The sequence below is a fragment of the Limnohabitans sp. 2KL-27 genome, from assembly GCF_001269345.1.
GTDB lineage: Bacteria > Pseudomonadota > Gammaproteobacteria > Burkholderiales > Burkholderiaceae_C > Limnohabitans_A.
Map to the genome: position 1 here is coordinate 392870 of NZ_CXOP01000001.1, position 56405 is coordinate 449274.

Consider the following 56405-nt stretch of genomic DNA (forward strand, 5'->3'; position numbering starts at 1 on the left):
GTCGTTCTCACGCTTTTGCAAATAAGCATCCCGCACGAACGAATAGGGGTCCAGCGCGGCAGCCTTGATGACATCCAACGTCTGCAGCAAACCAGCGCGAACATCCAGCACGCGGGTCACGGACAACACATTCCGGGTGGCGGAGTCGTTGAATTGCTGAACCGCATCCCCCTTCATGTCCAAAGGCGTGGCCAAAGTGTCCCGCAAGGTGGAGGGTCCAAAAATGGGCAGCACCAAGTAAGGTCCGGGCTGGACACCCCAATAGCCCAAGGTCTGACCCAAGTCTTCCTTGCGCTTTTCAAGTCTCATCTCGGTAGCCACATCCAGGACACCGCCCAAACCCAAAAATGTGTTCACGGTGATGCGCATGAAGGTTTCAGCCGTGGCCTGTCCTTTCAACTGCAAGGCGCTGTTGGCCATGGACCAGACGTCGCCGATGTTGCCCAGGAAATTGTGAATCCCTGTGCGAACCGGGCTGGGCAGCACCGTGACATAAGCCTTGGCTGCGGGCTGGATCGCCATGACGTCCAGCGCATCGTTGAATTGGTAAACACTGCGGTTCATGGTTTCCCATGGATCGCGTGGATCAGGATTTTTGACAGTGGCACAACCTTGCAATATGAGCAAGACGCAGCCCACCAGCATCAGGCTGATGCGTCGGGTCGAGAAATTCATGGCTCTTGACTTTCTGCCGCAGGTTTTTCTGCCTGGCTGTAAAGGAATTGGCTGATCAGGTTTTCCAAAATCACCGCCGACTGGGTCGATCCGATCTTGTCGCCTGCCACCAGATTTTTCTCTTCCGCACCTGGCGACATGTCCAGGTACTGCTCACCCAGCAAACCGCTGGTGAGGATTTTCAGGGAACTGTCTTGGGGAAAACCATGCTCGGACTGCAAGGCCAGCGTGACTTTGGCCTGAAAGGATTCGCCGTCGAACTCGATTTTCTTGACCCGTCCGACCACCACCCCGGCACTCTTGACGGCCGCACCGGGCTTGAGCCCCCCGATGTTGTCGAACTTGGCCGTGACCTCGTAATCCTTGCTGAAACTCCAAGTCAGCAGGTTGGCCGCCTTGAGCGCCAAAAAGAGCACGGCGACAGCACCGAGCAGCACAAACAAACCCACCCACACATCATTTTTTGAACGTTGCATGCCGTCCTCCTCAAATGCTGAACATCATCGCGGTCAGGATGAAGTCCAGTCCCAACACCGACAAAGAAGAAACCACCACGCTGCGGGTGGTGGCGCTGGCCACACCTTCAGGCGTGGGCTTGGCCACATAGCCTTGCAGCAAGGCGATGAAGGTCACGGCCACGCCAAACACCACGCTTTTGATGATGCCGTTGCCCACGTCCTTGAACACATCCACGCCGCCTTGCATCTGACTCCAGAACGACCCCGCGTCCACGCCAATCAACAAAACACCCACCACATAGCCACCCACAATCCCCACCGCGCTGAACACGGCCGCGAGCAAGGGCAAAGCGATGATGCCGCCCCAAAAACGCGGCGCCAAAATGCGCTGCACCGGGTCGACCGCCATCATTTCCAAAGCGGTCAGCTGCTCGCCCGCCCGCATGAGACCGATCTCGGCCGTGAGCGATGCACCGGCACGGCCTGCAAACAACAAAGCGGCCACCACCGGGCCCAACTCACGCACCAAACTGAGGGCCACGAGCAAACCCAATGCCTCGGCAGAGCCATAACGCTGCAAGGTGTAGTAGCCCTGCAGACCCAGCACAAAGCCCACAAACAAGCCCGACACGGTGATGATGGCCAGGGAATAGTTGCCCAGGAAATGCACCTGGTCGCGCACCAAGCCAAAACGCTTGAGCGCCGCACCCGACATGCCCAGCAACTTGAAAAACAAACGCGCGGCAAAGCCCCAATCGGCCATCAGTTGGCGGGTGGATGCGCCCAAAGCGCCCAGCATGGCGGTGATCATGCCGACCTCCGGCCATAGTCTTGCGCGGCCGTGGGCGCCGGGTAATGGAACGGCACGGGACCATCGCTGAGCGCATGCACAAACTGGTGGATCAGCGGGTCGGTGCTGGCCCGCAGCTCCGCTGGTGTCCCCTGAGCTGCCACGCCGCCATTGGCCAGAATGACCACATGGTCGGCGATTTCAAAAGTTTCGTTGACATCGTGCGACACCACCACGCTGGTGATGCCCAGGCTGTCGTTCAAGCGGCGGATCAGCCGCGCCGCCGTACCCAGCGAGATCGGGTCCAGACCGGCAAAGGGCTCGTCGTACATGATCAAGTCGGGGTCGAGGGCAATGGCGCGGGCCAAGGCCACGCGCCGGCTCATGCCACCAGAAATCTCGGAAGGCCTCATGTCCCTCGCACCGCGCAAGCCCACCGCATCGAGCTTCATCAGCACGATGTCGCGGATCAGGTCTTCGGACAAGTGGGTGTGTTCGCGCAAGGGAAAGGCCACGTTGTCGAACACACTCATGTCGGTGAACAACGCACCGAACTGGAACAGCATGCCCATGCGACGTCGTGCCGCATACAACTCGGGTTGGCGCATGGGGGTGATGTCCTCGCCATCGAACAAGAGCTGCCCATGGCTGGCCCGGATTTGCCCACCAATGAGGCGCAGCACCGTGGTCTTGCCGCCCCCCGATACGCCCATCAAGGCCGTGACTTGTCCTCGCGGCACATTGAAGCTCAGATGCTTCAAGATGACACGGTCGCCGTACCCGAAAGTCAGGTCGCGCAGTTCAACAAGTGGCGGTGGTGTGGATGTGGCGTTCATGAAAGACAAGAGCCGGATGGATCCGGCTCTTGTGGTGCTAACTCACCCGGATCGGCGCTGTGCCGTCCTTCGGGTTTAAGGGATTTTACCTACAACCGGACCCGCTCAGCGTGGCAGATCGCTTTTCCCCATCAAGAATTCGTCCACGGCGCGGGCTGCTTGACGGCCTTCGCGGATGGCCCACACCACCAAGGACTGACCCCGGCGCATGTCGCCTGCGGCAAAGACCTTGGCCACGTTGGTGGCATAGCCCCCCGTGAAGTCGGTGCTGGCCTTGGCGTTGCCACGGGCGTCCTTGTCAATGCCAAAGGCGTCGAGCACCGTGGCGACCGGGTTGGTGAAGCCCATGGCCAGCAAGACCATGTCGGCTTTGTATGCCTTCTCGGTGCCGGGCACTTCAACCATCTTGCCGTCTTTGAACTCGACGTGCACGGTTTTCAGACCGGTGACTTTGCCCTTTTCGCCCATGAACTCCTTGGTGGAGATGGCGAACTCGCGCTGGAGCAGACCTTTTTCGGCGCTTTCGTCGTGGCTGGAGCTGGTGCGCAGCTTCATGGGCCAGTAGGGCCAGATCATCGCCTTGTTTTCTTTTTCGGGCGGCTCGGGCATCACCTCGAATTGGGTCACGCTCACGGCGCCATGGCGTGTGCTGGTGCCCACGCAGTCGCTGCCGGTGTCGCCGCCACCGATCACGATGACGTTTTTGCCGTCAGCGCGCAGCTGGCCTTTGAGCTTGTCGCCCGCGTTGACCTTGTTTTGCTGGGGCAGGAATTCCATCGCGAAATGGATGCCGTCGAGGTCACGGCCTGGCACAGGCAGGTCACGCGACTGCTCGGAGCCGCCTGTGAGCAGCACCGCGTCAAAGTCTTTTTGGAGCTGCTCGGCGCTGATGGTTTCCTTGGCCCAGTTGGTGACCTTGGAGTCCTTGGGCCATTCACCCACCAGCACGCTGGTGCGGATCTTCACGCCTTCGGCTTCGAGCTGCTGCACGCGCCGGTCAATGTGCGTCTTTTCCATCTTGAAGTCGGGGATGCCGTAACGCAGCAAGCCACCCACGCGGTCGTTCTTTTCGAACAAGGTCACATCGTGGCCGGCGCGTGCCAGCTGCTGTGCGGCAGCCAGGCCAGCGGGGCCCGCGCCAATCACAGCCACGGTCTTGCCGGTCTTGACTTTGGCAGGGCGGGGCGTGACCCAGCCTTCGGCCCAAGCGCGGTCGATGATGGCGTGCTCGATCGACTTGATGCCGACGGCGTCGTCGTTGAAGTTGACCACGCAAGCGGCCTCGCACGGTGCGGGGCAGATGCGGCCGGTGAACTCGGGGAAGTTGTTGGTGCTGTGCAGCACCTCGATCGCGTTCTTCCAGTCGCCTTCAAACACCAGATTGTTGAAATCGGGAATGATGTTGTTGACCGGGCAGCCGTTGTTGCAAAACGGCGTGCCGCAGTCCATGCAACGCGCTGCTTGTGTTTTCGACTGCTCGGGCGTCAGTCCGATCACGAACTCGTTGTAGTTCTTCAAGCGCTCGACCACCGGCTTGTAGCCTTCTTCGATGCGCTCGAATTCCATGAAACCTGTGATTTTTCCCATGATGTTTCCTTAGATTCTTGACGTGGGGCTCAGGCGGCAACGGGCTGAGCAGCTTTGGCCGCCTTGCGTGCGTTGATCTCGCCCAGAGCGCGCTTGTATTCGTTGGGGAACACCTTCACGAATTTGGCGCGGGCGGTGGCCCAGTTGTCCAGCAACTCACGGGCACGCTGGCTGCCAGTCCATTTGTGGTGGTCTTCCAGCAGTTTCTTCAGCTGCGCTTCGTCGGCCTGATCGCGGTGCCAAACCTTGCGGTCCACTTGCGCTTCCTGCTCGGCCACAGTCAGTACTTTTTCCATGCTGACCATGGCGGTGTTGCAGCGTGAAGCGAATTCACCGTCTTCGTCGTACACATAAGCGATGCCGCCGCTCATGCCGGCGCCGAAGTTGCGGCCGGTCTTGCCCAAGACCGCGACAGTGCCGCCGGTCATGTATTCGCAGCCGTGGTCGCCTGTGCCCTCAACCACCGCTGTGGCCCCGGACAGACGCACGGCAAAACGCTCACCGGCCACGCCCGCAAAGAAGGCTTCACCTGTGGTCGCGCCGTACATGACGGTGTTGCCCACGATGATGTTTTGCGAGGCCACGCCACGGAACTCCAAGCTCGGGCGCACCACGACGCGGCCACCGGACAAGCCTTTGCCGGTGTAGTCGTTGGCTTCGCCGATCAGGTACAGCGTGATGCCCTTGGCCAAGAATGCACCGAAGGACTGGCCGCCTGTGCCTTCCAGTTGGATGCGCAAGGTGTCGTCAGGCAAGCCTTCGGGATGCACCTTGGTCACGGCACCGGACAACATGGCACCGACCGAGCGGTTCACGTTGCGCGCGACTTCCATGAACTGAACTTTTTCGCCCTTGTCGATGGCGGCGCGGCTCTTGGCGATCAGCACATTGTCCAGGGCCTTTTCAAGGCCATGGTCTTGTGTGTCCACATGGCGCACGGCCACGGTGGAGGCCACTTGCGGCACGGCCAGCAGGCGGCCAAAATCCAGACCCTTGGCCTTCCAGTGTTCCACACCGCTCTTCATGTCGAGCAGATCGGCGCGGCCCACCAGATCGTCAAACTTGGCGATGCCCAACTGGGCCATGATCTGGCGCACTTCTTCGGCGATGAAGAAGAAGTAGTTCACGACGTGCTCGGGCTTGCCGGTGAATTTGGCGCGCAGGACCGGGTCTTGTGTGGCCACGCCCACGGGGCAGGTGTTGAGGTGGCACTTGCGCATCATGATGCAGCCCTCGACCACCAGCGGTGCGGTGGCGAAGCCGAATTCGTCAGCACCCAACAAAGCGCCAATCGCCACGTCGCGTCCGGTCTTCATCTGACCGTCGGCCTGCACGCGGATGCGACCGCGCAAACCGTTCAGCACCAGGGTCTGCTGGGTCTCGGCCAGACCGATTTCCCAAGGCGAGCCCGCGTGCTTGACGGACGACCAAGGCGATGCGCCCGTGCCGCCGTCGTGTCCCGCGATCACCACATGGTCGGCCTTGCACTTGGCAACGCCTGCTGCAATCGTACCGACGCCGATTTCGGACACCAACTTGACGCTGATGTCACTGTGCGGCGCCACATTCTTCAGGTCGTGGATCAGCTGGGCCAAGTCCTCGATCGAGTAGATGTCGTGGTGAGGCGGTGGCGAGATCAAACCGACGCCTGGCACCGAGTGGCGCAGCTTGCCGATGTAGTCGGACACTTTGCCGCCGGGCAACTGACCGCCTTCACCGGGCTTGGCACCCTGGGCCATCTTGATCTGGATCTGGTCTGCGCTCGACAGGTATTCGGCTGTGACACCAAAACGGCCAGACGCGACTTGCTTGATGCGTGAGCGCAGCGAGTCACCGGCTTGCAAAGGCAAATCGACTTCGACGTTTTCTTCGCCGATCACACTTTTGAGCGAATCGCCCAGCTTGATCGGGATGCCCTTGAGTTCGTTGCGGTAACGGGCCGAATCTTCGCCGCCTTCGCCGGTGTTGCTCTTGCCGCCAATGCGGTTCATGGCCACGGCCAAGGTGGCGTGTGCCTCGGTGGATATCGAGCCCAGCGACATCGCACCCGTGGCGAATCGCTTGACGATGTCGGCCGCCGGCTCGACCTGCTCGAGCGGGATGGCTTTGGACGGATCGATCTTGAACTCGAACAGGCCGCGCAGCGTCATGTGGCGCTTGCTCTGGTCGTTGATGATCTGTGCGTATTCTTTGTAGGTGCTGAAGTTGTTGGCACGGGTGGAATGCTGCAATTTGGCAATCGCATCAGGCGTCCACATGTGCTCTTCGCCACGGGCGCGCCAGGCGTACTCGCCGCCGGCGTCCAGCATGGTGGCCAAGATCGGGTCATCGCCAAAGGCGGCGGTGTGCATGCGGAAGGCTTCTTCGGCGATCTCGAACACGCCGATGCCGCCCACTCGGCTGGAGGTGCCGGTGAAGTACTTGTTGATGGTCTCGCTGTTGATGCCGATGGCCTCGAACAACTGCGCACCGCAATACGACATGTAGGTGGACACGCCCATCTTGGACATGATCTTGGACAGGCCCTTGCCAATCGCCTTGACGTAGTTGTAGATGGCTTTCTCGGCCGACAAATCGCCCGGCAACTCTTTGTGCAGCGCCGCCAAGGTCTCCATGGCCAAGTAGGGATGGACGGCTTCTGCGCCGTAACCGGCCAGCACCGCGAAGTGGTGCACTTCGCGGGCGGTGCCGGTTTCGACCACCAGACCGGCTGTGGTGCGAAGGCCTTCGGTCACCAGATGCTGGTGGATGGCCGACAGCGCCAGCAATGCCGGCACAGCCACCTGGGTGGCGTTCACGCCTCGGTCGCTGATGATCAGGATGTTGTGGCCGCCCTTGATGGCGTCCACCGCTTCGGCGCACAGCGAGGCCAATTTGGCTTCCACGCCTTCACGGCCCCACAGGGCGGGGTAGGTGATGTCCAAGGTGGCACTCTTGAACTTGCCCTTGGTGGCGCTGTCGATGTTGCGCAGCTTGGCCATGTCGGCGAAATCCAAGATGGGCTGGCTGACTTCCAAGCGCATCGGGGGGTTGACCTGGTTGATGTCCAGCAGGTTCGGCTTGGGGCCAATGAAGGACACCAGCGACATCACGATCGCTTCGCGGATCGGGTCGATCGGTGGGTTGGTCACTTGCGCGAACAACTGCTTGAAGTAGTTGTAAAGCGGCTTGTTCTTGTCGGACAGCACGGCCAGTGGGCTGTCGTTGCCCATGGAGCCGATGGCTTCCTCACCGGCCGAGGCCATGGGGGCCAGCAAGAACTTGATGTCCTCCTGGGTGGTACCAAAGGCTTGTTGCAGATCGAGCAAAGGCACATCGGCGGCAGCGGCTTGCACCGGGGCCTCGGCCACGTCGTCGAGCTTGATGCGCAGGTTTTCGATCCACTGCTTGTAGGGCTTGGCGCTGGCCAAACCGGCCTTCAACTCTTCGTCGTTGATCATGCGGCCTTGTTCCAGATCGATCAGGAACATCTTGCCGGGCTGCAGACGCCACTTGCGCACGATCTTGCTTTCGGGGATCGGCAGCACGCCGGTTTCCGAACCCATGATGACCATGTCATCGTCGGTGATGATGTAGCGCGAAGGGCGCAGGCCGTTGCGGTCCAGCGTGGCACCAATCTGGCGGCCATCGGTGAACACGATGGATGCCGGGCCATCCCAAGGCTCGAGCATCGCCGCGTGGTATTCATAGAAAGCCTTGCGGCGTTCGTCCATGGTGGTGTGCTGCTCCCAAGGCTCGGGGATCATCATCATCACGGCTTGGCTGATGGGGTAGCCCGCCATGGTCAACAACTCGAGGCAGTTGTCAAAGGTGGCGGTGTCGGACTGGCCCGCAAAGCTGATGGGGTAGAGCTTTTGCAGGTCGGCAGCCAGCACGGGCGAGGACATCACGCCTTCGCGGGCCTTCATCCAGTTGTAGTTGCCCTTGACGGTGTTGATCTCGCCGTTGTGCGCCACATAGCGGTAAGGGTGGGCCAATGGCCACTCGGGGAAGGTGTTGGTGGAAAAGCGCTGGTGCACCAAGCCCAGAGCAGAGACGCAGCGCTCGTCCTGCAAGTCCAGGTAATAGGTGCCCACTTGGTCGGCCAGCAGCAAGCCCTTGTAGACCGCGGTGCGGCTGGACATGCTGGGGATGTAGTACTCGTTGCTGTGCGTCAAGCGCAGGTTCTGGATGGCGGCGCTGGCGGTCTTGCGGATCACGTACAGCTTGCGCTCCAGCGCGTCTTGCACGATCACATCGGCACCCCGGCCAATGAAGAGCTGGCGCATGACCGGCTCTTTTTCTCGCACGGTGGGCGACATGGGCATGTCGCGGTTCACCGGCACATCACGCCAGCCCAGCACCACCTGGCCTTCGGCCTTGACGGCGCGTTCCAGCTCTTGCTCACAAGCCATACGCGATGCGTGCTCCTTGGGCAAGAACACCATGCCCACGCCGTATTCGCCAAACGGTGGCAAGGCCACACCTTGCTTGGCCATCTCGTCGCGGTACAGGGCATCGGGCAACTGGATCAGGATACCGGCGCCGTCGCCCATCAACGCGTCCGCACCCACCGCACCCCGGTGGTCCAAGTTTTCCAAGATCTTGAGCGCCTGCGTCACGATGGCGTGTGTCTTATGGCCTTTGATGTGGGCCACAAAGCCGACACCGCACGCATCGTGCTCGTTGGCGGGGTCATACAAACCGGTCGATTGAAAATGTTCTTTTGCACTGGCCGAAGTCATGGGCGTTCCTAAGGGTTTTTACGCAGAGCGAGGAGTGTAGTGCACAGCAGCATCCATGCCAATCTTTTTAATTGGGGTCAGATCCCGATTAATTTAACCTTTGAACTGACTTTGATTTAATTGGGGACAGATTCAACCGACTGTCTTTTTGGAAGGTCGCCCGGCCCTGCCAGGCACCAGGCGCCGGTGGGTGGCTTGCTGCAAGGCCCCCACGAAATCGGCCGACCCCAGCGCCCAGCCCGACAAGGCGCTTTGGGTGAGTTGGTCCTTTTCGCGCTGCGCCAGACCCGTCTGCACCAGCTCGGCATAGGCGGCCTCACGGGCAAACGGGGTGTTGCCCAAGCCCCAAAACAGGGCATGCGGCGTCACCCATTTGTCGCTCAACTGCCCAATACAGTGCCTGTGACTGGACCATTTGAAATCGGCAGCTTGCGCCACCATGCCCGCCCTCACCGGGTTCAGGTCGATGTAGGCCATGCAAGCCAAAAGATAGCGCTCACTCTCGATAAGGTTGCTGCGGTAGCGCCCTTCCCACAGTGTGCCGGTGCGCTGGTGCCGCAAATTGAAGTAGCGCACATAGGCCCGTCCCACGGCTTGCATCATCTGCGGCAGGCCCTCGTCGGTTTCGGGCGTGAGCAGCAAATGAAAATGGTTGTCCATGACCACGTAAGCATGGATGGCCACCTTGAAAGTTTGCGCATGCTCTTGCCACAGCGACAACAAGCGTTCGCGGTCGGCATCGTCGCGCACGATGGCCTGGCGGTCGTTGCCGCGTTGGATGACGTGGTGCGGGTAAGCGGCAAGGGTGAGGCGGGGCTGGCGGGCCATGGTCAAAATCCCAGAGAGAAGACCGACAGTTTAATTGGGATCTGACCCCAATTAAATCCAAGCGCCCGCGCGACAGCCGGGTGATCCCCGCGCCATTAAGCTTGAGCCATGCACAAGACAACTCTTCGCATGGGCGCAGGTGCAGGTTATGCCGGTGACCGCATTGCGCCCGCCGTGGGATTGGCGGAAAAGGGCCAACTGGACTATTTGGTGTTCGAGTGCCTGGCCGAGCGCACGATTGCCTTGGCGCAACTGGAGCGATCCAAAGATCCGGCCGCCGGCTTTGACCCGATGCTGGTGGCCCGCATGCGCGCCGTTCTGCCCACCTGCCTTAGCCACGGCACCCGCATCCTCAGCAACATGGGTGCGGCCCATCCGCTGCAGGCTGGGCACGCGGTGCTGTCCGTGGCCCGCGAGTTGGGTTTGCACCATGTCAAAGTGGCGGTGGTGCTCGGTGACGATGTGCTTGCCACCCTCACCCAAAACGGCTTGGGCCTGCCCATACTGGAGAGCACTCAAACGCTGGCCGATCTGCAGCCCCAGCTGATTTCGGCCAACGCCTATTTGGGGGCCGAAGCCTTGCTGCCCGCGCTGCAAACCGACGCCCAAGTCATCATCACCGGCCGAGTGGCCGACCCGGCGCTGTTTTTAGCCCCCTTGATGCACCACTTTGGCTGGGCCGCTGACGACTGGGTGCGGCTGGGCAAAGGGGTGCTGGTCGGACATTTGCTGGAATGCGCGGGGCAGATCACGGGCGGTTACTTTGCCGATCCGGGTTTCAAAGATGTGCCCAATCTGGCCCGGTTGGGCTTTCCTTTGGCCGAAGTCTTCGCCACGGGTGATGCGGTCATCACCAAAGTGGCGGGCTCTGGCGGTTGCGTGACGGTGCCCACCTGCACCGAGCAGCTGCTGTATGAAATAGAGAACCCAGCACGCTACCTGCAGCCCGATGTGGTGGCCGATTTTTCTCAGGTGCAGCTGACGCAGCTGGGCCCAGACCGGGTGCAAGTCACAGGTGGCAACGGCCATGCGCGCACCGACACGCTCAAGGTCACGCTGGGCTACCGCGACGGCTTCATTGGCGAAGGCCAAATCAGCTACGCCGGGCCGGGTGCGCAGGCGCGGGGCCAATTGGCGTTGGACTTGGTGCAACAACGGCTGGCCGATGCCGGCTATGGCGAGTTCGAGGGCCGTTACGACCTGATCGGCGTGAACGCGATCTTCGGGGCCTCCAGCCAAGCACCGTCAGAGCACGCCGAAGTGCGCGCCCGCGTGGCCCTTCGCGTGCCCACCCAACAACACGCCCAGCATGTGGCGCACGAAGTCGAAGCGCTGTACACCAACGGCCCGGCCGGCGGCGGCGGTGCCACACGCGCAGTGCGCGAAGTGATTGCCGCTGCCGCCGTGCTCATGCCGCGCAGTGCCGTGCACACCACCACCGTGCTGCTCAACGCAGAAGGAGACTGACATGCTGCTTCGCGACATCGCCCACACCCGCACCGGTGACAAAGGCAACCGGTCCACCTTGTCGGTCATCGCCTACAACAAAAAAGACTTTGCCCTGCTGGAACAACACCTGAGCGCCGAACGCGTGCAAGCCCACTTTGCAGGCACCGTGCACGGCCCGGTAGAACGCTACGCGCTGCCTCAACTGGGCGCGCTCAACTTTGTCATGCACAACGCGCTGGGCGGCGGCGTCACCCGTTCGCTGGCCTTGGACGCCCACGGGAAATGCCTGAGTGCGCACCTGCTGTCATTTGTGATGGAATGATTTTTTTACCCACTGGAGACCCCATGAAACGTTTGCGCATCGCCTCTTTGTTGTCTGCCGCTTTGGGCCTCGGTCTTGTGGCCTCCCAGGCCCTTGCACAGGCCTACCCCAACAAACCCATCAAGGCCGTGGTGCCCTTTGCCGCTGGCAGCGCCACCGACCAAATTGGCCGCGCTTTTGCACAAAAAATGTCTGAAGTTCTGGGCCAGCCCGTGGTGGTGGACAACCGCGCCGGCGTCAACGGCATGCTCGGCGCCGACGCAGTGGCCAAATCGGCCCCGGACGGCTACACCATCCTGATCGGCACCAACAGCACCAACGCGGCGCTCAAGAGCCTGATGAAAAAGCTGCCCTATGACCAGGACACCGCCTTTGCACCTGTGGCCTACATGGGCTCGGTGCCGCTGATCGTGGCCGTGAACAACGACGTGCCCGCCAAAACGCTCAAAGAGTTTGTGGACCTGACCAAATCCAAGCCCACACAAATCACCTTTGCCAGCGCCAGCACTTCGCAATTGGTGTCGAGCGAAATGCTCTCCAGCATGGCCGGCATCCAGATGACCAACGTGCCCTACAAAAGCGGCCCCGCGGCCATGACCGACCTGATTGGCGGCCAGGTGAACATGTTCACCGCCGACTTTGCTGTGATGCTGCCTCAGGTCAAGGCCGGGAAAATTCGTGGCCTGGCCGTCACCTCAACCCAGCGCTCCAAAGCCATCCCCGAGCTGCCCACCGTGAACGAAGCTCTGGGCCTGAAAGACTATGAACTGATCGCCTACTTTGCGGTCTTTGCCCCGGCTGGCACACCCGCCGACATCGTCAGCAAACTCAACGCCGCTGTGAACGCCGCGGCCACCGACAAGACCATCCTGGAGCGCTTCTCCGCCTTGGGCTTTGAAACTGCTCCCGCTTCGCCCGAGGCTCTGGCACAGCGCTCCAAAGCCGAAACCGCCAAATGGGCCAAGGCCATTCGCGACGCGAAGATTGAGCCGCAATAAGGCGTTTGGTGTCTGCTGAGCGCCAGGTCAGACCGATTCTGATCTGGCGACCAGCGGGTACCGACTGCCCATCAGCGCCTCCACCCCAAACTCCTGCAGCAGCGCCAGCAGGCGCTCCCCGGAGGCGCGTTTCTTCTGGCCGGTGCACTTGGCCAGGATCAGCTCGTTTTTCATGGAATGCTCCCAGCCCACCAGCTCGGTGACCGTCACCTGGTAGCCTTGTGCTTCCAGGTACAGGCAGCGCAGCACGTTGGTGAGCTGGCTGCCCACTTCGCGGGTGTGCAAGGGGTGACGCCACAGCTCAGCCAAAGGCGTGCGCTGCAAATTCAGCGCCTTGTTCTGGTTGAGCGCCCGGGCCAATTCGGCTTGGCAGCAAGGCACCAACACCATGTATTGGGCTTTCTTTTGCAGGCCGAAGGCGATGGCGTCATCGGTGGCGGTGTCGCAGGCGTGCAAGGCCGTCACCACGTCGATCTGCGCAGGCAACTCATCACTTTGCGTCGATTCGGCCACGCTCACGTTCAAAAAGCGCATGCGCTCAAAACCCAGTTTTTGGGCCAGCGCTTGGGACGATTCCACCAGCTCGCTGCGTGTCTCGATGCCATAGATCGTGCCTTGGCCCAGCGCCTTGAAAAACAGGTCGTAAATGATGAAACCCAGATACGACTTGCCTGCGCCGTGGTCGGCCAGCGTGGGGCCGGTTTCGCTGACGGGCAACTCTTTGAGCAGTTTTTCGATGAACTGGAACAGGTGGTAGACCTGCTTGAGCTTGCGGCGAGAGTCTTGGTTGAGTTTGCCTTCGCGGGTCAGGATGTGCAGCTGCTTGAGCAACTCAATAGACTGGCCGGGGCGCACTTCGGGCGGCAGCTGCGATGCGGCGTTGTCGGTGGCCGTGCGCTTTTTCATGGGGTTGGACCCACATCCAGCTTTTTCCAGCCTTCAACGCCCAGCTTGTCCATGGTCTCTATGTTGGTCTCGTAAATCATTTCGGCCTCTGGAAAAGCCTCCACCGCCCGGTCGATGCTCTCCTCGCGCAGCAGGTGCAGCGTGGGGTAAGGCGAGCGGTTGGTGAAATTGCCGATGTCGTCCGGCTCGGTGTCGGCAAACTGAAACTGCGGGTGAAAACTCGCGACCTGGAACACGCCTTCCATGTCGAGTTCTTGCAGCACGGCATCGGCTTCGTCGAGAAAGTCGTTGAACTCCAGAAAATCCTGCAGCATCTGCGGCACGATCAAGAGCACGGTCTCGCGCTCTTCCGCGCTCATGCCCGCCAGCGCCTGCAGCTGCTCAATCAGCTCATCGCGCAAGCCTTCGAGGCCCTTGGCCTCGCTCAGCACGTAATGGATCTGGCCCTTGACATGCGGGGCTTTGGCAAAGGGGCACAGGTTCAGGCCGATCACGGCGCGTTCGAGCCAACGCACGGTATCGGCAATTTCGGGGGTGTTCATATCGGTCATGGGCGAGATTGTGCCTGCGAGGTCAAGCGTCCGGCCATCCAAGCCAGCACCGCCCCCACTGCACAACAACCCACCGTGATCAGCGGCGTGAGTTGCCAGCCCCCCGCACGCGCGGCCACAGCCGCCACCACGGGTGGGCCCACAAACTGGCCCAGGGCAGACAGCTGCTGGACCCAGCCGACGGTGGTGGTCACTTGTGCTTCACCCGGGGCCAGACGCACCGCCAGACTGAACAGCGTGCCCGGCACCAAGCCGCCCATGCCCGAAAACAGCAGCACCCCAGCAAAGCGCAGCCAGGGCAGGGTGTCGGTGAAGGGTGCAAAGGCCAAGGTGCTGCCCAGCGCCATGGCGCCAAAGCCCAGCCACAGCGTGGCGCGGGGTGCCCAGCCGCGCTGCAGCAAGCGGCCCGACGCCAGGTTGCCCAACACGTTGACCGCCGCCGCCAAAGCCGTGAGCACCCCCAGCAGCACACCGCTCACGCCAGCGGCGGTGTAAATGGATGGCAAAAAACCCACCACGGCCAACCACTGGCCCGAATACATGCCAAAGGTCAGTGCCACCAGCCAAGGTCCGGGGGCGCTCAGGGTGCGGCGCAGGCGCTGGCCGGCTGCTGGCCCAGTTGCGCCAGCGTAGGCACTCGGGTCGTCGGGCACACTGCGCCACAACCACGCGGCCATGCCCAGCGACAGGGCGGCAAACACCGCCCACCAAGCGCTCCAGCCCCAGGCCGGGATGAACAGTGGCCCGACCAGCAAAGCCAATGCCGTGCCCGTGGGCATGTACGCGCCCCACACGCCCAGCATGCCGGGCAGCTGAGCGGGCAGCACCAAGCGGCGGATCAAGGCCGGTGCAGGCAGGGCCACCAGCAAAAAACCCAGGCCTTCGACGGCCCGCAGCGCCAGCAAGGTGGTGACGGATGTGGCGAATGCGCCCAAGCCACTGGCCAGCGCCAGCAGACACAGGCCGCGCACCATGCTGCGCTTCAGGCCCAGGCCATCGGCCAGCAGTCCCATGAACACCGCCAGGCTCATGCCGGCAAGTTGCACCATGGACAAGAGGAAACCGGACTGCACCAGCGTCAGACCCAGCTCGGCCTGCAGCACGGGCAAGGCGGGCGGCAGTTTGCCCACCTGCAAGGCCGCCACGCCGCCAGCGAGAACGACCAGCCAAGCGGCGCGATGGGCAGTCACAACAACTTGTGCCCTGTCAGGCGTTCGTGTTCGCGCAGAGCGAAGCGGTCGGTCATGCCGGCGATGTAGTCGGCCACCGAGCGGTGCAGGTCCGCGTTGGTGGCGAAGTCGGCGGACATCTCAGTGGGCTGGGCCACATAAGCGGCAAACAACTCGCGCACCACCTGCTGCGCTTGACCGGTGGTGTGCATGACCTGCGGGTGGCGGTAGAGCTGCGCGAACAAAAATCTTTTGAGTTCGCTGCTGCGCGCCTTCATCCCGGCGCTGAAAGCCACCAGCGGGCCGGCCAGGCGGGCTTGCTCCAGCGTGCACACGCCCGCATCGGCCACGGCCTGGCGGGTGGTGTCGATCACGTCATACACCTGGTCGCTGAGCATGCGGCGTATGGTTTCGTACAGAACACGGCGCGGTTTTTCAGTCAAGCGCGGGTGCTCGGCCAGTGTCTGCTGGTGGTAGTGCGCAAACAACTCCACCTGCAGCAGTTGCTCGATGCTGATCAGTCCCGAGCGCACACCATCGTCGATGTCGTGCGCGTTGTAGGCAATGGCGTCGGCCAGGTTGCACAACTGGGCCTCCAGGCTGGGTTGGGTGCGGTCGATGAAGCGCCGCCCTACCCCACCGGGCTCGGTCTGCTCCAGATGCTCGGCATTCGTGCGGGAGCAATGTTTGAGCACGCCCTCGCGGGTTTCAAAGCTCAGGTTCAGGCCGTCAAACGCGGGGTAGCGCTCTTCGAGTTGGTCGACCACGCGCAGGCTTTGCAGGTTGTGCTCAAAGCCGCCGTGCTCGGCCATGCATTCGTTGAGCGTGTCTTGGCCTGCGTGTCCGAAAGGGGTATGGCCCAAATCGTGCGCCAGCGCCACGGCTTCAACCAAGTCTTCATTGAGCCCCAACGCCCGGGCAATGGAGCGGCCCAGTTGCGCGACTTCGAGCGAATGGGTCAGCCGCGTGCGAAACAGATCGCCTTCGTGGTTCAGGAACACCTGGGTCTTGTAGACCAGCCGCCGAAAGGCGGTGGAGTGCACGATGCGGTCTCGGTCCCGCTGAAACGCGTTGCGTGTGGGCGCTGGCGCCTCAGGATGCCGCCGGCCACGGCTTTGGGCTGGATCACTGGCCAGATGGGACAGACTGCCCTGATCCTTCGCACACAAAGCCGCTTCGAGGTGTGAATCAAGGCGCATCGGCGTCAAGCGCAGCAGGCCTCGATCACCTCGCGCACCATCGCGTCGGGCGCGCCGCAGACCGTCGCCTTGCCGGGGCCGTCGATCACCACAAACTGGATGTCGCCGCCAATGGCTTTTTTATCGAGGCGCATGTGTTCGATGTAATGGCCCGCGTTGTCGAGCGCGTCAATGACCGGGCCGCGCACCGGCAGGCCCGCACGCGCGATCAAGGCCCGCACGCGCGCCACAAAAGCGGCGTCCACCTTGCCCAAGCGCAGGGACAGTTCTGCCGCCATGACCATGCCGCAGCCCACGGCCTCGCCGTGCAGCCAGACGCCAAAGCCCAGGCCCGCCTCGATGGCGTGGCCAAAGGTGTGGCCGAAATTCAAGATGGCACGCAGACCCGCCTCACGCTCGTCCTGGCCCACGACCCAGGCCTTGATCTCGCAGCTGCGTTGCACGGCATGGGCCAGCGCGGCTGGCTCTTGCGCCATGAGCGCATCGATGTTGGCCTCGATCCAGTCCAAAAAGGCCATGTCGGCAATCGGCCCGTATTTGATGACCTCGGCCAGGCCCGCGCTCAGCTCGCGGGGGGGCAAAGTGGCCAAGGTGTCCAGATCGCAGACCACGCGCACCGGCTGGTAAAACGCACCGATCATGTTTTTGCCCAACGGGTGGTTGATGGCGGTTTTGCCGCCCACCGACGAGTCGACCTGCGAGAGCAAGGTGGTCGGCACCTGCACAAAGGGCACGCCGCGCATGTAACTGGCGGCGGCAAAGCCGGTCATGTCGCCCACCACACCGCCACCCAAGGCAAAAAGCACCGTCTTGCGGTCACAGCCTTGGCCTAGGAGCGCGTCAAAAATCAGGTTGAGGGTTGGCCAGTCCTTGTGCGCTTCGCCATCGGGCAAGACGACGGTGTGCACCTGTTTGTAATGGGGCGCAATGGCGCTGCGCAAAGCGGCCTCGTACAGCGGGGCAATCGTGTCGTTGGTCACGATCATGGCCGTTTGCGCCTTGGGCAGACCAGCCCAAGTGCCCGGGTGGCTGAGCAGGCCCTGGCCAATCTGGATGTTGTAACTGCGGTCGTCCAGAGAAATGGCGACCGTTTGGAGGGGAGATATGGACTCGGACATAGCCCCCAAGTGTAGGGGCACTGGGGGCATCTGAGCGTTTCAGGGCTTGTGTGCGGGCAGGTGGCCGGCCAGTTCCAGCTGCATGATGATCATGTTGACCAAGGTGGCCACCGAGGGGCGGCCGGTTTCAATGACAAAGTGGGCCGCGTCCCGGTACAGCGGGTCTCGCGCATCGAACAGAGCCCGCAAGCGGCTCAGGGGGTCGTCCACCTGCAGCAAAGGACGTGCCGTGTCATGGCGCACACGGCGAAACACGTCTTCGGGAGTCGAGCGCAGGTAGATCACATGACCGCGTTCGTGCAAATGACGGCGATTGGTTTCGCGCAAGACCGCCCCGCCGCCTGTGGCGATCACCCCCTCATGGGTTTGGGTCAACTCATCGAGCACCTGTTGTTCCACGTCGCGAAAACTGTCTTCTCCTTCGCGTGCAAAAAACTCCCGGATCGAGCAGCCCAACTGGTGCTCGATCACATGGTCAGAATCGACAAAAGGCAACCCCAAGCGGCGGGCCAATTGCCTGCCAATGGTGGTTTTGCCCGAGCCCGGTAGGCCCACGAAGATGATGCTCAAGAAGGTCTCACACTGGAAAATGGGGCAGGGCCTCACGCGCAAGGGGCCTGCATTTCAGAGCTTGCAAGTGTATTCGACCGGCTTGGTCTGGCCTGAAGCCTGCAGCGCTGGGGGCCAAGACCCGCAGACCTTGGGCTTCAGGGAGGCAGTGTGGCCGGACCATCGGCCACCACGCGGGGTGTGAGGAAAATCAGCAACTCGCTTTTGCGCCGGCTCTGGTCCCGGTTTTTAAAGAGCCAGCCCAAGCCGGGCACATCGCCCAGACCCGGGACTTTGGCATCGTCATGGCGGTTGGTTTCTTCGAAAATGCCCCCCAGCACCACGGTGCCGCCATCTTCTACGCGCACCTGGGTCTTCACATGCTTGGTGTTGATGGCATAACCCGCCGGGGTGATTTGACCCACGCTGTCGCGGTTCACGTCCACATCGAGCACGACCGAACCATCGGGCGTGATCTGAGGCGTCACCTCCAATTTGAGGTTGGCCTTTCTGAACGAAATCGCGGTCACGCCATTGCCCAGGGCTGTTTGGTAAGGCAACTCGGTGCCCTGCTCGATCAAGGCCTTGGTCTGGTCGGCTGTCACCACGCGGGGGCGCGACACCACCTTGCCCAACCCTGCGGCCTCCAAAGCCGAAATCTCGACGTTGATGAAACGGTCGGCCGCCGCGTTGAACAGCGAGACGGCAAACGTGGCCGGGGCGTTGAGGGTTTGGCCCGCAGAGCCGGCAGGCAAGTTGACCTGGTTGCCGGACACTGTCCCGGCGGCTTTGGGCTGGTTGCTGGCGCCCACGGCCAGCGTGTTGGAGCGCCCTTGGACCTGCATGGGGATCGCCAGACCGGTGCCCAAGCGCACCCCGAGCGACTGGCCAAACTGGTCATCGGCTTCCACGATGCGGGCCTCGATCAGGATCTGACGCACCGGCACATCCAGTTGCGCCAGCATTTTTTGAAGGTCCAGCACCCGAGCGGGCAGATCCGAGATGAACAGCTGGTTGGTGCGGGGTTCAGCCAGCACACTGCCTCGCGCACTCAACCAGCGCCCCCCTGCGCTGCCGACCGCACCGCCCTGCAGACGCTGGGCCACCTCGGTCGCTCGGGCATATTGCAAACGCAAGGCCAGCATCTGCAGCGGGCTGACAGCCTCCAAAGCGGCTTGGGCATCGAGCTGCTTTTTTTCGCGCATGGCCCATTCGCCCTGAGGCGCGATCCACATCACACGGCCCTCCTGGCGCGACACCAACCCCTTGGACTGCAACACGATGTTCAAAGCCTGCTGCCACGGCACCTCGCTCAAACGCACGCTCACCGGTCCGCGCACGCTGTCGGTGGGCACCAGATTGAGGCCCGAAAAGTCGGCAAACACCTGCAACACGGCTTGGATGTCGATGTTCTGAAAATTCAGGCTGATCGGTTTGTCTTGGGCAACGGTCACCGGGACTGCCTGGGCTGCGCTCAGCACAGATTCGCTTGCGGCGCTGTCATGGTGCAGTGCCACCGCCAGCTCCGCACTGCAAGCGCATGCCAGCCACACCACCATGTCGCGTCCGATTTTTTGGAAATGCTTCATCGTTTTTCACTCCCCATGCTGAGGCCTTCTGTGGCGGGGCTCATCCCCTCAAGTTGGATCACGGGTTCTTGCGCCAAACGCAAGCTCACGCCGCCCTCGTGGATGGCAACCACCCGATGACCCTCTTGGGTGACACGTTGCCCCCGGCTGACTTTGACCCAATGGGTGCCCGCCGACAGGATGGCCTGCCGATCGCCGCCTTGTTGCCACAGCCCCACCCAACGCACGCGAGCCAGTGGCCAGTGGCGCGGGTCTGGTGGCAAATCCTTCTGGGCTGCGGCGGTGTCCGATGGGTCTGTTGCCGCTGCGCCAGTGGCTTGCGCCCCTTCTTGCGCACGGGTGGCCACGCCCGTTGAGGCCCCGCCAGAAGCCGCGTCCGCAGTGAACAGTGCAGGCCCCGAACGAGGTCGGGCCGCCCCCGGCGAGGGCACCATCCAGGCCGTTTGCAGTGCCTGTTCGCCAGCGCCCTCATCACGCGGGTTAGCCCCTACCGTGGCTTCGCCTTCGCTCGGACGCATCCAGATGCGCATCACCACATCGATCTGAACTTCTGCCGCTTGGGGCAGTGCCACCACACTGATGCGGTCCACCGTGCACAACGGCCCTGTCTCGGTGCAGGCCATCCATGCCCTGGTCCAGTCCTCGAAACGACCTTGCACTCGCATGGCTGCAGCCTGATGGGTCAATTTGAAGCGCGGATCGCCACCCCCGCTGGAGGACTTGGGCCAGGCGGCCAACGCTGTCGCCACGGGGCGCAAAGATTGCAAGCGCAAACCGTGCGTGGCCAACACCTGCTGCCAATCGGTCCAGATTTGCCCTTGCCGCGTCACGGCCGGCAAACTGGCCAGTCGGCGCTGCAGATCGCTTGCGAGCGCCTGCTGTGGCGGCTTGACTTCGGCTACCGTCAAAGCGGCCCACTGCTGCGCCAAACGGGCCACCGCTTGTTCAGCCTGCGCATGCTGGTGGCGCACTTCGGGCTGCGCCGTCAGCAGGAGCAGCAGGCCCAGCAAGCACCCGAACAGGGCAGGCGCCAAACGACGCCACCATCGCGCGGCCAGGCGCTGCAGATGGGGCCAGCGCATGGCCCCCGACGGCATGCTGAGCCAGGGGTTCATGGCGGGGCTCCTGTCTCGCGCAAAGGCGGCGCAGGCCACACCCCTTGCGCATGCGGCCAGGGGGCTTGCCAGACAACGTGCAACTCACCTGCAGGCCCGGCCGTCAGGCTCGTCAAGGTCAAGGGCTGAGGCCACTGCGCAGACAAGCTTTGCCGGACTTCAGACACCGCGTCGATGCGTTGCACCGTGCCATGCAACTCGATTTTTTCTGCGTCTGACTGCAAACGCTGCAAGCTCAGGCCCCGGTCTTGGGCTTCTTGTTGCAAGCTCTCGTGCAGGCTCACCCAGACCTGCTGGTGCTCCGCAATCTTTTGGAGTTGACCCGCTTGCTCGGCTTGCCCGCTCAGCCGCATTTGCTCACGTGCGGCGGCCTGGGCCTGCTGCTGGCGTGCGCGCACCGCTTGCTGCCAACGGGTTTGCTCATGTTGCAGCCGCTGCGTCTCGATCGCCAAGCCATGCTGCCAACCCCAGGCCAGCAAGGTGCCCACCACCAGCCCGGCCAGGCTGCTCCAGACGCGGTGAAAGACCCTTTGCTGCCGGGCCAAGCCCGGGTGGTTGAGCAAATTCAGCGAGCGCATCACAACCACGCTTTCAGGGCCAGGCCGGCTGCCACCAAACGAGGACCGCCAGGAGTGGACATCACCTGCCGCACAGCTTCCTCGATGGCGGCATCGGAGTCGGCCAGCACGCGGTCTTGTGTGGGTTCTGACAACGCAGGCCCTTCGCCCGGGGCATCCAGTCGAAATTGCCAGTCTTGTGGCGCCTGTGTCATCAAACTGGCCACGCCCCCACGCAAAGCCCGCGCACCCCGGTGCGCGGCCTGCAGTTCGGACTCCACAGCGGCCAGCCGCCACCCTGCTGCGCGGGTGCAACTTTTGAAGGCCGCCATCCGGGCTTGGGCGCAGCCCATCCAATGCACGCGCTGGACCAAGCCATCGGTCAAAGGTGCGGGTTCAAAATCAAAGTTCACTGCATCGGGCTCGAGCTGCAAAGCTTGGGCCACTTCCAGCTGCACCTCGTACCGCCAGTCTTCTTCGGGCAAGTCGGCCGGAAAATCGATGACGCCTTCTTGAAGGTGCGCCAATGGCAAGGCCAGGTTGAGCCGATGACGCGCCCGACCGCCCGACCGCCCATGCTGGCGCAATTGTTGGCTCAGCCCACTCAGGTCGCCAGCCTCCAAGTCTGGGGGGGCAGGCAATGCCACCAGGATCTGGACTTTGGCCAGGTGATGGATGGGCCGCGACAAGCCGCCCAGGACCCAGGCACCGTCACCTTGCGGGGCCAAGCCCCAGGCATGGCGCACCGATCCTTGTGCCCACCGCCGCCACCACCGCGCCAATGCCTGCATGTCGAGCCTCCCTGAAAACGGCCTTTAAGGTCATCGCAGAAAGGTTTTGTAACATGAATTGGCCGAGTGGGCAATTTTTTGAAAACCAAAGATTTCAATACATCTTCAGATTTTTCCTTTGCTCGGACCAGGATTTTTATAATGGCCGTCAGCCCGCGCCTTGTTGGCTGCCCCAACAGCCCACTTATGCCCTCCAAAGACAACGCCTCTGCAGAAAAACAAAGCGCTCCAGCGCAGGCCACGGGCTCCGCCCTCCTGTCATGGGCATTGAAACTGGTGGCCTGGGCCGTGGGCTTGGCTGCTGCCGGGCTGGCGTCCATCTTGCTGGTGGTGAGTGTGGCCATGGTCATCGCCTACCCCAACCTGCCTGACATTTCTGACCTGGCCGATTACAAACCCAAGTTGCCGCTGCGTGTCTTCACCGAAGACGGGCAGTTGATGGGTGAGTTCGGGGAGGAGCGCCGCAACCTCACCCCCATTGAAGACATTCCCAAAGTCATGAAGGATGCGGTCTTGTCCATCGAAGACAACCGCTTTTACCAGCACGGCGGCGTGGACTATCTGGGCATCTTGCGTGCGGGCATTGCCAACATGGGCCGCATGAAAAGCCAAGGGGCCTCGACCATCACCATGCAGGTCGCTCGCAATGTGTACCTGTCGTCCGAAAAAACCTACACCCGCAAGATTTATGAAATCTTGCTGACCTACAAACTCGAGCACCTGTTGACCAAGGACCAGATCCTTGAGATTTACATGAACCAGATTTTTCTGGGCAACCGGGCCTATGGTTTTGCCTCGGCCGCGGAAACATATTTCGGCAAGCCGCTCAAGGAGATCAGCATTGCCGAAGCGGCCATGCTGGCGGGGCTGCCCAAAGCACCCTCGGCTTACAACCCGATCAGCAACCCCAAACGCGCCCGCTCACGCCAGCTCTACATCATCGAGCGGATGGAAGACAACAAGTACATCACCGCGGCCCAGGCCAAAGCGGCCAAGACCGAGCCGCTCAAGCTGCGCTCGGCCGCTGACAAAAAAATCCTGCACGCGGAATATGTGGCAGAAACCGTGCGGCAAATGGTCTTTGCCCAATATGGCCAGGAGACCTACACGCGTGGCCTGAACGTTTACACCACCGTGCAATCGACCGAGCAGATGGCCGCCTACAAGGCCTTGCGCCAAGGCATCATGGATTTCGAGCGCCGCCAGATTTACCGTGGCCCCGAGAAGTTCATCGACCTGCCGGCAGACCCCAAAAAGATGGAAGACGCCATCGATGACGCGCTCGAAGAGCACCCGGACAACGGCGATGTGCTGTCGGCCGTGGTGCTGGAAGCATCGCCGCGCAAAGTGGTTGTGATTCGCCAAAACGGCGAGCAAATCACCCTCTCGGGCGATGGCCTCAAACCGGCGCAATCGGGCCTGTCCGATAAAACACCCCCCGCCAAACAAGTGCGCAAAGGCGCCCTGATCCGCATCACCCAAACCCCCAAAGGGCAGTGGGAAATCACCCAACTGCCCGAGGTCGAAGGCGCTTTGGTGGCCATCACACCCCAAACGGGCGCGATCCGAGCTTTGGTGGGTGGCTTTGACTTTGCCAAAAACAAGTTCAACCATGTGACGCAGGCTTGGCGTCAGCCGGGCTCCAGCTTCAAGCCTTTCATTTATTCGGCCGCGCTTGAAAAAGGCTTCACGCCCGCCACCGTGGTCAACGACTCGCCTTTGTTCTTTGACAGCGCCGTCACCGGCGGCCAGCCCTGGGAACCCAAAAACTACGATGGCAAGTTCGACGGCCCCATGAGCCTGCGCACAGGCTTGGCCAAGTCCAAGAACATGGTGTCCATTCGCGTGTTGCAGGCCGTGGGCCCAAGACCGGCGCAGGAGTGGGTCACCCGCTTCGGTTTTGACGAGGACAAGCACCCGGCCTTTTTGACGATGGCGCTGGGTGCGGGTTCGGTCACCCCCATGCAGATGGCCACCGGTTATGCGGTGTTTGCCAACGGTGGCTACAAAGTTCAGCCCCACCTGATCACGCGCATCTCGGACTACAAAGACCGGGTGCTGGTGGACAGCCCCGCAGTGGTGCAAATGAGCGACACCACGGCCATACCACCGCGCAATGCCTTTGTCATGACCAGTTTGCTGCAAGAGGTCACGCGTTCGGGCACCGCCGCTCGCGCTCAAGGCACTTTGCGTCGGCCCGACATCTACGGCAAAACCGGCACGACCAACGATGCGATGGACGCCTGGTTTGCAGGCTACCAGCCCAGCTTGGCTGCCGTGGTCTGGATCGGCTACGACACACCGCGCAAACTGGGTGACCGCGAAACAGGCGGTGGCTTGAGCTTGCCCGTTTGGATCAGCTTCATGGAAACCGCTTTGCGTGGCATTCCGGTCTCGGAGCCACCCGTGCCCGAAGGTTTGGTGAATGTGGGGGGTGATTGGATGTACACAGAATACGCCCGTGGGGGCGGGATCAGCACCTTGGGCACAGGCACCGATGGCGCAGGCAAAAATCCCAACGGCACCCCCCCGGGCGAAGAACGCAACCGGATACTGGATTTGTTCAGAAATTGAAGCGCGCCCCCAAAACCACGGCCACCTTGTCCCCAGGTGAGCGGGGTTTGAAGCTCAGGCCTTGAACGTCAGGCCTTGAATGCCAGGTTTTGGCCCGCCTGTTCTGACGCATAGCGCGACAGGCTCTCCCAGAACTCTCCCTGGCCTTTGGTGTCCATCCAGTGCGATCCATCGAACTTGTAATGAAAGCCGCCACAGCGGGCGGCCAACCACACCTCGTGCAGGGGCTTTTGCAGGTTGATCACGATCTGGCTGCGGTTGGGAAAGGTGAGTGTGACCATGCCGCCCACGCGCTGGTTGTCGATGTCGGCGTCGGTGTCGTCGTTCAGACGGTCACTGCTGATCTCTACGCCCGCCAGCAGGCGTTCAGCTTGGTCCAGAAATTCAAGGTCGGTCATTACAATCGCTGCATGTTGAAGGTCTTGAAGATTCTAGTCACGGCGCATGCCCTTGTCGGCGGTGCGGCGATGTTGAGCGCATGCGGCCAAAAAGGCGGCCTGTTTTTGCCCAACACCCCCGAGTCTGCCGGGCGAGCCACCTTGCACGAAACGCTGAAACTCTGGCCCACCCAAACTGCCCCCGCTCAAGTCCCAGGGCCAGCAGGCCAGACGGCACACAACCCTGCGCTCAGCGCGGCACCCCCACCATCCCCCGCCAACGGCACTGTGAATGCGCCCACGGCCCCCAAGCCCACCCCACCATGAACGCACCCGCCACCCTCCAAGGCCTGCCCGGCCAGCCCCACATCGCCTATGCGGGCGATCAGCTGCACGTGGAGGGCTTGCCCCTGTCAGCACTGGCCCGCGAACACGGCACTCCCCTGTTCGTCTATTCCAAAGCCGCCATGCTGTCGGCCTTGGCCGCCTACCAGCGCGGCTTTGCCGGACGGCAGGCGCAAATTTGCTACGCCATGAAAGCCAACTCCAGCCTGGCCATCTTGCAGGTGTTTGCCGATGCCGGTTGCGGCTTTGACATCGTCTCGGGCGGTGAACTGGCCCGCGTTCTGGCAGCCGGTGGCGACCCGGCCAAGGTGATTTTTTCGGGCGTGGGCAAGACCCGCCATGAGATGAAACAAGCGCTGCAAGTGGGCATCGGTTGCTTCAATGTGGAAAGCGAAGCCGAACTCGATGTGCTCAGCGACGTGGCCTTAGGTCTGGGTCGGGTGGCCCCGGTCAGCCTGCGCGTGAACCCCAACGTGGACCCCAAAACCCACCCTTACATCTCGACCGGCCTGAAGGGCAACAAATTCGGCATCGCCCACGAAGACGCGCTGCGCGCCTACCGCCACGCGGCCAGCTTGCCGGGCTTGAAGGTGGTGGGCATCGACTGCCACATCGGCTCGCAAATCACCGACAGCACCCCCTATCTGGACGCCATGGACCGCGTGCTGGACCTGGTGGCCGAGGTCGAGTCCGCCGGCATCCCCATCCACCACATCGACTTTGGTGGGGGCTTGGGCATCAACTACAACGGCGACACCCCACCCGAGGCCGACGCGCTGTGGGCGCAACTGCTGGCCAAGCTCGATGCGCGTGGTTACGGCCAGCGCCAGCTGATGATCGAGCCCGGCCGCTCACTGGTGGGCAATGCGGGCGTGTGCCTGACCGAGGTGCTGTATCTGAAGCCGGGCGAACAAAAGAATTTCTGCATCGTCGATGCCGCCATGAACGACCTGCCTCGCCCCGCCATGTACCAGGCCTTCCACCAGATCGTGCCGGTTTCGCCAAGTTCAGGCCAAGCCGCGGTGTATGACGTGGTGGGCCCCGTGTGCGAGAGCGGCGACTGGATTGGTCGCGACCGCCAACTGCAGGTAGCAGCCGGTGACGTGCTGGCCGTGCTGTCGGCAGGGGCTTACTGCATGAGCATGGCCAGCAACTACAACACCCGAGGCCGCGCCGCCGAAATCCTGGTCGATGGCACAAACGCCCATCTGATCCGCCAACGTGAATCGGCGTTCGACACCTTTGCACTGGAGCAGCTGGTCTGAAAAGCTCTGTGCAGCCCCAAGCGGCTGCACAGGCTTGGAATGCGCCCTCAGGGCCGCCGTGCTGCCCGCCACATGCGCCAGCCCAACAAGCCCCCCAAGATGCCCGCATACACCCACACCTCGGCAAAATCCTGTTTGCCCGCCCGCATCCACCAAAAGTGCAGCACGGCCAGCGCAGCCACCGCATAAACACTCCGGTGCAACACTTGCCAGCGCCGGCCACCCAGCCAGCGCACGGCCCGGTTGAAAGACGTGGCGGCCAGCGCCAGCAGGATCACGAAAGCACTGAACCCCAACCAGATGAACGGGCGTTTGAAGAGGTCTTGCAAGGTGTCGGCCAGGTCAAAGCCCATGTCAAACCAGGCGTAGCTCAGCAGGTGCAAGCTGGCATAGCCAAACACCAGCAAGCCCAGCATGCGCCGAAAGCGCAGCAACTCTGGCCAGCCCAGCCAAGAGCGCAAAGGGCTCACCGCCAGCACCACACACAGGCTGCGCAGGGTCCAGTCGCCGGTGGCGCGGATCAGGGCTTCGGTGGGGTTGGGACCCAACTGGTCCTGCAGGGTTTGCGCCAGCAACCCAGCCAAAGGCATGCAGCCGAGCACCAACAATGCCCACCAGGCGCCGGGATGACGCAAGGCCGCCCTCATGCCCTCAAGTCTTTGGCCCACCACAACACCATCAGAAGAACTTTTTCAGGTCCATGCCGGCGTACAGCTGGCCCACCTGCGCCTCGTAGCCATTGAACATCAGCGTCTTGCGCTTCTTGGCCAGCAAACCGTCTTCACCAATGCGCCGCTCGGTGGCCTGGCTCCAGCGGGGGTGGTCCACCATCGGGTTCACGTTGGAATAAAAGCCGTACTCCTGCGGCGCGGCTTTTTCCCATGACGACACAGGCTGCTTGTCGGTGAAACGGATCTTGACCAGGCTTTTGCCGCTCTTGAAGCCGTATTTCCAGGGCACCACCAGGCGAAGGGGTGCGCCGTTTTGCTTGGGCATGACTTCGCCGTACATGCCAAAGGCCAGCAGGGTCAGCGGGTGCATGGCTTCGTCCAGACGCAAGGCCTCGACATAGGGCCAATCCAAAGCTCCGCCACGCAGACCCGGCATGGTCTTGGGGTCGGCCTGGGTCACAAACTCCACAAACTTGGCGCCCGGCAGCGGCTCCACGCGTCGGATCAGATCGGCCATGGAATAGCCGATCCAAGGGATCACCATCGACCAGCCCTCGACGCAGCGCAGGCGGTAGATGCGCTCCTCCATGGCCCCCCACTTCATCAGGTCTTCCAGGTTCACGCGGCCGGGTTGCTTGACCAAGCCTTCGATCTCGACACTCCAGGGGTCGGTCTTGAGGGTGTGGGCCCGTTTCGCCGGGTCGGACTTGTCGGTGCCAAACTCGTAAAAATTGTTGTACGTGGTGGCGTCTTTGTAGGGCGTGGGCTTGTCCAAGATCATGGCACCGGCCAGCTTGGAGGGTACCGAGGCCAGCGGCGGCAGTTGCCCGGGCCGGGCCATTTGGGCCTGGGCGTCACGCAGACCCCAAGCGGCCAAGGCCATCCCAGCTGAGCCAGTGGCCAGACCCCGAATCAGGGCGCGGCGGTCCAGATAAGTGGCTTGCGGCGTGATCTCACTGGAGACCGGGTGCACAAAACCAGAAGAAGAAGGTAAATACAGCATGGCGAGGACCCCTTGTCGTCAACGATGACCAGATTGTGATCTTTTCAATTCGCCCGTGTCCCAACATGCCCATGTTGGACCTCTGCCTCGGGCATGGTCAACGGTGGGGGGCCACCGGCCCTGACGGGCACGCCTGCCCGGGCGGGTCCTTTACAAGGTGCCGTAGCTGTGCAGGCCGCTCAGGAACATGTTGACCCCCAAGAAGGCAAAGGTCGTGATGCCCAGGCCCACCAGCGCCCACCAGGCCGCCACGGTGCCGCGCAGACCCTTCATCAGGCGCATGTGCAGCCAGGCGGCGTAGTTCAGCCAAACAATCAAGGCCCATGTCTCTTTCGGGTCCCAGCTCCAGTAGCCGCCCCAGGCCTCGGCTGCCCACAAGGCACCCAGCACGGTGGCGATGGTGAAGAAGGCAAAACCCACGGCGATGGACTTGTACATCACATCGTCCAGGATTTCAAAAGACGGCAAACGCTCGGCAATGCGGCGACGGCCGGCCAGAATGCCCGCAACGATCAATGCTGAAATGCCGAAGTACACCATCCAATAAGCACCGCCCTCATCGGTCGGCGCCTTGCGGAACACCACCGGCTCAAAGCACAACACGATGCCCAGCAGCCACAAGGGCGCCAGCTTGTACCAACGGGTCTCGGTTGCTTGTTGTTTGATCAGGTAGGCAAAGGCAACCATCGCGGCCAAGGCAAAAGTGCCGTAACCAATGAAGTTGGCCGGAACGTGGATCTTCATCCACCAGCTCTTGAGGGCGGGCACCAGAGGCTGGATTTCATGCGCCTCACGCACCAGCGTGTACCAAAGCAAAAAGCCCACCGCCGCGCTGACCACCAGCATCACAAATGCACCCAAAGCACGTGTTTTGTACTGGGCTTCGTAGTACAGGTAAAAAGCCGTGGTCATCCAGCAAAACATGATGAACACTTCATACAAGTTGCTCACCGGGATGTGACCAATGTCCGGGCCCAACTGGTGGCTTTCGTACCACCGCACCAAGGTGCCGATCAAGGCCAAGCCCACCGCCACCCAGGCCATGCGCGAGCCCAAAGACTCCATCGCGTCGGCCTGACCACGCATGAACACACCCGCCCAATAAAAGGCCGTGCTGATGAAAAGCAGCACGCTCATCCACAGGATGGCCGACTGGCTGGAGAGGAAATATTTCAGCAGGAACACCTGCTCGGACCGGGCCAGATCGCCTTGGTAGAGGTAAATGGCCAGCAACGACAGGCCCGTGACCACCAGCATCAAGGTGCGCAGCGGCCGCCAGAACCACGCCAGCCAAATCACAGCCGGCAAGCTGCCGATCAGGATGGCCTGCTCGTACACATCCATCGCGTGCTGATAACGGGTGAAGGCGAACACCGTGCCCAACAGCGCCAACAGGGCAAAACCCCAGTCGATGGCCGTGCGGCTGGAAAAATAGCCCGGATTCAAAGTGACAGTCGTCATGGTGTTTTCTCGGAGCGGCCCAGCAAGCGGGCACTCAGTTGTTCAAATTCACGGTCCACGTCCATGGTCTTGCGGTTGGACGACAAGGCCACGCTCGCCTGGGCGCCTTCGCCCTGAGGCGACAGCCAAACCCACAAACGGCGATCTCGAACATACAGCATTGCAAAAATACCCAGGATCAAAAGGGCACAGCCCAGGTAAACGATGGACTGGCCTGGGGCCCTGGCCACCTGGAACACGCTGGCTTGCACCTGTTTGAAGTCCTTGAGCAAAAACGTCATCGGTGCGGGGTAAAACGGCGCATCGGACAGGGCCAGCACGGCTTGCGACATGAAGCCCTGCACCTTGTCGGCAGGCAAAGGCTTGGCACCCGCTTGCTCGCGGGCCACGGTGTCCAGCTCCAGCAAGGTGCCGTTCAAAATGCGCACAAACATTTCGCCTGCGCGGGGGCGTTCGGCCTCGGGCACATTGGCTTCCAGAAAATCCGCCAAGGCCTGCAGGCCGGCCACCTTCTTGCCCTTGACCTCTTCTTGGCCCGCAAACAAGCCCAAAGCACGCTCGGCCGAATCGGCCAGCTGCTGGGTCAACTCGGGGCGCTTCGGGTCCACCGCCTTTCGGGCGTAACGTTGAACCGCACGCTCGCGCAGAGCGGGCGTTTCCAGCGCGGCGCGCAATCGGATGAAGCCGGTCAACTCGCCGTTTTCATCGGCCGGAGGGCGCAGGTAGCGGTAAGGCTCGCTGGGCGTCTCGCGCATGCCCAGCAAGAACACCGGCACACCATCGCCCGCATCCACGGGCAGCATGTAGTTGTTGTACTCACGCGCCTGGCCGGCCGCGTCGCGCAGCTTGTAACTCACACTCGGGCCCACATTGCGCAGTTCTTTGGTCTTGGTGGTCTTGTGGCCCGCGCCCAAACGCTCATCGATGGCGCTGCGCAAATCCACCTTGCGCACATCCACCGCCGAGCCCTCGGGACCTGCGCCACCGGACATGTTTTCCACGTTGATCACGCGCAAGCCGGTGAACTCGAGGCTCATTTTTTCGTTGCCATTGCTCAGGTCGGTGCTGCCGCCAATGGTGCCGTCCACCTCAAAGGACTGGGTGGCTGCCGACATGGGCACGGCCTGCAGCTTGACGCTGGAGCCGCCGTCGTCAAAGCTGGACTGGTAAATGTTGATGCCCTTGAAGCTGGCCGGGTGGTTCACCTCGACCCGCGCTTCACGCTTCTCGCCTGTGGCCTTGTCGTGGATGACGATGTCGCTGGCAAACAGCTTGGGCATGCCGGTCGAGTAGTACTCGACGATGAACTTTTTCAGCTCAATGACAAAGGGCAGGTCTTGCAGCAAGATGCCGTTGGACTGATTCAGGATGGCGGTGCCCGAGGCCGTGTCTTCGGCCACCAGCAAATTGCCCCGGAAGGCCGGGTTGCGCTCGGACAAACGGTGCTGCGCAGGCACATCGGCGATCAGGCCGCCGCCGTTGTAAATTTCCTTGCCGCCAAACCACATCTGGGCACGCACCGCCAAGTCGCCGTCGAGCAAACCGCCCACACACACCAGCACGATGGCCGAGTGCGCCGCGATGTAACCGATTTTGTTGGCCGCGCCTGCCTTGGCCGCCAGCATCCAGCCTTTGCCGGCCGGGGTATCGCGCTCTTGCAGCTTGACCTTCCAGCCCCCCGTGGCCAGCAGAGCGCCCAGGCGCTTGGCAGCCGCCTCGGGCGCTTCGTTCAAATGGCCTTCGGCCTTATGGTGAAAGGCCTTGAGGCTTTGCTCGCGGATGTTTTCCTTGTAGTTCTTCAGGTCCACCAGGATCTTGGGCGTGTTGCGGGCGATGCACAAACTGGTGCTGAGCACCAAGAACGCCAGGATCAACAAGAACCACCAGGCGCTGTAGACGGTGTTGAGCTTGAGGGTGGCAAACAACTCGGCCCAAAACGGCCCGAACTGGTTGATGTAGTTGTTGGTGGGCTCGTTTTGCTTGAGCACCGTGCCGATCACAGAAGCGATGCAAATGATCGTCAGCAAAGAAATCGCAAACCGCATGGACGACAGCAACTCGATCACGGCCTGCCCTCGGGGCGAGCCGCGCTCGGATTCAGGGCTGGATGCAACAGTCGTCATGGGGTGTTCAGAAAAAAATCCAACAAAAGGGATGGGGCAAAAGAATGGCGGGACACAGCCCGCCAGAAACACGCAAGGCCGGGAGAACCGGCCTTGGATTGCGTCATATCAGCCGATGCTGAATTGTGCCGCAGAGCGATGTGACTGGGCTGTAATCCCCCTGAAACCAGCAGGACAAGGCGAACACACCGAGCCGCAGCCCGGCCAGGTTTCAGCGCAAACCAGCGATGTAGTCGGAGACGGCCTTGATTTCGCGGTCGTTCATTTTGGCAGCGACCTGGGTCATTTGCAGGTTGTTCTTGCGAACGCCTTCACGGAACTGGACCAGCTGGGCAGCGGTGTAGTCGGCATGTTGGCCCGACAGACGGGGGTATTGCGAAGGCATGCCTGCGCCATTGGGCGAGTGGCAGCTGGCGCAAGCGGCGATCTGGCGGTCAGGAATGCCACCGCGGTAGATGCGCTCGCCCCAGGCCACCGTGTCTTTTTCCTTGGCAAAGCCGGGCTTGGCTTGCTTGGAAGCCAGCCAGTAGCTGATGTTGCGCATGTCTTCGTTGCTCAGGCCTGCCACCATGCCGCTCATCACGGCATTGGCGCGCTTGCCCGATTTGAATTCCTGCAGTTGCTTGAGCAGGTATTCAGGGTGTTGCTGGGCCAGCTTGGGGTTGACGGGGGTGCCTGAATTGCCATCAGCGGCGTGGCAAGCCACACAGGCCGCGGTGTAAATGGCCTCGCCTTTGGCCAGGTCGGGTTTGGCGGCTTGTGGCGCAGGGCCAGCAGCCATGGCAGAGCCTGCCACCAAAGCGGCCGACAGGGCGGTGATCAAGAGAGAGGAAATCGACTTCATGGCGTGATCCAAGAGTTGGCGCAAAACCCAAGGATTCTACAATGAGGTCCGCGTCAGTTTCCTGACGACCCAAGGTATCCCTGATTTATGAGCTCCCGCCCCCACGTTCGCGTTCCTGCCAGCCCACCCAAAGCGCCGAGCGCCAGCCCGGTCGTGGCCAACGCATCGCCAACGGCCCCCGCCGCCGTCACGCCCATGGGCTGGATGCACACCGCCCGTTTTTTGACCACCGCCGCGCAACTGCACCACTTGCCCGCGATGGACACCCCCGAAATCGCCTTTGTGGGGCGCTCCAACGCGGGCAAATCCACTTGCATCAACACCCTGACGCAAAAAAAGCAGCTGGCCTTTGCCTCCAAAAAGCCCGGCCGCACCCAGCACATCAACTTGTTTGCCTTGGGCAAGCAGGGCATCACCGACGCGGTGTTGGCCGATTTGCCCGGCTACGGCTACGCCGCTGTGGCCAAGATGGACAAGCTGCGCTGGCAGCAGGTCATGGCCAACTACCTGGTCAGCCGCGACAACCTGACCGGCATCGTCATGATGTGCGACCCCCGCCATGGCCTGACCGAGCTCGATGACATCCTGCTCGAAGTGATCCGCCCCCGGGTGGAACAAGGCCTGAAATTCCTGATCATCCTGACCAAGGCCGACAAGCTCACCCGCGCCGAGCAGGCCAAGGCCTTGTCGATTGCGCGACTGCAAGCCGGGGGCGGCGAGGTGAAACTCTTTTCGGCCCTGAAAAAGCAAGGCGTGGACGAGGTGGCCCAACTGCTGTGGGACTGGACGCACCCTGCTGGCGGGGCAAAGGCTGCGGCACCAGCCGCCGAGCCGCCCGAAGACGAACCCGAAGCCCTGGACGAGTGAGTCTGCGCTGACTTCAGACACGGACCACCGCCCATCAAGGAGTGAGCCGCCGTGCATCCCGACATCCAGACCTGGCAGCAAGCGCTGCCCCACGGCATCACCTTGAGCTGCCGCGCCAGCGGCGAGCCCGGCCGACCCGTGCTGATGTTTTTGCACGGCTTTCCGGAAGGGGCCTGGGTCTGGGACCCTTTGCTGCTGCATTTTTCCCGGCCCGAAAACGGCGGCTACCGCTGTGTGGCCCCCAACCTGCGCGGCTTCGAGCGCTCCAGCGCCCCCGAAGACGTCAAGGCCTACCGCGCCAAACACCTGGTGCAGGACATCGTGGCCCTGATCGACAGCGAATGCAGCGCCTGCCAACACAGCCAACCCTTGGCCGCCCTGATTGCCCACGACTGGGGCGGCGCGGTGGCCTGGAGTTTGGCCAACCAGCACCCACAACGGATAGGCCAGTTGGTCATCATCAACTCGCCCCACCCTGGCCCCTTCCTGCGGGCCTTGCAACACGACGCGGCGCAACAAGCGGCCAGCGCTTACATGAATTTTTTGGTGCAGCCCGAGGCGGCCGCGCAGTTGGCCGCCCACGACTTCGAGCGCCTGTTCGGCTTTTTGACGGGCCAAGACACCTCGTTGCCATCGCTCACCTCACCGACAGCAGACAACCGGGCCCACTGGCTCACACCCGCCGTGAAGGCCACATACCGAGAGGTCTGGCAGCACGGCCTGCAAGGCGGCCTCAACTACTACCGCGCATCGCCCCTGCGCCCGGCCACGGCCGCCGACCCGGGGGCCAGCGCCGTGCAAATCCCGCCCGAGGCGCTGCGCATCGAGGTGCCCACCTTGGTGCTTTGGGCCCAGGACGATGTGGCCTTGCTGCCTTGCCTGACCGAAGGGCTGGACGCACACGTCCCCGCGCTGACACTGGTGCCGATTGAAAAGGCCACGCACTGGGTGGTGCATGAGCAGCCCGCACGGGTGATTCAGGAAATCGCCGCTTTTCTGCAGCCCATGGGCGACAGGTCGGTTCAATAAAAACCGGTTTCGCCCTCGGGCCGGGTCTTGAAGCGTTTGTGCACCCAGTAATACTGCTCGGGCATGGTCAGGACCCACTCGGCCAGCAGACGGTTCATGCGGACCGTGTCTTGAACCAGGTCAGCACTGGGGAAGCCTTCGAGCGCGGCATGCACCTCGATGTCGTAACCCTGCGGCGTCATGCGGGTCACCACAGGCACGACCCGCGCCCCGACCACCCTTGACAAGCGCGACAGCGACGGCACGGTGGCGGCTTTTTCAACCCCCATGAACGGCACAAAAATCGACTCACCCCGCCCGAAATCCATGTCAGGCGACAGGTGCAAGGGCTCGCCTTTTTTGATGCCCGCCAAAATCTGGCGCATGCCCTGGTGCCGGAAATACGGCCGCACATTGCCCGAGCGCTCACGCCCCTGGCGCACCCAGGACTCGACGGCCGGACGCGACTGCCCCACAAAAATAAAGGCCACAGGCCCTGGCACCTCGAAGGACACCGCCAGGCCCCCCGCATCCAGCCCGACAAAATGCGGGGCAAACATCACCAAAGGCCCCGGCTGCTGCAAAGCTTGCACGTCCCCCACCCAGCGCAGGCGTTGCCGCACCAGTGCCTCGGGCGCATGCCAAAGCCAGGCACGGTCCATGACCGACTGACCAAAGGCCACAAAGTGTCGGTAGGCCAAGGCCTCACGCTCGGCTGCGGACCACTCGGGCAGGCACTGCTGCAAATTGACCCGCACAATGCTTCGGCGCTTGCCTGCCAGATGCCACAGCAGCCAGCCCAAGCCATGGCCTGCGGCCCTCACCCAAGGCAAAGGCAGGGGCGCAAACAGGCGCAAAACAGCGATCAGCAAATTCACCATGGTTTTGGGGGTCCGCTCAGGCCTGACGGGGGGGTTTGTAGCGGGCGTAACCCCACACGTATTGCGAAGGGCACTGCAAGATCAGCGACTCCATGGCCTGGTTGATCTGCACCACGGCAGTGTCCAAATCATCGGACAGGGCATGCCCCAGCGCCTGGGTGTGCAAACGGTACCCCCGCCCCCAAGACAAACGCTCGCCCCAAATCAGCACCACCCGGGCGCTGGTTTGCAAGGCCAAACGGGCGGCCAAGGTCATGGTGTAGGCGGGTTGGCCAAAAAACGGCGCCCACTGCCCCATGCCCTCGGGCGGCACCTGATCGGGCAACAAGCCCACAGCCCGCCCCGCACGCAAGGCCTTGATCATGTGCCGCACACCCGACAAAGTGGTCGGCACCGCCTCCAAGCCAGGCCGCTGGCGTGCCAAAGTCATGACCTCGCCCAGACCCGCATGCCGGGCGGGGCGGTACAGCACCGTCAAAGGACCGTGTGCGGCCGAAAAGCGCAAGGCCAGCGCTTGGGCCGTGATTTCAAAACAGCCCATGTGTGGGGTCAAAAACAGCACCCCTTGACCCGAGGCATAAGCCTCCACAGCGGCGCGGTCGTCGGCCCAGGCCAGTGCAGGTGTGCGGCCCAGCCACAAACGGGGCAACTCGGCCGACATGCGGCCAGCCTGCCCCACGGCCCGCCACACCCCCCCCCAGCCCAGGCCAGCTTGGCGCGCGTTGTGCAAAAACCGGCCTCTGTAGCGCCCAGACAAACACCAAGCCAGCCAGCCCCCCGCGCTGCCCAGCAGGTGCAGGGCCCACAAAGGCCAATGGGAAAAAAAACGAAACCAACGCAGCATAGGGCGTGATTTTGCCCTGAACCGGGTGCAGCTTGGCCGGTCCAGCTTCACGGGGCTCAGGCAAGCAACCGCCTTGCACCACGCGGGCCCGGGCGGCGCTCTACCTGTTTTCGGTCCGCCGCACTACCGGTTCACGCCAAACGCAAGTCACACAGCGGGGCCTACCATGACGACAGCGCCCGGAAAACGCCCATTCCACCCTATTCAGTGCAAACAAGGAATTCAGCATGAAAAACAACCAGATCAACCCGAACTATTTCAGCACCAGCCAAGCGGCCAAAATGCTGGGCCTGTCGGTCGGCACCATCCAGCGCATGGTTGAAAACGGGGTTTTCAAGGCATTTGTCACCCAAGGCGGGCACCGACGCATCCTGTCCTCTTCCCTGAACCAATACTGCAAACAAAAAGGCTTTCCGGGCCTGGAGACGGCATCCGACACGCCCTTGGTGTGTGTGCTGCACGACGACCAACATGTGGCCAGCGCCCTGGAAAAAATGACCCATTGGGAGCAAGTCAAGGTCATCACCCACCCGCTGGACTTGATGGGCATTCACCAGGCCGTGGGGGTCTTTTTCATCGATGCGCGCATTCCCTGGCTGCACACAGCCCCGCTGCACCTGCAGGACAATTTGATGCAAAACGCCCACATCGTCGTCTACAACAGCGGCCTGCTGCCCCCCAGCAGTCCCTTGCACCTGGCTCGAAATCTCAACCTCTTCGAAGGCGACATCAGCACCGACTTGGTCTATGGCTACATGCTCGGCACGGCTCAGGCCAGCGGCGTGGACACGCCCCGCCCAGTCCACCAGTAAAAAAACACCCGGGTCTTGAAAAGGCTTCAAATGCCCTTATGATTAGCACTCGATGGAGTTGAGTGCTAACAGCACCCCTCTCCTCAGATTTCAGCAGCACCCTAGACCGGTGCTTTTGTTTTTCAACCCTTGTTTCAAATCCAGGAGATTCCATGAAACTGCGTCCTTTGGGCGATCGCGTGATCGTCAAGCGTATCGAAAGCGAAACCAAAACAGCCTCGGGCATCGTGATCCCCGATTCCGCTGCAGAAAAGCCCGATCAAGGTGAAGTCTTGGCCGTCGGCCCTGGCAAAACCAACGACAAAGGCGAGACCAAAGCCCTGAGCGTCAAAGTCGGCGACCGCGTGTTGTTCGGCAAGTACAGCGGCCAGACCGTCAAGGTCGGCGGCGACGAGCTGTTGGTCATGAAAGAAGAAGACCTGTTCGCGGTCGTCGAGTAATTAACTTAATTCAGGAGCTACAAAAATGGCAGCAAAAGACGTAATTTTCGGCGGCGAAGCCCGCGCACGCATGGTTGAAGGCGTGAACATTTTGGCCAACGCGGTCAAAGTGACTTTGGGCCCTAAGGGTCGCAACGTGGTTCTGGAGCGTTCTTTCGGCGCCCCCACCGTGACCAAGGACGGTGTGTCCGTGGCCAAGGAAATCGAACTCAAAGACAAGTTGCAAAACATGGGCGCGCAGATGGTCAAGGAAGTCGCTTCCAAGACCTCTGACAACGCTGGCGACGGCACCACAACGGCCACCGTGTTGGCCCAAGCCATCGTGCGCGAAGGCATGAAGTACGTGGCTGCTGGCATGAACCCCATGGACTTGAAGCGCGGCATCGACAAGGCAGTGACTGCTTTGATCGAAGAGCTGAAGAAGGCCACCAAGGCCACCACCACCACCAAAGAAATCGCCCAAGTCGGTTCGATCTCTGCCAACAGCGACCACAGCATCGGTGACATCATCGCCAAAGCCATGGACAAAGTGGGCAAAGAAGGCGTGATCACTGTGGAAGACGGCAAGTCTTTGGACAACGAACTCGACATCGTTGAAGGCATGCAGTTTGACCGCGGCTACCTGTCGCCTTACTTCATCAACAACCCCGAAAAGCAAGCCGCTTTGCTGGACAACCCCTTCGTGTTGTTGTTCGACAAGAAGATCAGCAACATCCGCGATCTGCTGCCCACCTTGGAAGCCGTGGCCAAAGCCGGCCGTCCTTTGCTGATCATTGCCGAAGAAGTCGAAGGCGAAGCCTTGGCCACTTTGGTGGTCAACACCATCCGTGGCATCTTGAAGGTTGTCGCCGTGAAAGCCCCTGGCTTCGGTGACCGTCGCAAAGCCATGTTGGAAGACATCGCCATCTTGACCGGCGGCAAAGTGATCGCTGAAGAAGTCGGCCTGACCCTCGAAAAAGTGACCTTGGCCGATTTGGGCCAAGCCAAGCGCATCGAAGTGGGCAAGGAAAACACCATCATCATCGACGGCGCTGGTGCCGCGATCGACATCGAAGCCCGCGTCAAACAAGTGCGCATGCAAATCGAAGAAGCCACTTCCGACTACGACCGCGAAAAGCTGCAAGAGCGCGTGGCCAAGTTGGCCGGCGGTGTGGCCGTGATCAAGGTCGGCGCTGCCACCGAAGTCGAGATGAAAGAAAAGAAAGCCCGTGTGGAAGACGCCCTGCACGCCACCCGCGCTGCAGTGGAAGAAGGCATCGTGGCTGGTGGTGGCGTGGCACTGCTGCGCGCACGTCAGGCTGCTGGCACCATCAAAGGTGACAATGCCGACCAAGAAGCCGGCATCAAGCTGGTGCTCAAAGCCATCGAAGCGCCTCTGCGCGAGATCGTTTACAACGCCGGCGGCGAGCCCTCGGTGGTGGTGAACGCGGTGTTGGCTGGCAAAGGCAACTACGGCTTCAACGCTGCCAACGACACCTACGGTGACATGATCGAAATGGGCATCTTGGACCCCACCAAAGTGACACGCACTGCTTTGCAAAACGCAGCGTCCGTGGCCTCTTTGATGTTAACCACCGAGTGCATGATTTCCGAAGCACCGAAAGACGAAGCCGGCGCTGGCGGCGGCATGCCTGACATGGGCGGCATGGGCGGTATGGGCGGCATGGGCATGTAAATGCCCCGTCTGTCACCCCGGGCTTGACCTGGGGTCCATGACCTCAAAGCCCCGCAAGGTTCACGCCTTGCGGGGCTTTTTCATGCGCCCGCCCTGCACGCAACTCTGAACGATTTATGATCCGGGCATGCGTTACGGGTCATGGCTTGGCATTGTGGTGATTTTGCTCAAACTGAGTCTGGGCTCGGTCATGGCTTTGCCTGTCAGCCCGCACGCCCAGGGTCTGGTCCAGCCCGTCTGCCACGGCCAAGTGATCCCCGACGGATCCATCACGTCGCACGAGAGCCCCACGGCGCAGCAAACCACCGACGCCCCTGTCACCCAATTCCTGAATGCGGGCGGTGCGGACTGCCACCCCTGCTGCGCCACAGGACTGGGAGGAGTGAAGACCTTGGCACTGCTGCCCGCACCTGCTGCGCGCCCGCAGGCCCTCACGCGCCACTGGCTCAGCGCGAGCCTGCGACCCGATTTGCGTCCGCCCATCGGCTGAGCCCTCCTCCTTTGAACCTTCGTTCCGCGCTGGCTGGGCCAACGCGGCAAATTGGTATGGACGCGACGGCCAAGGCCGCGCAGGGATGAACGCATGACTTCTTCTTTTCAACAACACCACGGGGCGATGCTGCTCAAGTATTCGGGCATCAGCTTCATTTCGGGGGCCGTGAACCACGGCTTTTTCAGCGGCACACGCTCTTTATGGACCGCGGCCATGGGCATCGTGCTGTTTGTGCTGGGGGCTTGGTTGGAGCACCGGCTGAACCCGCCATCCAAGGACACCCCGAGCTCGGGTTTGCTGCAGACCTTGGTGCTGGGCACTTGGCTGTCGATCGGCCTGGGCTTTTTCACCGGCGGATTGCAGCACTTTCCGGACTCGCCCGCGCGCAGCGCCTGGGTGGTGCCGCTGGGCTTTTTCATCTCGGTACTGGCTCTGGGCCTGAGTGCGCCCCGCCACTGGCCGCGCGCGGCCACTGTGTATGTGCTGGTGGTCGGTTTGGCCGTTACCGCAGGCAGTTGGGGCGCTTGGCAATGGTTCGAGCGCCACCCCGACTGGGCGGCCACGGGCCACAGCCATGGCGAGAACTCTTCGGCAGACGACCACCATGGCCCCGCGAGCCATGCCGGACCCATCGCCCAAGTGGTCAGCCGCAGCATCACGGTGAACATGGACGACCAGATGCGCTTCACGCCCAGCCAAATTGACGTGCAAGCCGGTGAAACCATCCGGTTCGTCGTGCGCAACACGGGTCAAACAACCCACGAAATGGTGCTGGGCAGTGAGGAGGACATCCGTGTGCACGCTGCAGCGATGAAACAAGCCTCTGCCGCAGGTCCAGCACCCCATGAGGGACAAAGTCATGCCCCGGGACATGACCACGGGACCGGCATCGCCATCAGCGTGGCCGCAGGACAGATCGGTGAACTGGTGGTGACTTTCCCCAAGGCCATGACCTTGCAAATGGCTTGCTTGATCCCCGGGCATTACGAAGCAGGTATGCGCGGAACGATCACCGTGGGCGCCGAGGGGAAGGCCCCAGCAGCACCGGAGGCCGCCAAGCACGACCACCGCACGCACCCACACTGAGCCCCAAGCTCAATCCCTTGGCCAGTCCGGCCCACCAGTCAGGTGCGCCAGATGTTCAAAAGCCCCGCAAGGTTCACGCCTTGCGGGGCTTTGTTGGGTCTGAACGCGCTGATGAAGTCCGTGCGTTGGACTTCAGCCCCTTAAAAATCGCGGCCCAAGGTCAGTCGAACGGCCTCCAGTCCATGGTTAGGGTCTTTGTAGCCCCCATTGCTGATGTGCAGCAAGCCCACCCCCAATTTGGTCTTTTCATTGAGGCGGTACATGATGTCAAAAGTGGTTCTGAAGTTGAAATTGCCACTCAGTGACCGCACACGGTCTTCACCTTTGATGACCGAATAGGAGGGGTAAATGAACAAAGTCATGTCAAAGCCTTTGACATCGATGGTTTTACCGATGCCAGGTCCGAACATGTAGGTGCCTTGGCCATTGAGCATGCCCGAGACGCCATACCTCAAACCATAAAAACTCGTGGGCTTGGACTGGTAGGCAACATCCACCACACTCTTGGCCTTGGACAAAGAAAGGTCCCACTCTTTGTTGTGCACATCGGTCATGTACGACACCGTGACGGTCTCTTTGTTGACGGTGGTGGGTTCTGGCACCGCCGCAAACCAAGCGGATCCCAAAATGACGCCAATGGCGGCTGCGCTGTCAAACATGTGTCAATTCCTTTGATGGTTTTATTAATTGAAATATTAATATCAACAATTATCCTCCACCTACGAGGATCCACCCAAGCGCCCACTGGTTGAATGCGATTGAAAGCAACCATGCCATTGAGTGGGGGACAAACCGCAGCCACTGAGCATCACTCTGGCACGGTGGTCTCAAGCCTTGGCAGCGTGGGGTGGGCGTGGGGTGGCGTACCGGCGAGGGCTTAAGAAGAAAGCACGGGGGTGGCCGTTAGCCCCTGCCCCAACTCGGCGGCGACAGGCTCAGCGAAGACGCTGGAGGAGTGCGGCGGTCGAAGCATCCAGCCCGGCGTTGTCGCCTGAGGCCATGCGCGCATGGATGTCTTGGGCCAAGACCTTGCCCAGCTCCACCCCCCACTGGTCAAAGCTGTTGATGCCCCAAACCGAGCCACTCACGAACACGCGGTGCTCTTGTAGCGCGATCAATGCCCCCAGACTGGCGGGCGTGAGTTCGTCCAAGAGCAAAAAGGTGCTGGGCCGGTTGCCTGGAAAGTGCTTGTGCCCCCCCTCGTCGGCCTTCCCCAGCATCAGGGCCTGGGCTTGGGCGATCACGTTGGCCAGCAGCCACTCGTGGTGGTCTTTCAGACGGTGCGTGGGTTTTTTCACGGCGATGAATTCAACGGGCACCACATCCGTGCCCTGGTGCAGCATCTGGAAATAGGCGTGCTGGCCGTTGGTGCCCGGCTCGCCCCACAACACCGGTGAAGTGCCAAAGGGCAGCGCATGGCCGTTGCGGTCCACGCGCTTGCCGTTGCTTTCCATCTCCAGCTGCTGCAGGTATGCAGGCAACCGGCGCAAGGCGCTGTGGTAAGGCGCAATCGAGCGGCTGGTGTAATTCAGGAAATTGCGGTACCAAACGTCCAGCAAACCCAAACGCACCGGCAGGTTCTGCGCCAGCGGAGCGCTCTGGAAGTGCTGGTCCATCGCGTGGGCACCCGCCAGAAAATCCCGAAAGCCCTGCGCCCCGATGGCGATGGCCACCGGCAACCCGATCGCCGACCAGACCGAATAGCGGCCGCCCACCCAATCCCAAAAACCGAAAGTGGTGGTGATCCCCCATGCCGCAGCAGCTGCCACATTCGTGGTCAGCGCGGCAAAGTGGCGCGCCACATCGGTGCCGCCTTGGGCTTCAAACCAGGCCAGCGCCGAGCGGGCGTTGGTCAGGGTCTCGACGGTGGTGAAGGTTTTGGAAGCGATCAGGAACAGCGTGTTCTCGGCCTTGAGCCCTTGGAGCACCGCTGCCAATTCGTGGCCGTCCACGTTCGACACAAAGTGAAAGCGCTTGCCCGGGATCGCGACATCCTGCAAGGCCAGCACCGCCATCTGCGGCCCCAGGTCCGAACCACCGATGCCGATGTTCACCACGTCGGTGATCTGTGCATCCGCGCGCACCTGCTCGGCGTAGGCCAGCATGGGCTTCAAGGTGGCGTGCACCCGGGCCAAGGGTTCGGCCAAAGCGCCACTCAAACTGCCTTCAGGTTGGCGCAGCAGCCAGTGCATCACGGCACGGTCTTCGGTGGGGTTGATCGCCTCGCCACGGAACATGGCATCGCGGTGCGAGGCCAGTCCGGTTTGCCGGGCCAGCTCTTGCAGCAGGGCTTCGGTGGCCGCGTCGGTGTGGTTTTTCGACAGATCGGCAAACACATGGGGGGCCACCTGACTCAGGCTGGGCGCGCGCGCCTCATCGGTCGCCAACGCGGCGCGCAGGTCAAAGCCCACAAAGCCCTGCGCATGGGTTTGCAGGCTTTTCCAGGCGGGGGTCAGGTCGCAGCGCATCTCAGGCTTGCTGCATCAACACTTCAAGCTTGACCGCATCGGCGCAAAACGCCCGAATGCCCTCGGCCAATTTCTCGGTGGCCATGGCGTCTTCGTTCAGCGCCAATCGGAACGATGCTTCGTTGTAAGCCACCGCCGGCAAATCCATCGCCTGCGCTGCTGACGCATCCAGTGCCAAAACCAAAGGCGCTTCGCTGGCGGCCAGCTGTGCCAGCAACTCGGGGCTGATGGTCAGCAAATCGCAACCGGCCAACGCCGTGATCTGCCCAATGTTGCGGAACGACGCCCCCATGACTTCGGTGGCGATGCCATGCTTTTTGTAGTGGTTGTAAATGGCGCGCACCGACTGCACGCCCGGGTCGTTGGCCCCGGACTGGGCCGATTCGTCCCAAGCGGCGCCGGCAGACTTTTTGTACCAGTCGTAAATGCGGCCCACAAACGGCGAGATCAATTGCACTTGGGCTTGGCCACAAGCCACCGCCTGACAAAACGCAAACAGCAGCGTCAGGTTGCAGCGGATGCCTTCGCGCTCCAACTCGGCTGCGGCCTGAATGCCTTCCCAGGTGGCGGCGATCTTGATCAACACGCGCTCACGCGGGATGCCTTGCGCCGCGTACAGCGCCATGATGCGGCGGGCCCGCGCCACGGTGGCGGCGGTGTCAAAGCTCAGGCGGGCATCCACTTCGGTCGACACGCGGCCTGGAATGGTGTTCAAAATCTCGCAGCCAAAACGCACCAGCAAATGGTCCATGACCACATCGAGCGGTTGGTCCCGGTGGGCCGCCACAGAGTCGGCCAAGAGCGGCGCGTATTCGGGCTTTTGCACGGCCTTCAAGATCAAGGACGGGTTGGTCGTCGCGTCCTGTGGCTGAAACTGAGCCAACTGCCGGAAGTCGCCGGTATCGGCCACCACGGTGGTGAATTGTTTGAGGGCGTCGAGTTGGTTCATGGGGGCTTTGTCCATACAGGCTTGAATTATCGATGAAACAAAGTTACATTTCAAAGCAATTTTTTATGTAACTCAAGAACAGCATGGCTTTTGATCTGGTTTTCTTCGGCGGTACGGGCGATCTGGTGTGGCGCAAACTCATGCCGGCCCTGTTTCAGGCTTTTCGACACGACACCTTACCCGAAGGCGGCCGCATCATCGGTGTGGGCCGCGACGACCTGAGCGACGCGCAGTACCGCCAGCAAATCCAGTCACGCTTTGAGCAAGTCGAGGGCGACAAACGCCCCAAGCCCGAAGAGTTCGCGCGCTTTGCTGCCATGCTGTGCTACGTGCGCATGGACCTGTCCAAGCCCCAAGCCTACGCGGCCTTGTCTGCACGCTTGGCCGAGCGCGAGACCGACCACGTGGTGATGTATTTGTCCACCGCGCCCAGCCTGTTCACCACCGTGTGCGAACAACTCTCCGCAAACGGCCTGAACACGCCCAAGACGCGCATCGTGCTCGAAAAACCGCTGGGCCACGACCTGGCCTCCAACCGCGCCATCAACCACGCAGTGGGCCTGGCTTTCAAAGAGCAGCAAATCTTCCGCATCGACCACTACCTGGGCAAGCCCGGGGTGCAAAACCTGTTTGCCATGCGCTTTGGCAACGCCTTGTTCGAACCCCTGTGGCGACGCGAACACATCGCCAATATCCAAATCACCATGGCCGAAGAGTTGGGTGTGGAAAAGCGTGGTGGCTTTTACGACACCACGGGCGCCCTGCGCGACATGGTGCAAAACCACGCGCTGCAACTGCTGTGCGCCATCGCCATGGAGCCCCCCATCAACGCGCATGCCGACGCCATCCGCGACGAAAAACTCAAAGTGCTGCGGGCCTTGAAGCGCTGGACTCCCGAGACCTTGAGCCAGCACGTGATCCGCGGGCAATACAACGGCGGCAACATCTTTGGTCAGGCCGTGCCCGGTTACCGCGAGGAGCCTGGTGTCAGCCCGCAAAGCAGCACCGAAACCTTCGTCGCCTTGCGCACCGAAATCGCCAACTGGCGCTGGGCAGGCGTGCCTTTTTTCATCCGCACCGGCAAACGCATGGCCGCGCGTGAGGCTTACATCGAGATCAACTTCCGCCCCACACCGCACGAAATTTTCAAAAGCCCCATGGGCCATGCCAACAAACTGGTGATCCACCTGCAACCCAAGGATGGGCTGGAGCTGCACCTGTTCGCGCAAGGCCAAAGCAAAAGCGGCGAAGGCAGCGGTGGCGCGACGCTCAGCCCCGTGCACCTGGATTTGGACTTTGACAAACGCTTTGGCAGCCAACGCGTGGGCGCCTACGAGCGCCTGCTGCTGGATGTGCTGGACGGCCGCCTGAACCTGTTTGTGCGCAGCGATGAACAAGAAGAAGCCTGGCGCTGGGTGGAGCCCATCCTGCAACACTGGAAAAACGACCCCACCGGCCCTCGCCCCTACGCCGCAGGCACCTGGGGCCCCAGTGCATCGAGCGCCATGATCGCGCGTGACGGCTTTTGCTGGTCCGAAGAAATTTAAACCGGAGACCCCCATGCTCGACCGAATCAAAGCCTCTTTGCCGTCGCTGGCCCCGGCAGAACAACGCGTGGGCAAGCTGGTGCTGGCAGACCCACGCGCATTCGCCAATTTGCCTGTCACCGAGCTGGCCGACCGCTCGCACGTGAGCAAACCCACCGTGGTGCGTTTTTGCCGCAGCATGGGCTACGACGGCCTGTCCGACTTCAAACTCAAGCTCGCGGGCAGCGTGAGCGAGGGCGTGCCCTTCATCCACCGCAGCGTCGACGCCGATGACAAAACCAGCGACATCGCGGTCAAGGTGATCGACAACACCGTCGCCGCTTTTCTGAAGTACCGCAACGACGCCAGCTCCTTCGCGCTGGAGCACGCCGCACACGCCCTGGCCGCCACCCAAAAAACCAACCGCCGCATCGAGTTTTATGGCGTGGGCAACTCCGGCATCGTGGCGCAAGACGCGCAGCACAAATTCTTTCGCCTGGGCGTCAACGCCATCGCCTACAGCGACGGCCACATGCAGGTCATGAGCGCGTCCATGCTCAAGCCGGGCGACTGCGCCGTGATCATCTCCAACTCCGGCCGCACCCGCGACCTGATGGACGCCTGCGACATCGCCAAAAAACAAGGCGCCACCACCATCGTGATCACCGCCAGCGGCTCCCCGCTGGCCAGCGCCGGGCACATCCACCTCACCGCCGACCACCCCGAGGGTTACGACAAATACAGCCCCATGGTCTCGCGCCTGCTGCACCTGCTGATCATCGACATCCTGGCCACCACCGTGGCGCTGCGCATCGGCGAGGCCCTGCAACCAGCCTTGCGCGACATGAAGCAGAACCTGAGCAGCAAGCGCTACACCTGAGCGCACATTCGGCCAGTCGGGCGGCTTCCCACAGGAAAGAATTCGGCTCTAGGCATGTGCCGCCTCTGGCCAACGCATGCGAATGGCGGTGCCGCGCCCACCACCCACCGGGCTGACGACGCTCACCTGCGCACCGTGCTGGCTGGCGATTTCCTTCACGATGGCCAGGCCCAGGCCGCTTCCGCTCACACCCGAAGGTGCGGCTCGGTAAAAGCGCTCAAACACATGGGCTTGGTGCTCGGGGGTGATGCCCGGGCCGTCGTCCTGCACTTCCAGCCAAGTCGCCCCGACACGCACCGTGATGTGTGTCCCCACAGGGCCATGGTGAATGGCGTTGTCAATCAGGTTGCTCAAGGCCTCGTGCAGCAACAGGTCCACGCCCTGCACCTCGCATTGCGCCACCAGCGTCTCCAGCCCCAGGTCATCGCCCAGCTGGTGGGCGCGCATCAGGTGCTCTTGCGTCACGCGCCGCGCCAGCGCCACCAGGTCCACACTTTGCGGACTGTGCATTTCACGGGCATGCTCGACCCGCGTCATGGCGAGCAGCTGCTCGGTCAGGCGCACTGCATCGTCGGTGGTTTGCATGGCCGCAGAAAGCAAGGCCTGCGCCTGCTGCGGCTCGGCATTGCGCTGGGCCAGCGCCAGCTGTGTTTTGAGAGCTGTGAGCGGCGTGCGCAGTTGGTGCGCGGCGTTGTCCAAAAAGCGTTTGCGGATGTCGATCAAGCGGCCCAAGCGGTCCAGGTAGCTGTTGAGCGTCCCGATCAGGGGCCGCAACTCGCGTGGCAAGTCAGGCGGCTGAATGGGCGAAAAATCATCTTCGGCCTTGCTCGCCAGTTGCTGGCGAAAGGCTTCCAGCGGCCGAATGCCACGCTGCACCCCCCAGATCACCAAACCCGCAGCCGCCAGCAGCAGCAAACCTTGGCTGCCCAGGGTGTCCCACAAAATATGCTGGATGAGCAGCTGACGCGCCTCCATGGTTTCTGCCACGGTGATCTTGATCAAGGGATCGGCCAGGCCCGCGTCCTCGATGACGTGCCGAAGTTGGGCCACACGCACGGGCTGGTTCAGGTAGACCCCGTCGTCGAACTGCACCAAGGCAAAGAACTTCACCGCCGACTGCGTGCGCACTGGGGCATCAGGCAAGTCCGCTACCCCGGCCAGCCACTGACCATCGGTGCGGGTGATTTTGTAAAACAGCCGTGAGCCGGTGTGGTTTTCAAACAAGTAGCCTGCGGCCTTCATCACGTCCAGCTGCAAGCGCCCCTCGCGCCAAGACAACTCTTCGGCCAGGGTGCGCGCAGCCAGGTACAAAGACCGGTCGTAAGCCTCATTGGCCGCCTGCACCGCGTTGCCATAGCCCACCCAGGCGTTCACGCCGATCAGCGCCACCAGAGGCAACAAGATCCAACTGAGCAAGCGCCGGCGCAGCGAGGCCACAGCTCCGATCGCAGGCGCTGGCGTCGCGGTCATGCGCGCCCCGATGGGGAGGTCAGCATGTAACCCATGCCGCGAAACGTGGTGATCACGACTTCGGGCGCAGTCCCATTGGAGGCCGCTGATGATTCGAGCTTTTTGCGCAAGCGGTAAATGAGCACCTCGACCGCATCCAGACCGGTGGCCTCATCGGCAAACACCTCGGTGTGCAATTGCTCCTTGCTCACTGTGCGCTGGGGCGAAGACAACAACACGCGCAGCGCAGCAGCCTCGCGCTGGGTCAGTGCCAACACCTGACCGTCCAGTTGGGCGGTGCCGTTTTCCGGCTGCATCTCCAAAGGGCCCCAGCGCAAGGCCGTGTTTTTGACGCGCCCTTGGCGGCGCAGCAGCACCTGCAAACGGGCTTCGAGTTCGCTCAAATCAAACGGCTTGGGCAAATAGTCATCGGCGCCCATGTTCAGACCCAACACCCGGTCCGGGACGCTCGCACGCGCCGTCAACACCAGCACCGGCACCGCATCCCCCCGCGCACGCAAGTTCTGCAGCACGCTCAGGCCGTCTTGACCTGGCAACTGCAAATCGAGCAACACCGCATCGAAGCCATGACCCGGTTGCAGACTGCGCTCAGCCGCGTGGCCATCGGTGGCAAATTCCACGGCCATGCCGCCCTGGCGCAAGGCCGTTCCCAGCCATAAGGCAATGTCAGGGGTATCTTCCACCAGCAAAATTCGGGGGGTCATGAGAGCCTGAGGGTATTCACTGAATGGGTTTGACAGGTGATTGACAGCTTGACGACTGGCTCGGCAACACAATCGTGCCACCTGCCCAAGGTGCGTGCCTGGCAGAGGTCGTTTTATTTTCACACAGGAGACCCGCATGTCCATTTCCAAACGCGACTTTCTGGCCCTCGGCGCTGCCGCTGGTGCTTCCATGGCTCTGCCCGCTTGGGCCCAGGCCAAACCGCTGATCTCCAGCATCCACATGTTTGTGCCCGCCGCCCCCGGCGGCGGCTGGGACGGCACCGCCCGTGCCATGGAGCGCGCCGCCAAGGCCGCAGGTCTCGTCGGCACCATGCAGTTTGAAAACGTCGGTGGCGCCGGCGGCATGGTCGGTCTGCCCCGATTTGTGAACCAGCGCAAAGGCCAGGGCAACACCCTCATGGTCGGCGGCTCGGTCATGATCGGCGCAGGTATCGCCAACAAGAGCCCCGTGACCATCAAGGACGTGACCCCGATTGCCCGCCTGACCGAAGAAGCCGGCGTGATCGTGGTGCCCGCCAACGGCAAGATCAAGACCTGGAAAGAGCTGGAAGCGGCCATCAAGGCCAACCCCAAAGCCGTCTCGGTAGCCGGTGGCAGCGCAGGCGGCACCGACCACCTGATTTTGGGCATGTTGATCAAGGCCTTGGGCAAGAACCCGCGCGAAGCGGCCTATGTGGCCTTTGCCGGCGGCGGCCCCGCCAACGCGGCGATTTTGGGCGGCCAGGTCAGCGCAGGCATTTCGGGCTACTCCGAATTCGAAGAGCAAATCAAAGCCGGCCGCATGATCCCGCTGGCCGTGTCGGGCAAGCGCCGCATCCCTGGCGTCAATGTCCCCACTTTGACCGAATTGGGCATCAACGTGACCGAATCCAACTGGCGCGGCGTGTTCGCGCCCCCCGGCATCTCGGCTGCTCAACGCGAAGCCATGATCGACTTTGTCACCAAACTCAACGCCTCGGCCCCCTGGAAGCAGGAATTGGAAACCCGCAAGTGGACCGACGCCTTCATGACCGAGCGCCCCTTTGAGCGCGACCTGGCCAAGGACATCGAAGAGAAAGCCGTCTTGATGAAAGAACTGGGCCTGGCATGACGCCTTTTCGAGTGGCCTTGTTGCTGGCTGTCCTTTGCGGGGTGGCCGCTTGGCAGGTGTCGGTCATCCCTGAATCCATGATGCAGATGACCGTGGGCCCTGTGCTGGCCCCGGGCGTGATCGTGGCCGCGCTCAGCGCTTTTGCCGTGCTCTACGGCATCAGCGCTTGGCGCGGTCGCCAAGCCGACGACAGCCTCGCCCCTGACCAGTCGCCCCTGCCTGGCGCCCACATCCGCATGCTCAGTTTGCTGGGCGGCGGTGTGGCCTTCATTGCCCTGGTCATCCCCCTGGGTTTTGTCATCCCCGGCACGCTGTGCGGCATGGGCGTGGCACGCGCCTTCGATGCCCCCCTGAACCTCCAGTCTGCGCTGGTCTGCACGGCCATTGCCAGCACCTTTTGGTTTGTATTTGCCCAATTGCTGGGCGTGGGATTGGGCCCTGCCCTGCCTTGGCTGATTTAACGCGCGGTGGCGCCGCAAGGCGCCTGCCCGTTTTCACGTTTTTCGATCGGATACCCCATGGAAGCCTTTGACGCCCTGATGGGTGGCTTTGCCATTGCCCTGCAACCCACCACCTTGATGTGGGGCTTCGTCGGCTGCTTTATCGGCACCTTGGTCGGTGTGTTGCCGGGCATTGGCCCGGCCCTCACCATCGCCTTGCTGCTGCCCCTGACCTACCATGTGCCGGCCACCAGCATGTTCGTCATGTTCGCCGGCATCTACTACGGTGCGGCGTATGGTGGCTCCACCACCTCCATCTTGCTCAACACCCCGGGTGAATCGGCGGCGGTGGTCACGGCGCTGGAGGGCAACAAAATGGCCCGAAGCGGCCGTGCAGGACAAGCCCTGGCCACAGCGGCCATCGGCAGTTTTGTGGCTGGCACCATCGGCACGCTGGCCCTGACCTTTGTCGCCCCTTGGGTGGTCGAGGCCGCGCTGGCCTTTGGCCCGGCCGAATACTTCAGCCTCATGGTGCTGTCGGTCGTGGCGGTCTCGGCGGTGCTGGGTAACTCCATGCTGCGCGGCTTGGTCGCACTCGGCTTGGGCTTGCTGCTCGGCATGGTGGGTGTGGACTTGCAAACCGGTCAACCCCGCTTCACCTTTGGCCGCCCGGAATTGCTCGACGGCATCGAAGTGACCGTGGCGGCCGTAGGCTTGTTTGCCGTGGGCGAAGCGCTCTACCTGGCCTGGCAAGGCCGCGAGTCCAAAGGCGGCGAAGTCATGAAACTGACGGGCAGCCTGTGGATGAGCAAACAAGACTGGGCCCGTTCCTGGAAAGCCTGGTTCCGCGGGGCCTTCTTTGGCTTCCCCATCGGCGCCATGCCTGCAGGCGGGGCCGAGTTGCCCACCTTGCTGTCGTACTACACCGAGAAAAAACTCTCCAAGCACCCCGAAGAATTTGGCCACGGCGCCATCGAAGGCGTGGCCGGCCCCGAAGCGGCCAACAACGCGGCCGCCGCCGGTGTGTTGATGCCCCTGCTAACGCTGGGCATCCCCACCTCGGCCACCGCCGCCATCATGCTGTCGGCCTTTGAGGGCTATGGCATCCAGACCGGGCCACAACTCTTCAGCCAGCAAGGCAGCCTGGTGTGGACCCTGATCGCCAGCCTCTACATTGGCAACGTGATCTTGCTGGTGCTCAACCTGCCGCTGGTGAGCCTGTGGGTCAAGCTGCTCAAGATCCCGCCGCCTTGGCTGTATGCCGGCATCATCGTCATCTCGACGGCCGGCGTCTACGGTGCGGGCAACTCGGTATTCAATGTGGGCTTGCTGTTTGTCTTTGGCCTGCTGGGCTACACCATGCGGCGCTTTGACTTTCCTGCCGCCCCCCTGATCGTGGGCCTGATCCTAGCGCCCCTCGGTGAACAGTCGATGCGCCAAGCCCTGACCATCAGCCAAGGCGACTGGTCCACCTTCTTCACGCGGCCCTTGTCGGGGGGCTTGATGGCGATAGCAGCTCTGCTGCTGGTGGTGCCACCGCTATGGAAAGCCTATCGCGCCAAGGGTTGAATGCTTTGGAGCGCATAAACGTCGTGATCACTCAGCAGTTCTGTCATTTGAGCGCAGGCAGCTTGTCCGTGACCGTGCAGGAAGCGCCGCCCTCAGATCAAGTCTTGCTCTTTTTCGTTCGTCGGCTTTGAATCATCAAAACATTCATTTCACCATCTAGAGACGACGCATAAAAGCGCTCGATCATCTGAACAGAAGTGCGTGCATTTCGGGCCAGTGTCAGCATGTCGATGCCTTGCCCATAAAGCAATCGAAACATGATCGACGTATGGCGTAGGCAATACAGGGTCCGAGGTCGGTTTTTGTCGTCTGTGGTCGGCAGACCAGCCTCTCGCATCACCCATTTGAACCAGAACCCTAGCACAGCCAAAGCGTAATTTCGATCTTTCTCAGCAGGCAGGAAAACATAATCTTCTGGACTGCCCAATCCTTGTGACTTGGTATGGCGCAATGCGGCCTCATAAACTTGTACGGCCGCTTGCATCGAGACGATCGGCTTGTTGTGTTTCTTGGTTTCGGGCAAATTCAGTCGCAAATAAACCGTCTCACCACGCACCACGGTGACATGTTTGTTTTTCAGCTGCCTGAGATCCCCTGGCCTCACAAACGCATTGACCATAAAGCGTATGACCCAAAACATGTCCGGGGCCAGCAGCATGTTTCTGGGCGCCACCCAAAACCGATCACGACGGCCCTCTGTCGATTTAAGCGGTGGTGCCGACACACTCGAACGTGACATCTTCAATGCAGTGGATGCGAGTTTTCGGTACTCGTCCAGTGACAACATGGCCCTGGGTTGTGTTCCCACTTTGATACGCGGAAACTCGGGGACTTCTTTGAGCAAGCCTTGGCGTACGGCCAGCTTCAATAACTTTCGTACCAACACCAGGTATTGAGAAATGGTGGTCGCGCTCAACTGGTGTTGCGTCAAGCGAGAAACGAATCCCTCCAAATCGACATGGGTCACCTGTGTGGGGGCGACATAGCGAAAGAAGGGCAAGACATGTGCATCGAGTCTGTTCTTTTGAATACCGACCGATCCAGCGCAGAATTCATGCCGTTCAACACGCTCCCACTCAAGGTCCAACAACTTGGCAGCCAGTGTCGCGAAGTTGTTCTTTTTCTCGAAATCACGCTGTTCTGACTGAGCTGGGACCGCGAACCCGTTTTGCGCTGTTCGTGGGTTTGAGGGGGGGTGAGGTGTGGTGCGTTCCACAATGCCGTCTTCCCCAGCACCAACACGCTCTAGTGCTTGGGGCTGCCCACAAATAGAGGCCCAAGCTTTGGCTGGTACGACATAGAAAGCCGGCTTGTTCTCATGGAGAACCAAAAGTGGCGAATTTCCACAATCACTCACCGAACCCAAAGCGTCCGACAAAAAATCATTTAAGCCAACTAATTTGCCTACATTTGTGAATTCAATGACCATGTTGGCTACGTTATGACAGACTGACCACCATGTCTGTTCGGGAAGACACTAGACGTGGTATTTCAATCTAGCTGCTCTGGCTACATTGGCAGCCGTTTCGGGCACTGCTTTCGCACAATCCACCGTGACCATCTACGGCAACCTTGATACTGCATACACACAGTACAAGAACGGCACTTCCAAAATTACTGGCTTGTCTGGTTCACAGATGACTTCCAGCCTGATTGGCTTCCGTGGTGAAGAAGATCTGGGTGGCGGTTTGAAAGGCATTTTCAAACTCGAAGGTAGCCTGTCTACAGACAGCGGTGTCGGCTCTGCTAGCAATACCAATAACCAAGTTGCTGGTGGTGCAGTTACTGCCGGCGTGACAACGGGTATTGGCGGCGCACAAGGCCTGACATTCAACCGTTACGCTCATGTGGGCGTCTCTGGCGGCTTCGGTGAAGTTCGTTTGGGCCGTGACTATACATCCGCTTTCCAGTGGGGTGTGGCTGCTGCTGACGTGTTCGGCACTAACGGTCCTGTCAGCGGCAACAACATGATGCTGAACTTGGGTGTTGTGAACAAGCAAGCCACCACCTCCGGTGCGTCCAACATGATTGGTTACATGACGCCAAAAATCAACGGTTTTGAAGCCAAGCTGCAAGCTTTCTACGGTGAGAACAAGAGCGACAGCACCACTGCTGGTGCGAAAGCCAAAGACGGCGACGGCACTTCCATTGCTGTCAAATACAGCAACGGTCCTATCATGGTTGCTTACGGTACCCAGACCACCAAGGGCACAGTTGATGCAGCTGTCGCTAGCACTTCTCTGGCAACTAACGGCGAGTACACACAATCTGCTTTGTCCGCTACTTATGACTTGGGCGTTGCCAAGGTTGTGTTCACCAACGCAAAAGAAGAGCTGACAAAAACAGCTGGTCTTTCCACCAACAAGACCAACTTGTTTGGCGTTGTTGTGCCAATGGGCGCCACCAACTTGAAAGCATCTTACGCAGCATCCACAATGAACGTTGTCGGTACTGAAACTAAAGGTACGCAATTCGGTATTGGCGCTGACTACTCCTTGTCCAAGCGTACGATGGCTTACTTCGCTTACTCCAAAGTCGAAAACACAGACGGCGGCACAGCCTATTACACCGGCGTTACTGGCGCAGCGGCTAACAACAGCTCGACTGGTATCGCCATCGGCCTGCGTCACTCCTTCTAATTCCCCGCTGGCGCAAGCCAGTTGAGAGTTAAAAGACCAAAAAACCCACCGTGGCAACACGGTGGGTTTTTTTATGGTGCTAGGTTTGATTGGCTGACTGTGCCTAAGTTGGGCATTGACCCCCGTTCAGGTCGAGGATCGCAATCCCCTCACACCACCGCGTGGCAAGCGATCTTGATGCCTTTGAAATCGCGCAGCGGCGGGCGCTCGGCGCGGCAGATGTCGGTGGCTTGTGGGCAACGGGGGTGGAAGGTACAGCCGCTCGGTGGGTTGAGCGGGTTGGGCACTTCGCCTTGCACAGGCGTGCGGGCGCGGCCGGTGTCGTGCATTTTTGGAATCGCGTCCAGCAGCATGCGGGTGTAGGGGTGCTGCGGGTTGCCAAACAGAGTGTGTTTGTCGGCCAACTCCACCAAGCGGCCCAGGTACATCACGCCCACCTGGTCACTCACATGGCGCACCACCGCCAGGTTGTGGCTGATGAACAAATACGTCAGACCCCGCTCGCGCTGCAGGTCTTTCATGATGTTGAGCACCTGCGCCTGCACGCTCACGTCCAGCGCCGAGGTCGGCTCGTCGCACACCAAAAACTCCGGCGCGGTGGCCAGGGCCCGGGCGATCGAGATGCGCTGGCGCTGCCCGCCCGAGAATTGGTGCGGGTACTTGACCATGTCGAGCGGTGACAGGCCCACGGACTTGAGCAGTTCGGCCACACGGGCTTTGAGCTCTTCTTCATCGCTGATCAGGCCATGCTCTTTGAGTGGCTCGCCAATGATGTTGTCCACCGTCCAGCGTGGGTTCAGGCTGGCATAGGGGTCTTGGAAAATCATCTGGATGCGTTGGCGCATGGCCTTGGCATGGTTCGATTTGAAGGCGGCGTGCGCGTCTTGCCCATCAAAGGTCAGGCCGCCGCGTGTGGGCTCGTACAGGCCCACCAGCAAGCGGGCCACGGTGCTCTTGCCGCAGCCGGACTCGCCCACCAGGGCCAAGGTTTTGCCGCGCTCGATCTCGAAGCTCACGCCATCCACGGCATTGAGCATCTGGCGCGGCTTGCGCTCGATCACACGGTTGAGCCAAGGGGCCGAGACGTCGAAGGTTTTGGCCAAGTCGTGGGCCACGACCAAAGGCTGCGGCTTGGTGTTGGTCATGTTGTCGCTCATGCGGCACTCCCATCGTGCAGCCAGCAAGCGGCTTGGGTTTCACCGGCTTGGACGAGATCGGGCCGGTCCTGGCGGCATCGGTCGAAGGCTTTGGGGCAGCGCGGGTTGAAGGCGCAGCCCTGCGGGATGGCGTTCAGGCGCGGCATCGCGCCGTCGATCTGGTTGAGGCGTTCGCGGTCACTGTCCATGTCGGGGATCGAGGCCATCAGACCAGCGGTGTATGGGTGTGCGGGGTGGTTGATGACCTGGTGCACGGGACCAATCTCGGCCACGCGCCCGGCATACAGCACGGCCACGCGGTCACAGGTCTCGGCAATCACGCCCATGTCGTGCGTGATCAGCATGACCGCAGCGCCACGGTCTTTGCAGACCTTTTTGAGCAAACTGATGATTTGCGCTTGGATGGACACATCGAGCGCCGTGGTGGGCTCGTCGGCCACAATCAGTTGAGGCTCGGCGGCCAAGGCCAGCGCAATCACCACGCGCTGGCGCATGCCGCCCGAGAACTGGTG

52 protein-coding genes (2 of these 52 running past the window's edge) are annotated in these 56405 nt (G+C 61.6%); 19 read left to right on the forward strand and 33 right to left on the reverse strand.

All coding sequences use genetic code 11. The annotated features are described in order from the left end of the window. The 7 genes from LHAB_RS01995 to LHAB_RS02025 all read right to left on the reverse strand — a co-directional run. Positions 1 to 675, reverse strand: the 5' portion of a protein-coding gene (locus tag LHAB_RS01995) for an MlaA family lipoprotein (RefSeq protein WP_090043692.1). 57 nt of this gene lie to the left of the window's left edge; 675 of the gene's 732 nt are visible here — the first part of the coding sequence; the start codon lies at positions 673 to 675; the stop codon falls past the left edge of the window. Continuing rightward, complete coding sequence (gene mlaD, locus LHAB_RS02000; protein WP_090043693.1) at positions 672 to 1151, reverse strand: outer membrane lipid asymmetry maintenance protein MlaD; 480 nt, start codon at positions 1149 to 1151, stop codon at positions 672 to 674. The genes LHAB_RS01995 and mlaD overlap by 4 nt, the downstream gene beginning before the upstream one ends. 10 nt (positions 1152 to 1161) lie before the next feature. Next, on the reverse strand, positions 1162 to 1944 hold the full coding sequence (mlaE, locus tag LHAB_RS02005) for a lipid asymmetry maintenance ABC transporter permease subunit MlaE (protein WP_090043694.1): 783 nt from the start codon (positions 1942 to 1944) through the stop codon (positions 1162 to 1164). Next, entirely contained in the window at positions 1941 to 2759 is an 819-nt protein-coding gene (locus LHAB_RS02010; RefSeq protein ID WP_090043695.1) for an ABC transporter ATP-binding protein, read from the reverse strand. The genes mlaE and LHAB_RS02010 overlap by 4 nt, the downstream gene beginning before the upstream one ends. A 105-nt stretch (positions 2760 to 2864) precedes the next feature. Next, on the reverse strand, positions 2865 to 4346 hold the full coding sequence (locus LHAB_RS02015) for a glutamate synthase subunit beta (protein ID WP_090043696.1): 1482 nt from the start codon (positions 4344 to 4346) through the stop codon (positions 2865 to 2867). Between the two features lie 29 nt (positions 4347 to 4375). Continuing rightward, positions 4376 to 9070 (reverse strand): glutamate synthase-related protein, encoded by a 4695-nt coding sequence (locus LHAB_RS02020; RefSeq protein WP_090043697.1) that lies wholly within the window; start codon positions 9068 to 9070, stop codon positions 4376 to 4378. A 132-nt stretch (positions 9071 to 9202) separates the two neighbouring features. Further along, on the reverse strand, positions 9203 to 9898 hold the full coding sequence (locus LHAB_RS02025) for a transposase (protein ID WP_090043698.1): 696 nt from the start codon (positions 9896 to 9898) through the stop codon (positions 9203 to 9205). Positions 9899 to 10006: 108 nt separating this feature from the next. Between LHAB_RS02025 and LHAB_RS02030 the strand changes: the two genes are divergently transcribed. The 3 genes from LHAB_RS02030 to LHAB_RS02040 are packed head-to-tail and all read left to right on the forward strand — an operon-like array spanning position 10007 to position 12667. Then, complete coding sequence (locus LHAB_RS02030) at positions 10007 to 11365, forward strand: acyclic terpene utilization AtuA family protein (protein WP_090043699.1); 1359 nt, start codon at positions 10007 to 10009, stop codon at positions 11363 to 11365. 1 nt (position 11366) lies between these two features. Then, positions 11367 to 11669 carry an AtuA-related protein gene (locus LHAB_RS02035; protein WP_090043700.1) on the forward strand — a complete coding sequence of 101 codons (303 nt, stop codon included), beginning with the start codon at positions 11367 to 11369 and terminating at the stop codon, positions 11667 to 11669. Between the two features lie 23 nt (positions 11670 to 11692). Further along, positions 11693 to 12667, forward strand: coding sequence for a Bug family tripartite tricarboxylate transporter substrate binding protein (locus LHAB_RS02040; RefSeq protein WP_090043701.1), 975 nt, complete (start codon positions 11693 to 11695; stop codon positions 12665 to 12667). Between the two features lie 27 nt (positions 12668 to 12694). On the opposite strand, the gene LHAB_RS02045 is transcribed toward LHAB_RS02040, so the two are convergent. The 10 genes from LHAB_RS02045 to LHAB_RS02090 form a co-directional block, all read right to left on the reverse strand. Further along, a complete protein-coding gene (locus LHAB_RS02045) occupies positions 12695 to 13573 on the reverse strand; it encodes a class I SAM-dependent methyltransferase (RefSeq protein ID WP_090043702.1) in 879 nt (292 codons plus the stop codon). Further along, a complete protein-coding gene (locus tag LHAB_RS02050) occupies positions 13570 to 14124 on the reverse strand; it encodes a DUF1415 domain-containing protein (RefSeq protein ID WP_090043703.1) in 555 nt (184 codons plus the stop codon). The genes LHAB_RS02045 and LHAB_RS02050 overlap by 4 nt, the downstream gene beginning before the upstream one ends. Beyond that, positions 14121 to 15314 (reverse strand): MFS transporter, encoded by a 1194-nt coding sequence (locus LHAB_RS02055; protein ID WP_090043704.1) that lies wholly within the window; start codon positions 15312 to 15314, stop codon positions 14121 to 14123. The genes LHAB_RS02050 and LHAB_RS02055 overlap by 4 nt, the downstream gene beginning before the upstream one ends. After that, positions 15311 to 16492 carry a deoxyguanosinetriphosphate triphosphohydrolase gene (locus tag LHAB_RS02060; protein ID WP_090043705.1) on the reverse strand — a complete coding sequence of 394 codons (1182 nt, stop codon included), beginning with the start codon at positions 16490 to 16492 and terminating at the stop codon, positions 15311 to 15313. The genes LHAB_RS02055 and LHAB_RS02060 overlap by 4 nt, the downstream gene beginning before the upstream one ends. Positions 16493 to 16497: 5 nt before the next feature. After that, positions 16498 to 17610, reverse strand: coding sequence for a 3-dehydroquinate synthase (gene aroB, locus LHAB_RS02065; protein ID WP_090043706.1), 1113 nt, complete (start codon positions 17608 to 17610; stop codon positions 16498 to 16500). A 39-nt stretch (positions 17611 to 17649) separates the two neighbouring features. Next, positions 17650 to 18180: a shikimate kinase gene (locus LHAB_RS02070; RefSeq protein ID WP_090043707.1), complete on the reverse strand. Its 531-nt coding sequence runs from the start codon at positions 18178 to 18180 to the stop codon at positions 17650 to 17652. Positions 18181 to 18317: 137 nt separating this feature from the next. After that, positions 18318 to 19748, reverse strand: a complete 1431-nt coding sequence (locus LHAB_RS02075; RefSeq protein ID WP_228763313.1) for a type IV pilus secretin PilQ — start codon at positions 19746 to 19748, stop codon at positions 18318 to 18320. Next, a complete protein-coding gene (locus LHAB_RS02080) occupies positions 19745 to 20863 on the reverse strand; it encodes a hypothetical protein (RefSeq protein WP_090043708.1) in 1119 nt (372 codons plus the stop codon). Before LHAB_RS02080 ends, LHAB_RS02075 begins: the two co-directional genes overlap by 4 nt. Further along, positions 20860 to 21441 (reverse strand): hypothetical protein, encoded by a 582-nt coding sequence (locus LHAB_RS02085; RefSeq protein WP_090043709.1) that lies wholly within the window; start codon positions 21439 to 21441, stop codon positions 20860 to 20862. The genes LHAB_RS02080 and LHAB_RS02085 overlap by 4 nt, the downstream gene beginning before the upstream one ends. Further along, the gene (locus LHAB_RS02090; protein WP_090043710.1) at positions 21441 to 22211 is read right to left on the reverse strand and encodes a hypothetical protein; all 771 of its coding nucleotides are present in this window, start codon (positions 22209 to 22211) and stop codon (positions 21441 to 21443) included. Before LHAB_RS02090 ends, LHAB_RS02085 begins: the two co-directional genes overlap by 1 nt. A 186-nt stretch (positions 22212 to 22397) precedes the next feature. Here LHAB_RS02090 and LHAB_RS02095 point away from each other — a divergent pair, with 186 nt between their 5' ends. Beyond that, positions 22398 to 24785 (forward strand): penicillin-binding protein 1A, encoded by a 2388-nt coding sequence (locus LHAB_RS02095; protein WP_090043711.1) that lies wholly within the window; start codon positions 22398 to 22400, stop codon positions 24783 to 24785. Positions 24786 to 24853: 68 nt separating this feature from the next. On the opposite strand, the gene cyaY is transcribed toward LHAB_RS02095, so the two are convergent. Continuing rightward, positions 24854 to 25183 (reverse strand): iron donor protein CyaY, encoded by a 330-nt coding sequence (gene cyaY, locus LHAB_RS02100; RefSeq protein WP_090043712.1) that lies wholly within the window; start codon positions 25181 to 25183, stop codon positions 24854 to 24856. A gap of 12 nt (positions 25184 to 25195) precedes the next feature. Here cyaY and LHAB_RS02105 point away from each other — a divergent pair, with 12 nt between their 5' ends. Together LHAB_RS02105 and lysA are read left to right on the forward strand one after the other, a co-directional pair. Beyond that, entirely contained in the window at positions 25196 to 25489 is a 294-nt protein-coding gene (locus LHAB_RS02105) for a lipoprotein (protein WP_090043713.1), read from the forward strand. Continuing rightward, positions 25486 to 26772, forward strand: coding sequence for a diaminopimelate decarboxylase (gene lysA / locus LHAB_RS02110; RefSeq protein WP_090043714.1), 1287 nt, complete (start codon positions 25486 to 25488; stop codon positions 26770 to 26772). Before LHAB_RS02105 ends, lysA begins: the two co-directional genes overlap by 4 nt. Before the next feature lie 47 nt (positions 26773 to 26819). On the opposite strand, the gene LHAB_RS02115 is transcribed toward lysA, so the two are convergent. The 5 genes from LHAB_RS02115 to LHAB_RS02135 form a co-directional block, all read right to left on the reverse strand. Then, positions 26820 to 27419, reverse strand: a complete 600-nt coding sequence (locus tag LHAB_RS02115; protein WP_090043715.1) for a protein-methionine-sulfoxide reductase heme-binding subunit MsrQ — start codon at positions 27417 to 27419, stop codon at positions 26820 to 26822. A 31-nt stretch (positions 27420 to 27450) separates the two neighbouring features. Continuing rightward, positions 27451 to 28446, reverse strand: coding sequence for a protein-methionine-sulfoxide reductase catalytic subunit MsrP (gene msrP / locus LHAB_RS02120; RefSeq protein ID WP_090043716.1), 996 nt, complete (start codon positions 28444 to 28446; stop codon positions 27451 to 27453). A gap of 150 nt (positions 28447 to 28596) precedes the next feature. Beyond that, on the reverse strand, positions 28597 to 29907 hold the full coding sequence (gene ccsB / locus LHAB_RS02125; RefSeq protein WP_090043717.1) for a c-type cytochrome biogenesis protein CcsB: 1311 nt from the start codon (positions 29905 to 29907) through the stop codon (positions 28597 to 28599). Beyond that, positions 29904 to 32030 (reverse strand): cytochrome c biogenesis protein ResB, encoded by a 2127-nt coding sequence (locus tag LHAB_RS02130; RefSeq protein ID WP_090043718.1) that lies wholly within the window; start codon positions 32028 to 32030, stop codon positions 29904 to 29906. The genes ccsB and LHAB_RS02130 overlap by 4 nt, the downstream gene beginning before the upstream one ends. 211 nt (positions 32031 to 32241) lie before the next feature. Continuing rightward, positions 32242 to 32874, reverse strand: coding sequence for a c-type cytochrome (locus LHAB_RS02135; protein WP_090043719.1), 633 nt, complete (start codon positions 32872 to 32874; stop codon positions 32242 to 32244). A 195-nt stretch (positions 32875 to 33069) separates the two neighbouring features. Here LHAB_RS02135 and yihA point away from each other — a divergent pair, with 195 nt between their 5' ends. Both yihA and LHAB_RS02145 read left to right on the forward strand, forming a co-directional pair. Then, positions 33070 to 33741, forward strand: coding sequence for a ribosome biogenesis GTP-binding protein YihA/YsxC (gene yihA, locus LHAB_RS02140; protein ID WP_090043847.1), 672 nt, complete (start codon positions 33070 to 33072; stop codon positions 33739 to 33741). A gap of 51 nt (positions 33742 to 33792) precedes the next feature. Then, positions 33793 to 34770: an alpha/beta fold hydrolase gene (locus tag LHAB_RS02145; RefSeq protein ID WP_194943050.1), complete on the forward strand. Its 978-nt coding sequence runs from the start codon at positions 33793 to 33795 to the stop codon at positions 34768 to 34770. Here the strand turns inward: LHAB_RS02145 and LHAB_RS02150 are convergent. Together LHAB_RS02150 and LHAB_RS02155 are read right to left on the reverse strand one after the other, a co-directional pair. Beyond that, complete coding sequence (locus LHAB_RS02150) at positions 34764 to 35630, reverse strand: lysophospholipid acyltransferase family protein (RefSeq protein WP_090043720.1); 867 nt, start codon at positions 35628 to 35630, stop codon at positions 34764 to 34766. The genes LHAB_RS02145 and LHAB_RS02150 overlap by 7 nt on opposite strands. 16 nt (positions 35631 to 35646) lie before the next feature. Next, positions 35647 to 36474 carry a lysophospholipid acyltransferase family protein gene (locus LHAB_RS02155; RefSeq protein ID WP_090043721.1) on the reverse strand — a complete coding sequence of 276 codons (828 nt, stop codon included), beginning with the start codon at positions 36472 to 36474 and terminating at the stop codon, positions 35647 to 35649. A 227-nt stretch (positions 36475 to 36701) separates the two neighbouring features. Here LHAB_RS02155 and LHAB_RS02160 point away from each other — a divergent pair, with 227 nt between their 5' ends. The 5 genes from LHAB_RS02160 (at position 36702) to LHAB_RS02180 (ending at position 40980) form a co-directional block, all read left to right on the forward strand. Beyond that, entirely contained in the window at positions 36702 to 37286 is a 585-nt protein-coding gene (locus LHAB_RS02160) for a helix-turn-helix domain-containing protein (RefSeq protein ID WP_090043722.1), read from the forward strand. Between the two features lie 152 nt (positions 37287 to 37438). Continuing rightward, positions 37439 to 37726, forward strand: a complete 288-nt coding sequence (gene groES, locus LHAB_RS02165; protein ID WP_019426307.1) for a co-chaperone GroES — start codon at positions 37439 to 37441, stop codon at positions 37724 to 37726. A 25-nt stretch (positions 37727 to 37751) separates the two neighbouring features. Beyond that, a complete protein-coding gene (gene groL, locus LHAB_RS02170) occupies positions 37752 to 39401 on the forward strand; it encodes a chaperonin GroEL (protein WP_090043723.1) in 1650 nt (549 codons plus the stop codon). Between the two features lie 127 nt (positions 39402 to 39528). After that, positions 39529 to 39891 (forward strand): hypothetical protein, encoded by a 363-nt coding sequence (locus tag LHAB_RS02175; RefSeq protein ID WP_090043724.1) that lies wholly within the window; start codon positions 39529 to 39531, stop codon positions 39889 to 39891. Positions 39892 to 39984: 93 nt separating this feature from the next. Beyond that, entirely contained in the window at positions 39985 to 40980 is a 996-nt protein-coding gene (locus tag LHAB_RS02180; RefSeq protein WP_090043725.1) for a cupredoxin domain-containing protein, read from the forward strand. A 140-nt stretch (positions 40981 to 41120) separates the two neighbouring features. Here LHAB_RS02180 and LHAB_RS02185 read toward each other — a convergent pair whose 3' ends face one another. From LHAB_RS02185 to tal, 3 genes are all read right to left on the reverse strand, one after another. Beyond that, positions 41121 to 41639 (reverse strand): acyloxyacyl hydrolase, encoded by a 519-nt coding sequence (locus LHAB_RS02185; RefSeq protein WP_090043726.1) that lies wholly within the window; start codon positions 41637 to 41639, stop codon positions 41121 to 41123. Between the two features lie 276 nt (positions 41640 to 41915). Continuing rightward, positions 41916 to 43448 carry a glucose-6-phosphate isomerase gene (pgi, locus tag LHAB_RS02190; RefSeq protein WP_090043727.1) on the reverse strand — a complete coding sequence of 511 codons (1533 nt, stop codon included), beginning with the start codon at positions 43446 to 43448 and terminating at the stop codon, positions 41916 to 41918. Between the two features lies 1 nt (position 43449). Continuing rightward, positions 43450 to 44397: a transaldolase gene (tal, locus tag LHAB_RS02195; RefSeq protein WP_090043849.1), complete on the reverse strand. Its 948-nt coding sequence runs from the start codon at positions 44395 to 44397 to the stop codon at positions 43450 to 43452. 83 nt (positions 44398 to 44480) lie between these two features. On the opposite strand from tal, the gene zwf reads away from it, so the two are divergent. Further along, positions 44481 to 45944: a glucose-6-phosphate dehydrogenase gene (gene zwf, locus LHAB_RS02200; protein WP_090043728.1), complete on the forward strand. Its 1464-nt coding sequence runs from the start codon at positions 44481 to 44483 to the stop codon at positions 45942 to 45944. A 13-nt stretch (positions 45945 to 45957) separates the two neighbouring features. Continuing rightward, the gene (locus tag LHAB_RS02205; protein WP_090043729.1) at positions 45958 to 46803 is read left to right on the forward strand and encodes a MurR/RpiR family transcriptional regulator; all 846 of its coding nucleotides are present in this window, start codon (positions 45958 to 45960) and stop codon (positions 46801 to 46803) included. Positions 46804 to 46851: 48 nt separating this feature from the next. On the opposite strand, the gene LHAB_RS02210 is transcribed toward LHAB_RS02205, so the two are convergent. Both LHAB_RS02210 and LHAB_RS02215 read right to left on the reverse strand, forming a co-directional pair. Continuing rightward, a complete protein-coding gene (locus tag LHAB_RS02210) occupies positions 46852 to 48273 on the reverse strand; it encodes a sensor histidine kinase (protein ID WP_090043730.1) in 1422 nt (473 codons plus the stop codon). Continuing rightward, positions 48270 to 48977: a response regulator transcription factor gene (locus tag LHAB_RS02215; RefSeq protein ID WP_090043731.1), complete on the reverse strand. Its 708-nt coding sequence runs from the start codon at positions 48975 to 48977 to the stop codon at positions 48270 to 48272. Before LHAB_RS02215 ends, LHAB_RS02210 begins: the two co-directional genes overlap by 4 nt. Positions 48978 to 49113: 136 nt before the next feature. Between LHAB_RS02215 and LHAB_RS02220 the strand changes: the two genes are divergently transcribed. The 3 genes from LHAB_RS02220 to LHAB_RS02230 are packed head-to-tail and all read left to right on the forward strand — an operon-like array spanning position 49114 to position 52097. Beyond that, complete coding sequence (locus tag LHAB_RS02220) at positions 49114 to 50088, forward strand: Bug family tripartite tricarboxylate transporter substrate binding protein (protein ID WP_090043732.1); 975 nt, start codon at positions 49114 to 49116, stop codon at positions 50086 to 50088. Beyond that, a complete protein-coding gene (locus LHAB_RS02225; RefSeq protein ID WP_090043733.1) occupies positions 50085 to 50549 on the forward strand; it encodes a tripartite tricarboxylate transporter TctB family protein in 465 nt (154 codons plus the stop codon). The genes LHAB_RS02220 and LHAB_RS02225 overlap by 4 nt, the downstream gene beginning before the upstream one ends. Before the next feature lie 57 nt (positions 50550 to 50606). Beyond that, positions 50607 to 52097 carry a tripartite tricarboxylate transporter permease gene (locus tag LHAB_RS02230; protein WP_090043734.1) on the forward strand — a complete coding sequence of 497 codons (1491 nt, stop codon included), beginning with the start codon at positions 50607 to 50609 and terminating at the stop codon, positions 52095 to 52097. Positions 52098 to 52194: 97 nt separating this feature from the next. Here the strand turns inward: LHAB_RS02230 and LHAB_RS02235 are convergent, their stop codons facing one another. Then, complete coding sequence (locus LHAB_RS02235) at positions 52195 to 53526, reverse strand: site-specific integrase (RefSeq protein ID WP_228763314.1); 1332 nt, start codon at positions 53524 to 53526, stop codon at positions 52195 to 52197. 85 nt (positions 53527 to 53611) lie between these two features. On the opposite strand from LHAB_RS02235, the gene LHAB_RS02240 reads away from it, so the two are divergent. Continuing rightward, positions 53612 to 54736, forward strand: coding sequence for a porin (locus LHAB_RS02240; RefSeq protein ID WP_194943051.1), 1125 nt, complete (start codon positions 53612 to 53614; stop codon positions 54734 to 54736). Between the two features lie 149 nt (positions 54737 to 54885). On the opposite strand, the gene LHAB_RS02245 is transcribed toward LHAB_RS02240, so the two are convergent. Continuing rightward, entirely contained in the window at positions 54886 to 55893 is a 1008-nt protein-coding gene (locus tag LHAB_RS02245) for an ABC transporter ATP-binding protein (protein ID WP_228763316.1), read from the reverse strand. After that, positions 55890 to 56405, reverse strand: the 3' portion of a protein-coding gene (locus tag LHAB_RS02250; RefSeq protein ID WP_090043736.1) for an ABC transporter ATP-binding protein. It continues 453 nt past the right edge of the window; 516 of the gene's 969 nt are visible here — the last part of the coding sequence; the start codon falls outside the window, past its right edge; its stop codon occupies positions 55890 to 55892. The genes LHAB_RS02245 and LHAB_RS02250 overlap by 4 nt, the downstream gene beginning before the upstream one ends.

Bases quoted from the DNA above. Each gene is read 5' to 3' on its own strand.
- mlaD (WP_090043693.1), bottom strand. From the start codon at position 1,151: ATGCAACGTTCAAAAAATGATGTGTGGGTGGGTTTGTTTGTGCTGCTC.
- mlaE (WP_090043694.1), bottom strand. From the start codon at position 1,944: ATGATCACCGCCATGCTGGGCGCTTTGGGCGCATCCACCCGCCAACTG.
- LHAB_RS02010 (WP_090043695.1), bottom strand. From the start codon at position 2,759: ATGAACGCCACATCCACACCACCGCCACTTGTTGAACTGCGCGACCTG.
- LHAB_RS02015 (WP_090043696.1), bottom strand. From the start codon at position 4,346: ATGGGAAAAATCACAGGTTTCATGGAATTCGAGCGCATCGAAGAAGGC.
- LHAB_RS02020 (WP_090043697.1), bottom strand. From the start codon at position 9,070: ATGACTTCGGCCAGTGCAAAAGAACATTTTCAATCGACCGGTTTGTAT.
- LHAB_RS02025 (WP_090043698.1), bottom strand. From the start codon at position 9,898: ATGGCCCGCCAGCCCCGCCTCACCCTTGCCGCTTACCCGCACCACGTC.
- LHAB_RS02030 (WP_090043699.1), top strand. From the start codon at position 10,007: ATGCACAAGACAACTCTTCGCATGGGCGCAGGTGCAGGTTATGCCGGT.
- LHAB_RS02035 (WP_090043700.1), top strand. From the start codon at position 11,367: ATGCTGCTTCGCGACATCGCCCACACCCGCACCGGTGACAAAGGCAAC.
- LHAB_RS02040 (WP_090043701.1), top strand. From the start codon at position 11,693: ATGAAACGTTTGCGCATCGCCTCTTTGTTGTCTGCCGCTTTGGGCCTC.
- LHAB_RS02045 (WP_090043702.1), bottom strand. From the start codon at position 13,573: ATGAAAAAGCGCACGGCCACCGACAACGCCGCATCGCAGCTGCCGCCC.
- LHAB_RS02050 (WP_090043703.1), bottom strand. From the start codon at position 14,124: ATGACCGATATGAACACCCCCGAAATTGCCGATACCGTGCGTTGGCTC.
- LHAB_RS02060 (WP_090043705.1), bottom strand. From the start codon at position 16,492: ATGCGCCTTGATTCACACCTCGAAGCGGCTTTGTGTGCGAAGGATCAG.
- aroB (WP_090043706.1), bottom strand. From the start codon at position 17,610: ATGTCCGAGTCCATATCTCCCCTCCAAACGGTCGCCATTTCTCTGGAC.
- LHAB_RS02075 (WP_228763313.1), bottom strand. From the start codon at position 19,748: ATGAAGCATTTCCAAAAAATCGGACGCGACATGGTGGTGTGGCTGGCA.
- LHAB_RS02080 (WP_090043708.1), bottom strand. From the start codon at position 20,863: ATGAACCCCTGGCTCAGCATGCCGTCGGGGGCCATGCGCTGGCCCCAT.
- LHAB_RS02085 (WP_090043709.1), bottom strand. From the start codon at position 21,441: ATGCGCTCGCTGAATTTGCTCAACCACCCGGGCTTGGCCCGGCAGCAA.
- LHAB_RS02090 (WP_090043710.1), bottom strand. From the start codon at position 22,211: ATGCAGGCATTGGCGCGGTGGTGGCGGCGGTGGGCACAAGGATCGGTG.
- LHAB_RS02095 (WP_090043711.1), top strand. From the start codon at position 22,398: ATGCCCTCCAAAGACAACGCCTCTGCAGAAAAACAAAGCGCTCCAGCG.
- cyaY (WP_090043712.1), bottom strand. From the start codon at position 25,183: ATGACCGACCTTGAATTTCTGGACCAAGCTGAACGCCTGCTGGCGGGC.
- LHAB_RS02105 (WP_090043713.1), top strand. From the start codon at position 25,196: ATGTTGAAGGTCTTGAAGATTCTAGTCACGGCGCATGCCCTTGTCGGC.
- lysA (WP_090043714.1), top strand. From the start codon at position 25,486: ATGAACGCACCCGCCACCCTCCAAGGCCTGCCCGGCCAGCCCCACATC.
- LHAB_RS02115 (WP_090043715.1), bottom strand. From the start codon at position 27,419: ATGAGGGCGGCCTTGCGTCATCCCGGCGCCTGGTGGGCATTGTTGGTG.
- msrP (WP_090043716.1), bottom strand. From the start codon at position 28,446: ATGCTGTATTTACCTTCTTCTTCTGGTTTTGTGCACCCGGTCTCCAGT.
- ccsB (WP_090043717.1), bottom strand. From the start codon at position 29,907: ATGACGACTGTCACTTTGAATCCGGGCTATTTTTCCAGCCGCACGGCC.
- LHAB_RS02130 (WP_090043718.1), bottom strand. From the start codon at position 32,030: ATGACGACTGTTGCATCCAGCCCTGAATCCGAGCGCGGCTCGCCCCGA.
- LHAB_RS02135 (WP_090043719.1), bottom strand. From the start codon at position 32,874: ATGAAGTCGATTTCCTCTCTCTTGATCACCGCCCTGTCGGCCGCTTTG.
- yihA (WP_090043847.1), top strand. From the start codon at position 33,070: ATGGGCTGGATGCACACCGCCCGTTTTTTGACCACCGCCGCGCAACTG.
- LHAB_RS02150 (WP_090043720.1), bottom strand. From the start codon at position 35,630: ATGGTGAATTTGCTGATCGCTGTTTTGCGCCTGTTTGCGCCCCTGCCT.
- LHAB_RS02155 (WP_090043721.1), bottom strand. From the start codon at position 36,474: ATGCTGCGTTGGTTTCGTTTTTTTTCCCATTGGCCTTTGTGGGCCCTG.
- LHAB_RS02160 (WP_090043722.1), top strand. From the start codon at position 36,702: ATGAAAAACAACCAGATCAACCCGAACTATTTCAGCACCAGCCAAGCG.
- groES (WP_019426307.1), top strand. From the start codon at position 37,439: ATGAAACTGCGTCCTTTGGGCGATCGCGTGATCGTCAAGCGTATCGAA.
- groL (WP_090043723.1), top strand. From the start codon at position 37,752: ATGGCAGCAAAAGACGTAATTTTCGGCGGCGAAGCCCGCGCACGCATG.
- LHAB_RS02175 (WP_090043724.1), top strand. From the start codon at position 39,529: ATGCGTTACGGGTCATGGCTTGGCATTGTGGTGATTTTGCTCAAACTG.
- LHAB_RS02180 (WP_090043725.1), top strand. From the start codon at position 39,985: ATGACTTCTTCTTTTCAACAACACCACGGGGCGATGCTGCTCAAGTAT.
- LHAB_RS02185 (WP_090043726.1), bottom strand. From the start codon at position 41,639: ATGTTTGACAGCGCAGCCGCCATTGGCGTCATTTTGGGATCCGCTTGG.
- pgi (WP_090043727.1), bottom strand. From the start codon at position 43,448: ATGCGCTGCGACCTGACCCCCGCCTGGAAAAGCCTGCAAACCCATGCG.
- tal (WP_090043849.1), bottom strand. From the start codon at position 44,397: ATGAACCAACTCGACGCCCTCAAACAATTCACCACCGTGGTGGCCGAT.
- zwf (WP_090043728.1), top strand. From the start codon at position 44,481: ATGGCTTTTGATCTGGTTTTCTTCGGCGGTACGGGCGATCTGGTGTGG.
- LHAB_RS02205 (WP_090043729.1), top strand. From the start codon at position 45,958: ATGCTCGACCGAATCAAAGCCTCTTTGCCGTCGCTGGCCCCGGCAGAA.
- LHAB_RS02210 (WP_090043730.1), bottom strand. From the start codon at position 48,273: ATGACCGCGACGCCAGCGCCTGCGATCGGAGCTGTGGCCTCGCTGCGC.
- LHAB_RS02215 (WP_090043731.1), bottom strand. From the start codon at position 48,977: ATGACCCCCCGAATTTTGCTGGTGGAAGATACCCCTGACATTGCCTTA.
- LHAB_RS02220 (WP_090043732.1), top strand. From the start codon at position 49,114: ATGTCCATTTCCAAACGCGACTTTCTGGCCCTCGGCGCTGCCGCTGGT.
- LHAB_RS02225 (WP_090043733.1), top strand. From the start codon at position 50,085: ATGACGCCTTTTCGAGTGGCCTTGTTGCTGGCTGTCCTTTGCGGGGTG.
- LHAB_RS02230 (WP_090043734.1), top strand. From the start codon at position 50,607: ATGGAAGCCTTTGACGCCCTGATGGGTGGCTTTGCCATTGCCCTGCAA.
- LHAB_RS02235 (WP_228763314.1), bottom strand. From the start codon at position 53,526: ATGGTCATTGAATTCACAAATGTAGGCAAATTAGTTGGCTTAAATGAT.
- LHAB_RS02245 (WP_228763316.1), bottom strand. From the start codon at position 55,893: ATGAGCGACAACATGACCAACACCAAGCCGCAGCCTTTGGTCGTGGCC.